Source organism: Roseateles sp. DB2 (assembly GCF_051857535.1).
Lineage (GTDB): Bacteria > Pseudomonadota > Gammaproteobacteria > Burkholderiales > Burkholderiaceae_C > Roseateles_B.
This window is the reverse complement of record NZ_JBPZGY010000013.1, coordinates 1-54,664: the sequence shown is the minus strand read 5'-3', so window position 1 is coordinate 54,664 and position 54,664 is coordinate 1. Positions and strand designations below refer to the sequence as shown.

At 67.2% G+C, this 54,664-nt stretch carries 55 protein-coding genes (1 of these 55 cut by a window edge); 34 read left to right on the top strand and 21 right to left on the bottom strand.

The genetic code is table 11. The features are described 5' to 3' along the window. Positions 1–345: the 5' portion of an alpha/beta fold hydrolase gene (locus tag ACS5PK_RS17700; protein ID WP_439441579.1), read on the bottom strand. Its footprint begins 477 nt before the window's first position; 345 of the gene's 822 nt are visible here — the first part of the coding sequence; it begins with the start codon at positions 343–345; the stop codon falls past the left edge of the window. A gap of 72 nt (positions 346–417) precedes the next feature. Between ACS5PK_RS17700 and ACS5PK_RS17695 the strand changes: the two genes are divergently transcribed. Continuing rightward, positions 418–1,215 carry an enoyl-CoA hydratase-related protein gene (locus ACS5PK_RS17695; protein WP_439441578.1) on the top strand — a complete coding sequence of 266 codons (798 nt, stop codon included), beginning with the start codon at positions 418–420 and terminating at the stop codon, positions 1,213–1,215. Beyond that, positions 1,212–2,738 carry a 3-hydroxyacyl-CoA dehydrogenase gene (locus tag ACS5PK_RS17690; protein WP_439441577.1) on the top strand — a complete coding sequence of 509 codons (1,527 nt, stop codon included), beginning with the start codon at positions 1,212–1,214 and terminating at the stop codon, positions 2,736–2,738. The genes ACS5PK_RS17695 and ACS5PK_RS17690 overlap by 4 nt, the downstream gene beginning before the upstream one ends. Positions 2,739–2,899: 161 nt before the next feature. Here ACS5PK_RS17690 and ACS5PK_RS17685 read toward each other — a convergent pair whose 3' ends face one another. Both ACS5PK_RS17685 and pcaF read right to left on the bottom strand, forming a co-directional pair. Then, positions 2,900–3,649: an IclR family transcriptional regulator domain-containing protein gene (locus ACS5PK_RS17685; protein WP_439441576.1), complete on the bottom strand. Its 750-nt coding sequence runs from the start codon at positions 3,647–3,649 to the stop codon at positions 2,900–2,902. 552 nt (positions 3,650–4,201) lie between these two features. Beyond that, positions 4,202–5,404: a 3-oxoadipyl-CoA thiolase gene (gene pcaF / locus ACS5PK_RS17680; RefSeq protein ID WP_439441575.1), complete on the bottom strand. Its 1,203-nt coding sequence runs from the start codon at positions 5,402–5,404 to the stop codon at positions 4,202–4,204. A gap of 286 nt (positions 5,405–5,690) precedes the next feature. Here pcaF and ACS5PK_RS17675 point away from each other — a divergent pair, with 286 nt between their 5' ends. The 5 genes from ACS5PK_RS17675 (at position 5,691) to ACS5PK_RS17655 (ending at position 11,225) form a co-directional block, all read left to right on the top strand. Continuing rightward, positions 5,691–6,965 carry an HD-GYP domain-containing protein gene (locus tag ACS5PK_RS17675; RefSeq protein ID WP_439441574.1) on the top strand — a complete coding sequence of 425 codons (1,275 nt, stop codon included), beginning with the start codon at positions 5,691–5,693 and terminating at the stop codon, positions 6,963–6,965. A gap of 20 nt (positions 6,966–6,985) precedes the next feature. Beyond that, on the top strand, positions 6,986–9,106 hold the full coding sequence (locus tag ACS5PK_RS17670) for a putative bifunctional diguanylate cyclase/phosphodiesterase (protein ID WP_439441669.1): 2,121 nt from the start codon (positions 6,986–6,988) through the stop codon (positions 9,104–9,106). Between the two features lie 68 nt (positions 9,107–9,174). Continuing rightward, positions 9,175–9,495: a DUF1840 family protein gene (locus ACS5PK_RS17665; RefSeq protein ID WP_439441573.1), complete on the top strand. Its 321-nt coding sequence runs from the start codon at positions 9,175–9,177 to the stop codon at positions 9,493–9,495. A gap of 6 nt (positions 9,496–9,501) precedes the next feature. Continuing rightward, positions 9,502–10,134: a histidine phosphatase family protein gene (locus tag ACS5PK_RS17660; protein ID WP_439441572.1), complete on the top strand. Its 633-nt coding sequence runs from the start codon at positions 9,502–9,504 to the stop codon at positions 10,132–10,134. Between the two features lie 176 nt (positions 10,135–10,310). Beyond that, positions 10,311–11,225: a porin gene (locus ACS5PK_RS17655; protein ID WP_439441668.1), complete on the top strand. Its 915-nt coding sequence runs from the start codon at positions 10,311–10,313 to the stop codon at positions 11,223–11,225. 624 nt (positions 11,226–11,849) lie between these two features. On the opposite strand, the gene ruvB is transcribed toward ACS5PK_RS17655, so the two are convergent. The 4 genes from ruvB to ACS5PK_RS17635 form a co-directional block, all read right to left on the bottom strand. After that, entirely contained in the window at positions 11,850–12,908 is a 1,059-nt protein-coding gene (gene ruvB, locus ACS5PK_RS17650) for a Holliday junction branch migration DNA helicase RuvB (protein ID WP_439441571.1), read from the bottom strand. Positions 12,909–12,954: 46 nt separating this feature from the next. Continuing rightward, complete coding sequence (gene ruvA / locus ACS5PK_RS17645; protein WP_439441570.1) at positions 12,955–13,527, bottom strand: Holliday junction branch migration protein RuvA; 573 nt, start codon at positions 13,525–13,527, stop codon at positions 12,955–12,957. A gap of 79 nt (positions 13,528–13,606) precedes the next feature. Then, positions 13,607–14,260 carry a response regulator gene (locus tag ACS5PK_RS17640; protein ID WP_183105436.1) on the bottom strand — a complete coding sequence of 218 codons (654 nt, stop codon included), beginning with the start codon at positions 14,258–14,260 and terminating at the stop codon, positions 13,607–13,609. Between the two features lie 111 nt (positions 14,261–14,371). Beyond that, positions 14,372–16,267 carry an ATP-binding protein gene (locus tag ACS5PK_RS17635; RefSeq protein WP_439441569.1) on the bottom strand — a complete coding sequence of 632 codons (1,896 nt, stop codon included), beginning with the start codon at positions 16,265–16,267 and terminating at the stop codon, positions 14,372–14,374. Positions 16,268–16,441: 174 nt separating this feature from the next. Between ACS5PK_RS17635 and ACS5PK_RS17630 the strand changes: the two genes are divergently transcribed. After that, positions 16,442–17,476, top strand: coding sequence for a PhoH family protein (locus ACS5PK_RS17630; RefSeq protein ID WP_439441568.1), 1,035 nt, complete (start codon positions 16,442–16,444; stop codon positions 17,474–17,476). Beyond that, on the top strand, positions 17,473–17,916 hold the full coding sequence (ybeY, locus tag ACS5PK_RS17625) for an rRNA maturation RNase YbeY (RefSeq protein WP_439441567.1): 444 nt from the start codon (positions 17,473–17,475) through the stop codon (positions 17,914–17,916). Before ACS5PK_RS17630 ends, ybeY begins: the two co-directional genes overlap by 4 nt. Before the next feature lie 13 nt (positions 17,917–17,929). Here the strand turns inward: ybeY and ACS5PK_RS17620 are convergent, their stop codons facing one another. The 5 genes from ACS5PK_RS17620 to ACS5PK_RS17600 form a co-directional block, all read right to left on the bottom strand. Further along, a complete protein-coding gene (locus ACS5PK_RS17620) occupies positions 17,930–19,024 on the bottom strand; it encodes a magnesium transporter CorA family protein (RefSeq protein WP_439441566.1) in 1,095 nt (364 codons plus the stop codon). A gap of 29 nt (positions 19,025–19,053) precedes the next feature. Next, positions 19,054–20,058 (bottom strand): porphobilinogen synthase, encoded by a 1,005-nt coding sequence (gene hemB / locus ACS5PK_RS17615; protein ID WP_439441565.1) that lies wholly within the window; start codon positions 20,056–20,058, stop codon positions 19,054–19,056. 287 nt (positions 20,059–20,345) lie between these two features. Then, positions 20,346–21,296, bottom strand: a complete 951-nt coding sequence (locus ACS5PK_RS17610; RefSeq protein ID WP_439441564.1) for an ornithine cyclodeaminase family protein — start codon at positions 21,294–21,296, stop codon at positions 20,346–20,348. 15 nt (positions 21,297–21,311) lie between these two features. After that, the gene (locus ACS5PK_RS17605) at positions 21,312–22,439 is read right to left on the bottom strand and encodes a M24 family metallopeptidase (RefSeq protein WP_439441563.1); all 1,128 of its coding nucleotides are present in this window, start codon (positions 22,437–22,439) and stop codon (positions 21,312–21,314) included. Further along, on the bottom strand, positions 22,436–23,518 hold the full coding sequence (locus ACS5PK_RS17600; protein WP_439441562.1) for a proline racemase family protein: 1,083 nt from the start codon (positions 23,516–23,518) through the stop codon (positions 22,436–22,438). Before ACS5PK_RS17600 ends, ACS5PK_RS17605 begins: the two co-directional genes overlap by 4 nt. 53 nt (positions 23,519–23,571) lie before the next feature. Here ACS5PK_RS17600 and ACS5PK_RS17595 point away from each other — a divergent pair, with 53 nt between their 5' ends. The 8 genes from ACS5PK_RS17595 (at position 23,572) to ACS5PK_RS17560 (ending at position 29,599) form a co-directional block, all read left to right on the top strand. Beyond that, entirely contained in the window at positions 23,572–24,471 is a 900-nt protein-coding gene (locus ACS5PK_RS17595) for a collagenase (RefSeq protein ID WP_439441561.1), read from the top strand. A gap of 113 nt (positions 24,472–24,584) precedes the next feature. Beyond that, positions 24,585–25,013, top strand: coding sequence for a CopD family protein (locus ACS5PK_RS17590; protein ID WP_439441560.1), 429 nt, complete (start codon positions 24,585–24,587; stop codon positions 25,011–25,013). A 3-nt stretch (positions 25,014–25,016) separates the two neighbouring features. Beyond that, positions 25,017–26,117, top strand: coding sequence for a VanZ family protein (locus ACS5PK_RS17585; RefSeq protein ID WP_439441559.1), 1,101 nt, complete (start codon positions 25,017–25,019; stop codon positions 26,115–26,117). Positions 26,118–26,166: 49 nt separating this feature from the next. Further along, positions 26,167–26,493: a (2Fe-2S) ferredoxin domain-containing protein gene (locus ACS5PK_RS17580; RefSeq protein ID WP_439441558.1), complete on the top strand. Its 327-nt coding sequence runs from the start codon at positions 26,167–26,169 to the stop codon at positions 26,491–26,493. Between the two features lie 14 nt (positions 26,494–26,507). Beyond that, a complete protein-coding gene (locus ACS5PK_RS17575) occupies positions 26,508–27,125 on the top strand; it encodes an alpha/beta hydrolase (protein WP_439441557.1) in 618 nt (205 codons plus the stop codon). Between the two features lie 45 nt (positions 27,126–27,170). Further along, a complete protein-coding gene (locus ACS5PK_RS17570) occupies positions 27,171–28,319 on the top strand; it encodes a D-alanyl-D-alanine carboxypeptidase family protein (RefSeq protein WP_439441556.1) in 1,149 nt (382 codons plus the stop codon). Positions 28,320–28,406: 87 nt separating this feature from the next. After that, positions 28,407–29,282: a D-amino acid aminotransferase gene (locus ACS5PK_RS17565; protein WP_439441555.1), complete on the top strand. Its 876-nt coding sequence runs from the start codon at positions 28,407–28,409 to the stop codon at positions 29,280–29,282. A gap of 38 nt (positions 29,283–29,320) precedes the next feature. Next, on the top strand, positions 29,321–29,599 hold the full coding sequence (locus tag ACS5PK_RS17560) for a DUF493 family protein (RefSeq protein ID WP_183105421.1): 279 nt from the start codon (positions 29,321–29,323) through the stop codon (positions 29,597–29,599). Positions 29,600–29,602: 3 nt separating this feature from the next. On the opposite strand, the gene ACS5PK_RS17555 is transcribed toward ACS5PK_RS17560, so the two are convergent. Next, the gene (locus ACS5PK_RS17555; protein ID WP_439441554.1) at positions 29,603–30,277 is read right to left on the bottom strand and encodes a tetratricopeptide repeat protein; all 675 of its coding nucleotides are present in this window, start codon (positions 30,275–30,277) and stop codon (positions 29,603–29,605) included. Positions 30,278–30,370: 93 nt separating this feature from the next. Between ACS5PK_RS17555 and lipB the strand changes: the two genes are divergently transcribed. Both lipB and lipA read left to right on the top strand, forming a co-directional pair. Then, on the top strand, positions 30,371–31,039 hold the full coding sequence (lipB, locus tag ACS5PK_RS17550; protein ID WP_439441553.1) for a lipoyl(octanoyl) transferase LipB: 669 nt from the start codon (positions 30,371–30,373) through the stop codon (positions 31,037–31,039). 45 nt (positions 31,040–31,084) lie between these two features. Next, entirely contained in the window at positions 31,085–32,074 is a 990-nt protein-coding gene (gene lipA, locus ACS5PK_RS17545; RefSeq protein ID WP_439441552.1) for a lipoyl synthase, read from the top strand. A gap of 81 nt (positions 32,075–32,155) precedes the next feature. Here lipA and ACS5PK_RS17540 read toward each other — a convergent pair whose 3' ends face one another. After that, on the bottom strand, positions 32,156–33,118 hold the full coding sequence (locus tag ACS5PK_RS17540; protein ID WP_439441551.1) for a tetratricopeptide repeat protein: 963 nt from the start codon (positions 33,116–33,118) through the stop codon (positions 32,156–32,158). 141 nt (positions 33,119–33,259) lie between these two features. On the opposite strand from ACS5PK_RS17540, the gene purE reads away from it, so the two are divergent. The 11 genes from purE (at position 33,260) to ACS5PK_RS17485 (ending at position 44,936) form a co-directional block, all read left to right on the top strand. Then, a complete protein-coding gene (gene purE, locus ACS5PK_RS17535) occupies positions 33,260–33,724 on the top strand; it encodes a 5-(carboxyamino)imidazole ribonucleotide mutase (RefSeq protein WP_439441667.1) in 465 nt (154 codons plus the stop codon). Next, a complete protein-coding gene (locus tag ACS5PK_RS17530) occupies positions 33,724–34,890 on the top strand; it encodes a 5-(carboxyamino)imidazole ribonucleotide synthase (RefSeq protein ID WP_439441550.1) in 1,167 nt (388 codons plus the stop codon). The genes purE and ACS5PK_RS17530 overlap by 1 nt, the downstream gene beginning before the upstream one ends. 25 nt (positions 34,891–34,915) lie before the next feature. Beyond that, positions 34,916–35,905, top strand: coding sequence for an L-threonylcarbamoyladenylate synthase (locus tag ACS5PK_RS17525; protein WP_439441549.1), 990 nt, complete (start codon positions 34,916–34,918; stop codon positions 35,903–35,905). A gap of 20 nt (positions 35,906–35,925) precedes the next feature. Next, positions 35,926–36,903 (top strand): SGNH/GDSL hydrolase family protein, encoded by a 978-nt coding sequence (locus tag ACS5PK_RS17520; RefSeq protein ID WP_439441548.1) that lies wholly within the window; start codon positions 35,926–35,928, stop codon positions 36,901–36,903. 216 nt (positions 36,904–37,119) lie between these two features. Continuing rightward, entirely contained in the window at positions 37,120–38,478 is a 1,359-nt protein-coding gene (locus ACS5PK_RS17515; RefSeq protein ID WP_439441547.1) for an alpha/beta hydrolase family protein, read from the top strand. 25 nt (positions 38,479–38,503) lie between these two features. Continuing rightward, on the top strand, positions 38,504–39,178 hold the full coding sequence (locus ACS5PK_RS17510; RefSeq protein ID WP_439441546.1) for an OmpW/AlkL family protein: 675 nt from the start codon (positions 38,504–38,506) through the stop codon (positions 39,176–39,178). 91 nt (positions 39,179–39,269) lie between these two features. Then, on the top strand, positions 39,270–39,992 hold the full coding sequence (gene tsaB, locus ACS5PK_RS17505; protein WP_439441545.1) for a tRNA (adenosine(37)-N6)-threonylcarbamoyltransferase complex dimerization subunit type 1 TsaB: 723 nt from the start codon (positions 39,270–39,272) through the stop codon (positions 39,990–39,992). A gap of 103 nt (positions 39,993–40,095) precedes the next feature. Beyond that, positions 40,096–40,554 carry a ribosomal protein S18-alanine N-acetyltransferase gene (gene rimI, locus ACS5PK_RS17500; RefSeq protein ID WP_439441544.1) on the top strand — a complete coding sequence of 153 codons (459 nt, stop codon included), beginning with the start codon at positions 40,096–40,098 and terminating at the stop codon, positions 40,552–40,554. A gap of 58 nt (positions 40,555–40,612) precedes the next feature. After that, on the top strand, positions 40,613–41,608 hold the full coding sequence (locus ACS5PK_RS17495) for a uracil-DNA glycosylase (protein WP_439441543.1): 996 nt from the start codon (positions 40,613–40,615) through the stop codon (positions 41,606–41,608). After that, a complete protein-coding gene (locus tag ACS5PK_RS17490; RefSeq protein WP_439441542.1) occupies positions 41,608–43,713 on the top strand; it encodes a putative bifunctional diguanylate cyclase/phosphodiesterase in 2,106 nt (701 codons plus the stop codon). Before ACS5PK_RS17495 ends, ACS5PK_RS17490 begins: the two co-directional genes overlap by 1 nt. A 107-nt stretch (positions 43,714–43,820) precedes the next feature. Further along, the gene (locus ACS5PK_RS17485) at positions 43,821–44,936 is read left to right on the top strand and encodes a class I SAM-dependent methyltransferase (RefSeq protein WP_439441541.1); all 1,116 of its coding nucleotides are present in this window, start codon (positions 43,821–43,823) and stop codon (positions 44,934–44,936) included. A 39-nt stretch (positions 44,937–44,975) separates the two neighbouring features. On the opposite strand, the gene ACS5PK_RS17480 is transcribed toward ACS5PK_RS17485, so the two are convergent. The 5 genes from ACS5PK_RS17480 to ACS5PK_RS17460 all read right to left on the bottom strand — a co-directional run bounded on the left by ACS5PK_RS17480 (position 44,976) and on the right by ACS5PK_RS17460 (position 50,302). After that, on the bottom strand, positions 44,976–46,196 hold the full coding sequence (locus ACS5PK_RS17480) for a multifunctional CCA addition/repair protein (RefSeq protein ID WP_439441540.1): 1,221 nt from the start codon (positions 46,194–46,196) through the stop codon (positions 44,976–44,978). A 10-nt stretch (positions 46,197–46,206) separates the two neighbouring features. Further along, complete coding sequence (locus ACS5PK_RS17475; RefSeq protein ID WP_439441539.1) at positions 46,207–46,710, bottom strand: TlpA family protein disulfide reductase; 504 nt, start codon at positions 46,708–46,710, stop codon at positions 46,207–46,209. 212 nt (positions 46,711–46,922) lie between these two features. Next, entirely contained in the window at positions 46,923–48,068 is a 1,146-nt protein-coding gene (locus ACS5PK_RS17470) for a hypothetical protein (protein WP_439441538.1), read from the bottom strand. A gap of 183 nt (positions 48,069–48,251) precedes the next feature. Continuing rightward, positions 48,252–49,049, bottom strand: coding sequence for an alpha/beta fold hydrolase (locus tag ACS5PK_RS17465; protein ID WP_439441537.1), 798 nt, complete (start codon positions 49,047–49,049; stop codon positions 48,252–48,254). Next, positions 49,046–50,302: a CaiB/BaiF CoA transferase family protein gene (locus ACS5PK_RS17460; protein ID WP_439441536.1), complete on the bottom strand. Its 1,257-nt coding sequence runs from the start codon at positions 50,300–50,302 to the stop codon at positions 49,046–49,048. The genes ACS5PK_RS17465 and ACS5PK_RS17460 overlap by 4 nt, the downstream gene beginning before the upstream one ends. 51 nt (positions 50,303–50,353) lie before the next feature. On the opposite strand from ACS5PK_RS17460, the gene ACS5PK_RS17455 reads away from it, so the two are divergent. Genes ACS5PK_RS17455 through ACS5PK_RS17445 form a run of 3 tightly spaced genes read left to right on the top strand, consistent with a single transcriptional unit; the run spans position 50,354 to position 51,589 of the window. Then, a complete protein-coding gene (locus ACS5PK_RS17455; RefSeq protein ID WP_439441535.1) occupies positions 50,354–50,866 on the top strand; it encodes a hypothetical protein in 513 nt (170 codons plus the stop codon). A gap of 49 nt (positions 50,867–50,915) precedes the next feature. Then, positions 50,916–51,323: a PTS sugar transporter subunit IIA gene (locus ACS5PK_RS17450; protein ID WP_439441534.1), complete on the top strand. Its 408-nt coding sequence runs from the start codon at positions 50,916–50,918 to the stop codon at positions 51,321–51,323. Beyond that, the gene (locus ACS5PK_RS17445) at positions 51,320–51,589 is read left to right on the top strand and encodes an HPr family phosphocarrier protein (protein WP_439441533.1); all 270 of its coding nucleotides are present in this window, start codon (positions 51,320–51,322) and stop codon (positions 51,587–51,589) included. The genes ACS5PK_RS17450 and ACS5PK_RS17445 overlap by 4 nt, the downstream gene beginning before the upstream one ends. A 43-nt stretch (positions 51,590–51,632) precedes the next feature. Here the strand turns inward: ACS5PK_RS17445 and ACS5PK_RS17440 are convergent, their stop codons facing one another. Further along, positions 51,633–52,487, bottom strand: coding sequence for a GNAT family N-acetyltransferase (locus tag ACS5PK_RS17440; RefSeq protein WP_439441532.1), 855 nt, complete (start codon positions 52,485–52,487; stop codon positions 51,633–51,635). A 142-nt stretch (positions 52,488–52,629) separates the two neighbouring features. Between ACS5PK_RS17440 and ptsP the strand changes: the two genes are divergently transcribed. After that, the gene (ptsP, locus tag ACS5PK_RS17435) at positions 52,630–54,408 is read left to right on the top strand and encodes a phosphoenolpyruvate--protein phosphotransferase (protein ID WP_439441531.1); all 1,779 of its coding nucleotides are present in this window, start codon (positions 52,630–52,632) and stop codon (positions 54,406–54,408) included. A 52-nt stretch (positions 54,409–54,460) separates the two neighbouring features. Here the strand turns inward: ptsP and ACS5PK_RS17430 are convergent. Continuing rightward, positions 54,461–54,664, bottom strand: a 204-nt coding sequence (locus ACS5PK_RS17430; RefSeq protein ID WP_439441530.1) for a hypothetical protein, incomplete at its 5' end; no start/stop codon positions are given.

The following is a 54,664-nucleotide window of genomic DNA, read 5'->3' as shown; positions in this document are numbered from 1 at the left end:
CAGGGGGCGATCGGCCAAGCCCAGGGCCTCGAAGCAGGCCGGCAGTAGCCCTCGCGCCTGGCGCTGGAGGTAGTCCGGCGGCCAGGGGGCGGTACGCGGCGAGCTCTGGCCATAGCCTGGGCGTGAAAACGCCAGGCCGGGCAGATGCAGCGCTTCGCACAAGCGCGCCGGGAACTCCCGCCACTGGCTCAGCGAACCCAAGCCCTCGTGCAGGAAGACCAACAGAGGCTGGCTAGCGTCCTGCGCATTGCCCAGCCACTGCGACTCGATGCGTAACTCCTCTCCGTCCAGCGTGAGTGGCTGGAGGAAAGGCGGACTTGGCATCCAGGGGCTGGGCAGCGGCATGGAGGAATTCTGCCGCCAACGGGAGGCAGACGGCTGCGCTGCGATACTTCGCTCATTACAAGGAGTTTCACGGTGGAGACATTGCATATTGCGGTGGACGCTCGCGGCGTGGCGCGCGTCACCATGACCCGTCCGGAGGTGTTCAACGCCTTCAACGAGCAGATGATCGGCGAGCTGGACCAGGCCTTCGAGCGCCTGACCGCCGACCCCAAGGTGCGCGTCATCGTGCTGGCCGGCGCGGGCAAGGCCTTCAGCGCGGGCGCGGACATCCAATGGATGCAGCGTGCGGCGCAGTCCAGCCAGGAGTGGAATCTGCACGACGCGCGGCGCTTCGCGGCCATGCTGTACCGAATCCAGTCCTGCCCCAAGCCCACGATCGCCCGTGTGCAGGGGGTGGCGCTAGGCGGCGGCGTCGGGCTGACGGCCGCCTGCGACATTGCGGTGGCCAGCCAGGATGCCCGCTTTGCAGTGAGTGAGGCGCGATTCGGCATCCTTCCGGCGGTGATCGGGCCCTACGTGGTCAATGCCGTTGGCAGCCGCCAGGCACGCCGCCTGGCCCTCACGGGCAGCCGCATCCCCGCCAGCGAGGCCCTGGCCATGGGCCTGGTGCACGAGGTCGTCGCGCCTGAGGCCCTGGACGAGGCCCTGGAGCGCTGGCTGGCCGAACTGCTGGCCAATGGCCCGCAGGCTCAGGCCGAGATCAAGCAGCTGCTGGGCCAGTTGGCGGTCGGGCCGGTGACCGCGGAGGTGCGCGAGCTGACCGCCCAGACCATCTCCCGTGTACGCGTGGGCGAGGAGGCTCGAGAAGGCTTTGCTGCCTTCATGGCCAAGCGTTCGGCGGCCTGGGTGCCGCAGGGGGAGGGCGCATGAGCGAGGTTCTGCAGTGGGCGGTGGCAAGCCGCCCGGCCGCCGAGGCGCTGATCGGGGTGATCGGCGCCGGCGTGATGGGTGCTGGCATTGCCCAGGTGGCGGCCCAGGCCGGTCACCCGGTGCGCCTGATGGATGTGCGTGAGGGGGCCGCCGCCGCTGCTCATGCGCAGATCGCCAAGGCCCTGGAAAGCCTGGTGGCCAAAGGGCGGATGGAGGCAGCCGAGCGCATGGCTGTGCTGGCACGGATCCAGCCGGTGTCGGCGATGGGCGAGCTGTCCAGTGCCGCCCTGGTGGTGGAAGTCATCATCGAGAAGCTGGAGCCCAAGCAGGCCCTGCTGCGTGAACTGGACGCCCTGCTGGGGCCCGACGCCCTGATCGCTTCGAATACCTCCTCGATCAGCATCACTGCACTGGCCAATGGCATGCAACATCCCGAGCGCCTCGTGGGGATGCACTTCTTCAACCCTGTGCCGCTGATGAAGCTGGTGGAGGTGGTGTCCGGCGCGGAGACGCAGCCTTCTGTTGCCGAGGCTATCTACGAACTCTCTCGCCGCTGGGGCAAGGCACCGGTGCATGCGAAGTCGACGCCGGGCTTCATCGTCAACCGTATCGCCCGCCCCTATTACGCCGAAACCCTCGCGCTGTTGCTGGAGCAGGCGGGCACTCCGGCGCAACTGGACCGAGCCTTGCGCGCCGTGGGCTTCCGCATGGGGCCCTGCGAGCTGATGGACCTGATCGGGCATGACACCAACTTTCTGGTCACGCAGTCCGTCTTCGAGGCCAACTTCGGTGACAAGCGCTACATGCCCTCCCTGGTCCAGAAGGCCCTGGTGGATGGTGGGCGCCTGGGTCGCAAGGTGGGCAAAGGCTTTTACGAGGGTGTTCCGGTGATGCCCGCCCCCATGGAGCGCCAGCAGGGCGCGGTCCTGCCTGCGCTGCAGCTCAGGGGCGAAGGGGGACTGGTCGATGCCTTGGGTCAGGCCTTGGAGGCGGCTGGCCTCGCTTTCCAGCGTGAACCGCAATCGCCCTGGGCGGGCCTGGCGCTGGGGACGCTTCAATTGCACCTGAGCAACGGACGCTGTGCGGCTGAGCTGGCCTGCAGGAGCGGGCATGCCGAGTTGGCCGTGATGGATTGGCCCCTGCAGGGCCCCCGTACCGAGGCGCTTGCCCTGTCCTTTGCGCCTCGCTGCAGCGAGGCCGGTCGCACGCAGGTCCAACAGCTGTTCTGCGCTGTGGGCTGGGCGCCGCTGCTCTTGCGTGATGCGCCAGGGCTGGTGGTTGCCCGTACCCTCGCCATGCTGGTCAACGAAGGTGCTGACGCCGTGTGGCAAGGTGTTTGCGATGAGGCCGCCGCTGATCAGGCCATGAAGCTGGGTGTCAACTACCCTGCTGGGCCGTTCGAGTGGCTCTCCCAACTGGGCGTGGCCCGGGTGGTCGAAACCCTGGATGCCCTCTTCGAGGCCAGCCGCAACGAGCGCTACCGCGTCAGCCCGCTGCTGCGGCAGCGCCTCTGGGCGGTCTGACGTCCGCCTGCCGCCTTGCCGAGCCTTCTTTTGCACGCAAAGGCCGCGCCGCAATGCAAAACGCCCTGGCATGGCTCCAAGGCGTTTGCTGAAGGCCCCCCCAACCGTTCTGACACGGACCATGCGGGGCGGCTCCTTCGTTCCCGGAAGCGAGGGAGCGCTCAGAGCAGCATGCGCAGGTGCTGCTGGGCCTGCAGCAGCGGCGGCAGGGCGTGCTCGACCAGTTGCTCCATGCTCATGCGAGAAGCGTGGATGGAGATGTTGAGCGCTGCCACCACGTCGCCGCGATAGTTCTTCAAGGGCACCGCGAGGCTGCGAAGCCCCAGTTCCAGCTCCTGGTCCACACAGGCGTAGCCCAGGGCCCGGGCGCGGGCGACCTCGGTGCGCAGGCGGTCCGGGTGGGTGATGGTGTGGGGCGTGACGGGCTCCAGGGTCTGGCGGGCAATCCAGGCGTCGGCGTCTTCCGGCGCGAGCGCTGCCAGCAAGGCTCGGCCATTGGCGGAGCAGTAGGCCGGTACACGCCCGCCCGACTGCAGGTGCTGTGACAGCACGCGGCCGGCGCTGGTGGCGGCGATGCAGATGACATCGTTGCCGTCCAGCACACCAGCGGCGCTGGCCTCCTTCAGCGCAAACGCCAGCTTATGCAACTCGGGCTCGACGATGCGAGGCAGGCGCGCCGAATGCATATAGCTCTGCCCCAGGCGAAGCACCTTGGGTGTGAGAGCGAACATCTTGCGGTCCTGGGACACGAAGCCCAGGTAGCTCAATGTAAGCAGGTAGCGGCGCGCTGCGGCACGCGTGAGGCCCGTACGGGCCGCCACCTCGCTGATGGTGAGGCGAGGGCGTTCCTGGTCGAAGGCTTCAATCACGGCCAATCCCTTCTCCAGGCCGGCCACGAGGTCACGCTTCAAGGGCGTCTGTGGTTCCTGAGAGACAGTGGGAGCCGGGCTGGCCGGAACTGCGACGGAGGCGAGATCATCAAAGGCGCGAGCTGCAGACATGGCGTTCCAGGGTCCGATGGGCGCCCAAAAACGTCTGAGCGCGATCAATTCAAGCGCCGACTATAGAAGTCTGTCACTACAACGTGTGACGACTTCGCAAGCGTTGGGCGACGAACGCACATGGATGCACCATTTTGGTGATTTTAGGGCGCACGCATCTCACGGCCTGATGCAGGTCGCTTCGAGCGGGCCTCGGTCACCAAGCGGCACCGGGTGGCGGATCATCCCCCTGTCTTGCTTCTTTTAGGTCGGCAAGTTTCGGGAGGGGCCTAGAACTTACGCATATGACTTTAGACATATGTGTGATATATGGCCCCTCAGGCCCAGTATCACACGTTCCCAGGCTGCGCAGTCATCGCGATAGGCAGTCCAATGGGGGAAGGGCAGGGGTTTGGCGTTCGCATAGCGGGCGCCAAGCCGGTCAGGCTCCTTTTGCGGGGCAATTGCGGGGCAATTGCGGGCTCAGACCCGCTCAAGAATGAGCGCGATGCCCTGCCCCACGCCAATGCACATGGTGCACAGGGCATAACGGCCGCCGCTGCGCTGGAGTTGGTTGGCGGCCGTGAGTGCCAGGCGGGCCCCGCTGGCGCCCAGGGGGTGGCCTAGCGCGATGGCTCCGCCGTTGGGGTTGACGCGGGGGTCGTCATCCTGAAGGCCCAACTGGCGCAGCACGGCCAGCCCTTGGGCGGCGAAGGCCTCGTTCAGTTCGATCACGTCCATCTGTTCCAGGCTCAGTCCCGCGCGGGCGAGCACGGCCTGGGTTGCCGGGGCTGGACCGATGCCCATGATCCGCGGCGCGACCCCTGCGGTCGCCATGGCGACCACCCGGGCGCGGGGTGTCAGGCCATGGCGCTGGGCGGCCGACTCGCTGGCCAGCAGCAGGGCGACCGCGCCGTCGTTGACGCCGGAAGCGTTGCCGGCCGTCACCGAGCCTTCGGGCGTCACCACGCCCTTGAGCCGCGCTAGCGCCTCCAGGCTGGTATCGCGCGGATGCTCGTCCTTGCGTATCCACAAGGCCTCGCCCTTCTTTTGGGGGATCTCGACCGGGCAGATCTCCGCATCGAAGAAGCCGGCCTGCTGTGCGGCCAGGGTCTTCTTCTGGCTGGACAGGGCCATGCGGTCCTGGGCTTCTCGCTCGATGCCGAACTCACGGGCCACGTTCTCGGCAGTCTCAGGCATGGCATCGACCCCGTACTGGCTCTTCATCAGCTTGTTGATGAAACGCCAGCCAATGGTGGTGTCATAGACGGCATTCTGGCGAGAGAAGGCGGCGTCGGCCTTGGGCATGACAAAGGGAGCCCGGCTCATGCTCTCCACACCGCCCGCGATCAGCAGATCAGCCTCGCCAGCCTTGATGGCGCGAGCGGCGCTGCCCACCGCATCCAGGCCCGACCCGCAGAGCCGGTTGAGCGTGACACCCGGGACGCCGATGGGCAGCCCGGCCAGCAGTGCCGCCATGCGGGCCACATTGCGGTTGTCTTCGCCGGCCTGATTGGCGCAGCCATAGAAGATGTCCTCGACCGCCTGCCAATCCAGCCCGGGATGGCGGGCCATCAATGCCTTGATGGGAACCGCCCCTAGGTCATCGGCGCGTACGCTGGAGAGTGCTCCGCCGTAGCGGCCGAATGGGGTGCGTTGTCCGTCGCAGATATAGGCGTGGTTCATGAGGTCCTCGGCTTCCGTGGATGTGTCTTGAGTGGGGCCCGGCCGGAAGGGCTGGGCATTCTTGATGAATGGGTGGCTGAAAAGTTCTTTAAAAGAACATTAGTTCATTAAATGAACATGCTAGGCCTGTGCGATCTTTCCAGTCAAGCGCAGACCTGTTGATGCACATACGTCAATGAGGTGTATCCATCCGTGTAAAGTCCCCCAGTGCATCGCTCAAGTTCTCAAGGTGGGCGGCCGATGCATCGCCAGAGGGCGCCCAAGGAGGAAAGGGCGTAGGACACGCATGAAGGACAACGCAACAGATCCGCTGATTGACGTGGCCCAGCTCAAGGTCGGGATGTTCATCCATCTGGACCTGGGCTGGATGTCGCACCCCTTTCCATTGAGCAGCTTCAAGCTGAGCTCGGAGGACCAGTTGCTGGTGCTGCGCCGCCTGGGTCTCAAGCAGGTGCGTTGGAGCCCCGGCAAGAGCGAACTGCCTGATGAGGCGCCACCGGCCCCTGCGGTGGTGGAGCGCAGCAATCCTGCGCTCAGCCCTGAACAGCAGCAGAAGGATGCCCATCGCAAGGCGCTGGCCGCCCAGCGCGAAGCGCTTTCGCTGTGCGAGAGGCAGTACGCCGAGGCGGCGGCAGCCTTCAAGAATATCGTCGATCTCGTCCCCCGCGCTCCCGTCAATTCGCGGGACCAGTCCACTGCGCTGGTCAGTGCCTTGCTGGACAAGATGCTGGTCGAAGGCGACCTGAACATACGCCTGCTCAACGAGGGGGCCGGCGACCGCGGTACGGCGCATGCCCTGAACGTGTCCATCATTTCACTGCTGCTGGGCCGGGCCTTCGGGCTGGGGCGCGAAGAGATGATGGACCTCGGCGTAGGGGCGCTGCTCCATGACATCGGCAAACTGGAGTTGCCGCCGCGGCTGCGCCATCGCGACGAGAGCTTCACCTCTGCGGAGAGCCAGGTCTACCAGACCCATGTGGTCAAAGGGGTGGCGCTGGCCAAGCAGATGGATCTGGCCGCCGGGCCTTTGCTGGTAATTGCGCAGCATCACGAGAACGCTGACGGCTCGGGCTTCCCCCAGCGCATCAATGTGGACCGCATGAGCGCCGCCTCGCGCATCGTGGCCCTGGTCAACCGCTTCGACGGGCTTTGCAACCCTCTGCTGGTCTCCAAGGCCATGACGCCACACGAGGCGCTATCTCTGATGTTTGCCCAGGGGCGCAACCGTTTCGACGCCACCATGCTGAATGCCTTCATCCGCATGATGGGTGTCTATCCGCCGGGGTCCACGGTGCAACTGACGGATGATCGCTATGCGCTGGTCGTGGCCGTCAACTCCTCGCGCCCGCTGAAGCCGCGGGTCATGGTGCATGACGCCAAGGTCTCCCGCGAGGAGGCCCTGATCGTCAACCTGGAAGACCATCCCGACCTGGGCATCCGCCGCAGCCTGAAGCCCGGTGCGCTGCCCCGAGCCTCGCTGGACTACCTCAGCCCGCGCGCCCGCGTTGCCTATTTCTTCGAGTCCGTTGCGGCGACGCCCTCGGGAGAGGTGTCGGTGTGAGTCCGGTCCGGCAGGAAAGGCTGGCGGGACAGGCAGATGAATCGATTCCCAGTGCGCTGAATGCCGCAAGGTATCGCGGGCTGCTTGACGCCATGCAGGAGGCGGTCTGGCTGCTGGATGCCCATGGCCTGACCGTGCTGGAGGTCAACAAGGCCGCGCAAGCCCTGTTGGGGCTGACCTCGGAGCAACTGGTCGGCCGCCGCATCGAATCGCTGTGCGTCACGCCCGAGGACCTGCTTTTCTGGAGCGAGGTGGCGGGCGGCGCCTGCGAGGGCCTGCATACCGAGACGCTGATGCGGCATGCCGATGGCCATACCCTCTGGGTGGATCGACGCGCCAGTCGTGTGTCGGCGGATGAGGCACAGCCTCACGGGCCTGCGCTGTGGGTGCTCAGCATGCGTGACCTGAGCGCACAGCGCCGTGGCGAGGAAGAGCGCGAGGCCCTGCTCGTAGACCTGCGCAGTACGTTGGAATCGACGGCAGATGGCATCCTGGTCACGGACCTGGCCGGGCGGATTCGCAATTTCAACCAGCGCTTCGCCGCTTTCTGGGGCATTCCCGAGGACCTGCTGCTTGAGCGTGACGATGCCGCCGTTCAGGCCTGGATGCGGCGCAGTGTGGTGGACGGCCCAGCCTATGCCGAGCGCCTGACTGCCCTGCTGGATGCGCCGCTGCTGCAGAGCAGCGACGTGATCCGTCTGCTGGACGGTCGTGTGCTGGAGCGTGTCTCGCTGCCGCAGTGGAGCCGCCAGCGGCCCGTGGGCCGCGTGTTCTCCTTCCGCGACCTCAGCGAGCAGCTCGCGGCCAGCCAGCGCATCGAGGAGCTGTCCCATACCGACATGCTCACGGGCCTGCCCAACCGGCGTGCCCTGGCAGAGCGTGTGGAGTACGCGCGGGCCATTGCCAAGCGGGAGTCCTCGGGTTTCGCGATGCTCTTCGTCGACCTCGACCGCTTCAAGCAGATCAACGACACCTTGGGCCATGCCTTCGGCGATCGCGTCCTGCGCGAAGTGGCGCAGCGCCTGCGTGACTGCCTTCGCGAGGTGGACACCGTGGCCAAGCTGTCCGGCGACGAGTTTGCGCTGCTGATTCACGAGGCGGATGCCCGCGGCGCTGAGCACACAGCCCGGCGGGTGCTGGAAGCGATGGGCCGCCCCTTTGGCTTTGATACGCTCAGCTTCACCGTGACCGCCAGCATCGGGATCTCCCTGTTTCCGGGCGATGGCGAATCCTTGGATGAATTGGCCTCCAGCGCCGAGCGGGCCATGCAGGGCGTGAAGGACAGTGGCCGCGCAGGATTCCGCTTTCACCAGCCGCGCAAGGATGTCGATCTGCTGGCCCGCATGCGCCTGGATCACGCCATGCGCCAGGCCTTGCTGGAGGGGCGCTTTCGCCTTCACTTCCAGCCGCAGCTGGACTTGGTGAGCGGGCAGGTGATTGGTGCCGAGGCCCTGATCCGTTGGCGCGACCCTTTGCGCGGCGAGATCTCGCCCGTCGAGTTCATTCCCGTGGCCGAGGAGAGCGGCTTCATCGTTGCCATCGGCGACTGGGTGCTGCACGAGGCTGTGGCCCAGGCTGTGCGCTGGTGGCATCAGGGGCGGCGCATGCCGGTGGCGGTGAATGTGTCCGCCCTGCAGTTCCAGCAGGCGCAGTTCGTCGAGACGGTCAGTCAGGTGCTGCAGTCGGCCGGCCTGCCGGCGCAACTGCTGGAACTGGAACTGACCGAGTCCATTCTTTTGAGGGATGCCGACGAGGCGTTGCGCCGTCTGCAGGCATTGGCCGAGTTGGGCGTCTGTCTGTCCATCGATGATTTCGGCACCGGCTATTCCAGCCTGGCCTACCTCAAGCGCTTTCCCATCCAGCGCCTCAAGATCGACCGCAGCTTCGTCCAGGGCCTGCCTGAGGATGCCAGCGATGTCGGCATTGTTCGCGCCGTGGTGCAGATGGGGCGGGCGCTGGGGCTGCAGGTCATCGCCGAAGGGGTGGAGAGCGAGGCGCAACGAGACTTCCTGCGGGAGGCCGGCTGCCATGAGTACCAGGGCTATCTCTTTTCCCCGGCCATGGACGTGGCGGGCTTCGAGTCCCGCGTCTGGGGCGCAGAGCGACCCGCCATTCGCCTGATCCATGGCGGCGGCGGTTGAGCTTGGGGGTCGAGGTACACAATAGGTGCTCTGCTTTTCGCATGCGCCAGTGCCGCGCCGGGGGTCCCATGTATCGATTCAAGTCCAAGGCTGCGGCCGATGTGATCTACCTTCCGGATGCCGCCCAGCAGGTGCTGGCGGCGCTGGGCCGCGAAGTGACGCCTCAGGGCATCATCCCGGTCGCCGACCTGCCTGCTGCGTTGCAGGCGCTTGCGGCAGCCGTCGAGGCGGACGAGGCGGCCTTCGCCGCGCTCGTGGCCGAGGCGCAGTCCCAGGGCGAGGCGCCTCCGCGGCGTCAGGAGATCACGCTGAAGCAGCGGGTCTGGCCTCTGCTTGACATGCTGCGCCTGAGCCAGGCCCAGCGCGCCGACGTCATCTGGCAGGGCTGATCTGCCATGGGGGGACTGGATGAGGTCACCCGTCTGGTCTGTGTTCGCCACGGCCAGACTGACTGGAACGCGCAGGGGCGCCTCCAGGGGCAGTTGGACATCCCATTGAATGAGCAGGGGCTGGCCCAGGCCCACGCCCTGGCCGCAGCCTTGCTGGATGAAGCGCTGGAACAGGTGTTCTGCAGCGATCTGCAGCGTTGCCGCCAGACCTTGGCGCCCCTGCTTGCGCGGCGCAGCCTCCCTGTGCAATGGCATGTCGGCCTGCGGGAGCGTTGCTTCGGGGATTTCCAAGGGCATACCTGGGCCGAGCTGGGGGAACGGGAGCCGGACGCCCAGCAGCGCTGGAAGGCGCGCGACCCCGACTTCGCTGCGCCGGGCGGCGAGTCATTGCGCCAGTTCAGCGAGCGGGTGCTGGGCGTGGTCCGCGAGCTCTCGGCACAGCACGCCGGGCAGACCCTGCTGCTGGTGACGCACGGCGGCGTCCTGGACTGCCTGTACCGCGCTGCACTGGGCCTGGACCTGCAGGCCGCGCGCAGCTGGCGCCTGGGGAATGCAGCGATCAACCGCCTGATGGTCAGCGGGGGGCAATTGCATCTGGTGGGCTGGGCCGATGAAGGCCATCTGCCGGCCCTGCTCTGACATCCCCGGGCGGTTCTGGCGACAAAATCTGCACATGACCCTGCCAGAAGTGACTGTTGCAAATTCGCGTCGCGGGGGCTTCGGTCAAACCCTAGGCCTCCTATACTGCCGCCACATTCCGCGTGACAAGACCGGGTGATTCAACCCGGCACAACCTCAACCTACAAAGGCAAATGATGAAGAAGATCGCTCTCGTCGCTGCTCTGGCCGCTGTGTCGGCTTCGGCTTTCGCTCAAAGCTCCGTGACCCTGTGGGGCCGCGCCAACGTGACCGTGGAAAGCCAGAAGGTCGGTACCGGCGACCGCAAGGTGGTGGTGCAAGACAACCGTTCGCGCCTGGGCGTGAAGGGCCAGGAAGACCTGGGCGGCGGCCTGAAGGTCAGCTTCGCTCTGGAGCATGGCTTTGACATCGACACCGGCAAGCAAACCTCCGGCAGCTTCTGGAACCGTGAATCGTCCGTGCAACTGAGCGGCGCTTTCGGTGCCGTGCGTCTGGGCAACTGGACCAACGGTTCCTACTTCGCCACCGCTGACTACGTCAGCATGCACAACCACGACACCGGCACCTCCGACGACAAGCTGTACTCGGGCGCCGGCTGGACCACCGTGAACAAGGTGGGCTACTTCACCCCGAACATCGACGGTTTCACTGGCGAAATCACGATGCACGCTGGTGAAGGCGCCGACAAGCGCGCTTTCGACCTGTCGGGTAACTACGACCAGGGTCCTCTGCACCTGGGCGCTGGCTACAGCAAGCAAGACAACCAGAAGCAATTCGCCGCTCGCGCTCTGTACGAACTGGGCGAGTTCACCGTTGGTGGCTACCTGCAGCGTGAAGACGTTGCTGGCGCTACCCGCAACATCTGGCGTCTGGCCGGTATGTACACCATGGGTGCTTCCGAGTTCCACGTGAACTTCGGTGGCGCTGGTCGTAGCGCTGCTGGCGCCAAGGCCAACCAGTTCACCCTGGGCTACAACTACAACCTGAGCAAGCGCACCAAGGTGTACGGCTTCTTCACGAAGCTGGACAACAAGGACAACAACGCTGGCGACCTGAACAGCCTGGCTGCTGGTATCCGTCACAACTTCTAATCCCTCGGGATCAGAATGCGCGAATGGCGACCTTCGCAGTTCGTGTCAGTACGCTGACACACCTCTGAGCGCCTGAGCACAATGCCTCGCAACGCAAGTTGCGAGGCATTGCTGCTTATGGGCTATGCGCAGGGTGCGCGTCGAGGCCAGGGGCGCTTGCTGCCGGTGTCGTTGGAGGAATTGATCGGGCCGGATCGTGTCTGCCGCGTCATCGTGACCGTTGTCGCGACGCTGTGCCTGGCCGCCTTGGGATGTCCAAGGCTCGAAATCACAAGACGATTGCGGAGTTCCGTCGCTGCAATGGGCCGGCGATCAAGCGCGCGGGAGCGGCCGTCGAGCAGTCGTGCGCGCGTGTTGGACTGGTGGGCGGGCAACGGGTGCCGTTGATGGCATGCAGTTCCAGGCCGTAGCGTCGTTCAAGCCTATCTTGAAGCCCGGGCAGGCCGCGTCCAAACGAAAACGCCTTGGATGGTTCCAGGACGTTCACAGAGAGCGGCGCTTAGGCTGTTTTGAAGCGGATTGTTCGGGGCGTCTTTTCTTTGTGTTGCGCGCCCCATGGCGCCTTCAACTCAAGCCTCGGGAGCGCTTCGGACCTCAGCGAATGCTGATCGTGCCGACCCCTCGTCACCCTTCGTCAAACAGCCCCGCTGTGTTCTTCGGCGGAGCCACCCCCAGATGCCTGAAGGCCGCCAGTGTCGCGATGCGCCCGCGCGGCGTGCGCTGCAGGAAGCCTTGCTGGATCAGGTAGGGCTCAATGACATCCTCTATGGTGTCGCGCTCCTCGCCGATAGCCGCAGCCACATTGTCCAGCCCGACCGGCCCACCGTCGAAGCGGTGCACCACGGCCTCCAGCAGCTTGCGGTCCATGAGGTCGAAGCCCTGGGGGTCCACGTCCAGCATGGCCAGGGCTTTGTCGGCCATGAGCTTCGTGATGCGGCCATCGCCCTTGACCTCGGCGTAGTCGCGCACGCGGCGCAGCAGACGATTGGCGATGCGAGGCGTGCCGCGTGAGCGTCGCGCGATTTCCAGGGCGCCTTCAGGGGCAATGGGTGCCTTCATCAGTCCCGCGGAACGGGTCACGATGCGCTGCAGCTCATCGGGCGTGTAGAACTCCAGCCGGGCAACGATGCCGAAGCGGTCGCGCAGCGGGTTGGTCAGCATGCCGGCACGCGTGGTGGCGCCCACCAGGGTGAAGGGTTGCAAGTCCAGCTTGATCGAGCGCGCTGCGGGGCCTTCGCCGATCATGATGTCGATCTGGTAGTCCTCCAGCGCCGGATAGAGGATTTCCTCGACCACGGGCGAGAGGCGATGGATCTCGTCGATGAAGAGCACGTCGTTCTTCTCGAGATTGGTCAGGATGGCCGCCAGATCCTTGGGCTTCTCCAGCACCGGCCCCGAAGTCTGGCGCAGGTTCACGCCCAGCTCAGCCGCAATGATGTGCGAGAGCGTGGTCTTGCCGAGGCCGGGTGGTCCGAAGAGCAGCACATGGTCCAGGGCCTCCTCGCGCTTGCGGGCGGCGCCTATGAAGATTTCCAGCTGCTCGCGGGCCTTGGTCTGGCCCACGTACTCGTCCAGCAGTTTGGGCCGCAGGGCTCGTTCCAGGGCTTCCTCGTTGGGATTGCCAGGAGCGGCACTGACCACGCGGGGCGGCTGGGGGGCGAAATCGTCGGTCTGGATGGGCATGGCAGCTCAGGGTACAGGGCGGCAGCGGATGTCAACAGCGCGGACTTCAGCGATTCAAGGACTTCAGCGCCAGCTTGATGCCTTCGCTGACGCCCACGTCGGCAGGCAGTTGCTTGAGCGCGGCGGCGGCTTCCTTGTCGCTATAGCCCAGGGCCTGGAGGGCCTGGAGGATGTCCGCCTGACTGTCGTTGGCCATGCTGGCCGGCAGGGCCAGATCGGGTCCCAGCTTGCCCTTGAGCTCCAGCAGCAGGCGCTCGGCCGTCTTCTTGCCGATGCCCGGCACCTTCACCAGACGGCCGGCCTCCTGCAGGCTCACCGCCTGAGCCAGGTCGCCCACGCTGAGGCCGGACAGGATGGACAGAGCGGTGCGCGGACCCACGCCGCTGATCTTGATCAGTTGGCGGAAGGTGGCGCGCTCCTCGGCGCTGAGGAAGCCAAAGAGGATCTGGGCGTCCTCGCGCACCACGAAGTGCGTCAGCAGGCTCACCCGTTCGCCCAGGTTTGGCAGGTTGAAGAAGGTGCTCATGGGCACGTCGACTTCATAGCCGACGCCCTGCACGTCAATGAGCACGAGCGGGGGCGATTTTTCCGCGATGACGCCGGTGAGCCTTCCAATCATCGGGTGATTATCGGCGGCTTCCATGACCCGCCAGCCCTGGGGCCGTCCAGCGGACCAGGCCCTGCGGGCGAGCGGTCTGTCAGTTGCGGCCGAACAGGCCCAGGCGCTGGGCTTCCAGAGCCGCCTCGGCCCGCGAGGAGACGTTGAGCTTGCGGTAGATCTGCTTCACATAGTCAGCGATGGTGTGGCGCGACAGGCCCAGCTGCACGCCGATCTCCGGCAAGGTAAAGCCCTTGGCCACGCGCAACAGCACCTCGGTCTCGCGCTCGGTGAGGGAGACTTCGATCAGCTGCGGCGATGCCTGCGGGCGGCGCTGCGAGTTGAAATGCGCAATCACCTTGCGCGCAATGGAGGGCGACAACGGCGGCTCGCCCTGGCTGATGCGCTGCAGCTGTTCGACCAGGAGTTCTCGGGCCTGCTCCTTCAGCAGATAGCCGAAGGCGCCGGCCTGCAGGGCGGGGAAGATGTGCTCGTCGTCGTCATGGATGGTGACGATCACCGACTGCACCTCGGGCTGCTTCTCGCGCAGGGCGGCGACCACGTCCACGCCGGAACCGTCAGGCAGGCCCAGGTCCAGCAGGGCCAGGGTGAAGCGCTGGCTGTTGATGTGCTGCAGGGCATCCTGGACCCGCGAGCATTCGGTGATCACGGCGTTGGTGAAGACCTGGCTCACCAGCGTCTTGAGCCAGGCGCGGATTTCCGGAATGTCTTCGAGCAGCAGGATGTTGTTCATGATGATTTCTTGGTGTTGGCGGACCCGAACGGGGCCTCGAGCCTGACGATCTGGCAACAGTATGCCTTTTGGCGCGCAGGCGCCAGTCCCGGCCAGACCCTGATGAGTGGATCAGAGAGGAATCGTCAGGCGGATGATGGTGCCCAGGCCGGCGCCGGATTCCACCAGGCACTGGCCCTGCATCTGCTTGGCGCGGGCCTTCATGCTGGCCATGCCGTGGCCTTTGTCGAGGCGGCCGTCCAGCTCCATGGGGATACCTTGCCCGTTGTCCTGGATGATCACCTGGAAGTCTCCGCCCTGCACATTGCAGCTGACGGTGCAGTGCGTGGCGCCGCTGTGCTTGATGATGTTGCTCACGGACTCGCGCAGGATGCGGGTCGTCTGCACATAGGCACGGGCAGGCAAGGTGTGCTCCACGTCCTCGGCGGGGGATTTCCATTCGGCATTGATATTGGCCTGGCCCAGCCGCGAGACCAGCTCGGCGCGCCAGTCGCCCAGGGCGTCCAGCAAGTGCACGGGCTTGCCGGTGAGGCCGCGCACCGAGAGCCGCATTTCCTCCAGCGCCTCGCGCGCCAGGGTGGAGATGCGGTCGGACTCGCTGGTATGGACGATGGTGAGCAGCTTGGCCCCGAGGTCGTCATGCAGGTCTGCGGCGATGCGCTTGCGCTCCCGCTCCGTGACCTGCTCCAGCTTTTGCTCGGCCATCTGCGCATAGCTGCGTTCGATCTCGGCCAGCTTCTCTGCCATGCGCTGCTCCAGCTGCACATGCTTGTGCTCGGCCACCTTGCGGGCGCGCGCCACGCAGACGGTGGCATGCAGCCCCAGTCCCATCATCAGCAGCGGCACAGCCAGGGGGGTGAGCGGCACCCACAGCGGTGCCTGCAGCTGGGACAGCAGCAGTTCCAGCATCACGGCCGAGATGGCCAGGATCAGCAGGGTGCAGACCACGGCGAAGTCCCGACGCTGCACGGTGCTGTCCAGGGGGCGTGCCTTGACCGCCTGCCAGCGCAGCCACAGGTGGAAGCCCATGCCAGCGGTGAGCTCCACTGCCAGCAGGGCTGTCCAGACGCTGGCCACGATGAAGTGCAGCGAGGACCCCGCCACGACCAGGCTCAGCGGCACCAGGGCACACTGCGCCAGCAGAACGGCATGCAGCCGGGCGCTTCTCCAGCCCATCTCTCGCAACAGGAACTGCAGCGCGAACAAGGTCAGGAAGGGCAGGCAGCTCGACAGCCCGATCTCCAGCCAGTGGCGTGGCAGTGGCAGCGAGCCGATCCAGAAACGGGTGGACAGCAGCACCCAGGCCAGCATCAGTCCAGAGAGGAAGAGCAGGTGCCGCTCCCGGCGGTACAGGATGGCCAGTACGCCCGTGGTGATGGCCATCATGACCAGCATGGCGTTGAGTGCCTTGGGCAGCCCCTGGCGCCAGAAGCTGGCCCGCGCATGACGCTGAGCCAGTTGCTCCAGTGAGCCGATCTCCACCACGCTCAGCCGCGCGCTGCGCTGGCTGGAATTGAGCTGCTGGCGCGCGTAGCCGGCCAGTTGGAGGTCCAGCAGATTGCCTTGGGGGCGCAGCAGCTCGGTGGGCAGCGGGATCAGCAGGGGTTCATAGCAGTGGTCGCTGATGGGGTCCTCCATGCGGCCCTGGGCCAGCAGGCTGATGCCGTTGAAGCGCACTCGCACATTGCTGCAGGCCTGGGCGATGTAGGCAGCCATGGGGCCGGGTGCCGTCACTGTGGGCAGGTCGAAGGCAAGGCGATACCACAGCGGGCGCTGCGCGAACTCGGACGGCGCCTCCTGGCGGTTGCGGTGCCAATCGTGGGGCAGGGCCTGCAAGGACAGGGCTGCCTGCTCGGGGAATTGCACCTCCCTGCTCTCGGCCACCAGGGCTTGTTGGAGGACCAGGTTCTGGGCTTGCGCCCTGGCCGGCAACAGCCCCGGGACCAGGCTCAGCAGGGTGATTCCCAGCAGCAGAGGAAATCGCATGTAGAAGGGGTGGATGCTCATGGGTGGGTGGAGGCGTACCGGGGGCAGGGCCGGGCCCGATTGTGCCGAAGGTGTACGTCGCCTGCGCCAGGAGGTGTCGAAGCGAGCACCGCCATGGCCGTAAGGGAGAAGGCAGGGCCAGTGCGAGCCCGGCGACAATAGCCGCTTGATTCCGACCGCGACAAAGGTCCCGCCTTGATACTGCGCCACGTTTTTACCCCTGCCGACAACAAACGTCTCTCCCATCTGTGCGGGGGGCTGGATGACCATCTGCGGCAGATCGAAGCGGCCATGGACGTGCGCATCACGCGTCGCGGCGAGGCATTTCGCGTCGAGGGCCACAAGGCGGCTGCCGAGCACAGCCTGCAGCTGCTGCAGAGCCTCTATGACGCAGCCCGCAAGCCCATTGCGCCGGAAAGCCTGCAATTGGCCATCCTGGAAGCCGCCCAGCAGCTGGCGGAGGCACTGGGGGCGCGCAAACCCCGACGGGCCGATGCGGTAGACGCCTTGCCGGACCCGCAGGGCGTGGTGCTGCGCACACGGCGGGCCGACCTCGCCGGCCGCACCCCCAACCAGCACGGCTACCTGCGCAACATCCTGAACCACGACATCACCTTCGGCCTGGGCCCGGCCGGTACCGGCAAGACATTCTTGGCCGTGGCCTGTGCGGTGGACGCGCTGGAGCGCTCCCAGGTGCAGCGCATCATCCTGACCCGCCCGGCGGTGGAGGCGGGCGAGCGCCTGGGCTTCCTGCCCGGCGACCTGACGCAGAAGGTGGACCCTTATCTTCGCCCGCTCTACGACGCGCTTTACGACCTCATGGGCTTTGACCGCGTCAGCAAGGCCTTCGAGAAGGGGCAGCTGGAGATCGCGCCCCTGGCCTTCATGCGCGGCCGCACGCTCAACCACGCCTTCGTGATCCTGGACGAGGCCCAGAACACCACGCCTGAGCAGATGAAGATGTTCCTCACCCGCATCGGCTTTGGCAGCAAATGCGTGGTGACCGGCGATACCAGCCAGATCGACCTGCCCAAGGGTGTGCTCAGTGGCCTGATTGACGCCGAGCGCGTGCTGAAGAAAGTGCGCGGCATCGCGATGACGCACTTCACCTCGGCTGACGTGGTGCGTCATCCGCTGGTCGCCCGCATCGTCGAGGCCTACGAGGCCAGGACCAAGGCAGAGCACAAGAAGCAGGCCGTGGCGGGCGGCGTCCAGGGAGCCCGCGCATGAGCCGCCCTGAGCTGAGCCTGTCCCTGCAGTTCGCGGATGCCCGCCACCGGGACCAGTTGCCGCGCCACAAGGTGCAGCGCTGGATCCGTGCGGCGCTGGAACTGCCGGGTGAGATCGCCGTGCGCATCGTCGACGCCGAGGAGGGGCGCCTGCTCAACAGGGACTTCCGCGGCAAGGACTACGCCACCAATGTGCTGACCTTCGACTACAGCCACGAGCCTGTGGTCGGCGCTGACCTGGTCATTTGCGCGGAGGTGGTCGAGCGTGAGGCCCGCGAGATGGGCCTGGACCTGGTCGCGCACTACGCCCACATGCTGGTACACGGCACGCTCCATGCGCAGGGCTACGACCATGAGGAAGACGACGAGGCCGAATGCATGGAGGCCCGTGAGTCCGAGATCCTCCTGGCCCTGGGATTTGCCGATCCCTACCAGCGCTGAAGCCGCCCCGGACTCAGCTCTGGCTGCTGAGGTAGCGCTTGCGCCAGAAGAAGAGGCCCAGCCCCAGGCCTACGCAAGCCATCAGGCTCACCGCAATCCAGAAGCCCGTGGCCTTGTGGATCAGGGGCAGGGTGTCGAAGTTCATGCCGAAGATGCCGGTGATCAGGTTCAGCGGCAGGAAGATGGCGGTGAGCACCGTCAGCGTCCGCATGATGTTGTTGGTGCGGTGTCCCAGGGCCGAAAAATGCATCTGCACGGCGGACTCTGCCGAGCTCTCCAGCCGGCGCACATGGCTCAGCACGCGCTCCACATGCTCCAGCACGTCGCGTGAGCGCACGCGCAGCAGCTCCCGCTCGCGCTCGGCCCGGGCTTCGATTTCGGGCGGCCATTCGGCCAGGGCGTCCAGCCACTCCTGCACGGCGCTGCGCTGGTCCTCGCAGATGTCTTCCAGCCGGTGCAGGGTGTCCCGCGCAGTCAGCAGCGCCGGCCATTCCCGGAAGTTGCTGTGGGGCTCGAAGAGCTGGCGCTGCAGGCCAGTCAGTTGTCGCGTCAGCAGCCGACGCAGGTCCAGGTAGCTGTCGACCATGTGGTTGAGCATGCGCAGCATCAGCTCTGCCGGGCTGGTGGGCAGGCGATTGCTGCCGCGCAAGTCACGCCCTTCGTGCATCTGGCCCAGGCGGGCGGCGAAGAAGTCGCGCACCTGGCAGTCGCCGGGGTGCACGCTCAGCAGCACCCGGTCAAAGACGGCAAAACCCACCGGGCTGGTGTCGATGGCCTGCAGCGAGCGTTCGATGGCCGCGGCCGAGACGGGGGACTCCTCGTCCGGGGCCTCCGTGCCGGCCGCGGTAGCCAGGCGCCGGAAAATCATCAGGTCGTACCAGGACGTGTAGTCGAAGTGCGAAGGCAGCTGCGCATTGAGCAGGTCCGAGATGTGCAGGTCCACCAGCGGCGCACCGCACCACCGCTGCAGCGCCAGCTGCAGCTCCAGGCTTCGCAGGCTGAACTCCTCCCGGCTCAGCCCTACCCACAGGTAGCCGGAGGCAGGCAGGTCCTGGGGCAGTTGGGCGAGCTCGCTGAGCTGTTCGCCGTGGAGCAGAAAGAGTCGCAAATCAGTGGCCTACGCACGAGCGCTCGCGCTTACTTCTTCAGCAGCCTTGCGGCGTCAAGGGCGAAATAGCTGAGGACGCCGTCGGCGCCTGCGCGCTTGAAGGCCAGCAGCGACTCCATCATCACCACGTCATGGGCCAGCCAGCCGTTCGCGGCAGCGGCCTTGAGCATGGCGTACTCGCCGCTCACCTGATAGGCGAAGGTGGGGACGCGGAACTCATCCTTCACGCGACGCACCACGTCCAGATAGGGCATGCCGGGTTTGACCATGACCATGTCTGCGCCCTCGGCCAGATCCAGGGCGACTTCGCGCAGGGCCTCGTCGCTGTTGCCGGGGTCGACGTAGTAGGTGTTCTTGTCAGCCTTGCCCAGGGCGCTCTTGGAGCCAACGGCGTCGCGGAAGGGGCCGTAGAAGCCGCTGGCGTACTTGACGCTGTAGGCCATGATCCGGGTATGGATGTGGCCGGAGGCTTCCAGGGCGTCGCGGATGGCGCCGATGCGGCCGTCCATCATGTCGCTGGGGCCGACCATGTCCGCACCGGCTTCGGCCTGGGTCAGCGCCTGGCGCACCAGCAGTTCCACGGTCGCGTCGTTGATCAGATAGCCGGTCTCGTCGGGCAGGCCGTCCTGGCCGTGGCTGGTGTAAGGGTCCAGGGCCACGTCGGTCAGTACGCCCAGTTCCGGGAATCGGGATTTCAGCGCGCGCACGGCCCGCGGGATCAGGCCCTGCGGGTTGAAGGCCTCGGCACCATCGATGGCCTTCAGGCTGGGGTCGATGGCGGGGAAGAGGGCGATCACCGGGATGCCCAGGGACACTGCCTCCTCCGCTGTGCGCAGCAACTGCTCGATGGGCAGGCGCGACACGCCCGGCATGGAGTCGATGGCATGGGGCTGGCTGCCCTCATGCACGAAGACCGGCAGGATGAGGTCCGAGGCATCGAGGCGGGACTCGCGGACCAGGGCGCGGCTGAAAGGATCACGGCGCAGGCGGCGCGGACGAGCCGCAGGGAAGGGGGCGCTGAGGGTGCGGGACAAGGCGGACTCTCCGTGCAAACCCCCTCAATCTAGGGGTTTGGTTGTGTGGCCGTCAAAAACGTGCAGTTCTACGCAGTGACCCGTAGAGACGGCCCGATGGCGGCTCTGTTAAACTGGTACCCGAATGATAGCTGCAAGGCTTCATTCCCTGCTTTTCCTCCCTGAGCAGGAGCCTTAACGTGATGACAGCGATAAGGCTTTCTCGCCCCAGCCCATTGGCTGGGGCTTTTTTTTGTGCCCGCTCTGTGCACCCTCCGTGTCCGTCCGCAAGGCCCGTAGGCATCGGCTCAAGACTCGATCAGGCCCAGGCGCGCCAGCACCAGCTGGGAGCACAGCAGGTCTGCCAGCGCGGTGCCCACTGACTTGAACAAAGTGATGGTGCCGGGCTCGCGCTGAGGCGGCCGGGCCATGCGGCAAAGATCGGCCAGCTCACCTCTTACTTGATCCGCATCAAGAAGACCCTGCTGCATGGGAATGATCAGCTCGCCGGCCTCGCGCATGACATTGGCCCGGCTGTCCACATAGATGCGGGCCCGCTGCACGAGGGCCGTGTCGCACTCGCGCTGGTCGGGGCGGTGGTTGCCCAGCAGGTCGACGTGACAGCCGGGGGAGACGTGCTCACCGAACACCAGAGGCTCTCCTGAGCCTGTGGCCGCCACGATGACATCGGCTGCGCGCTGCGCAGTGCTGAGGTCCTCGGCTGCGAGCAGGCGTGCGGCGCACCCCTGTGTCTGCAGGGCCTCGATGCGTGCTGCCACCTGAGCCGGGCGCCTGCCCCAGATCAGCACCTCGTCCAGCGGGCGCACGCTGAGATGGGCCTGGACCAGTGGGGCCGCCAGTGCGCCGGAGCCCAGCAGCAGCAGGCGGCGGGCATCCGGGCGCGCCAGCAGTCGGGTGGCCAGCGCCGACACTGCAGCGGTGCGCCAGCGCGTGATGCTGCGCCCCTCCAACTGGGCCAAGGGGCGGCCGTTGCGGCGATCAAAGACCAGCACTTGGGCGTGCAGCACCGGCTCGCCGTTTGCTGCATTGCCAGGGAGGTAGGTGAAGGCCTTGAGCGCGATCAGCCGGTCGGTCCAGGCGGGCAGCAGGGCGAGGCAGTCGTGACCCTGGGCCGGCGCGAGCTCGAGCATCTGTCGGGCCGGCATCTCGAAGGGGGCTGCGAAGCCGGCCGCCAGGGTCTCGATGAGATCGGGAAAGTTCAGGACGGCATCGACCTGTCCGGCGCTGATCACTTGCATGGAGGGAGACCTTGTTCAAAGCGGCAGTTCAAAGTCGCGATGGGCGCGGCTCAGGATCTCATGGCCAGTGTCCAGCAGCAAGGCATCGTCCTCGATGCGAACGCCGCCCTGGCCGCGGATGTAGAGACCCGGCTCCACCGTCACAACCTCACCTGCGCGCAGCACGGACGCACAACCCGAGTTCATGAAGGGCTGCTCATGAAGGACCAGCCCCACGCCGTGGCCCAGGCCCGGGCCCGCGTGGGCTGCGAACTCGCTTGCAGCCAGCACGCTGCTTGAAGCCTCGCTCAGCACCGACCCGCTGATGCCGGGCTTCAACAGCGCCAGGGCGGCCTGCTGCGCACGGCTGACGGTGTCATACATGCGCTGCTGCCAGGGCAGGGCGGGACCGGCCACATGGCTGCGTGTCATGTCGGATCGATAGCCGTTCACCACGGCGCCGAAGTCCAGCACGACAAGGTCGCCTCGTTGAAGCGGGCGGTCGGAGGGCGCGCTGTGAGGCAGGGCCGAGCGCGGCCCGAAGCCCAGGATGGTAGGAAAGGACAGGCCCTCCGAACCCAGGGACTGCAGCAGTTGTTCCAACCGCGTAGCCATCTGGCGTTCGCTCTGTCCCAGGCGGATGTCCGGCCGCAGGGCTTCCAGTGCTGCGTCGGCCAGGGCCGCGGCCTGGCGCATCTGCTGCTGTTCCCAGGCATCCTTGACGCGGCGCGCCTGCACCAGGAAGTCCGTGGCCGGCAGCAGGTCGAAGTCGTGGAGGTCCGCGCTGATTTCCGTCCACTGCGCCACGCTGACATGGCCCGCCTCGTAGCCCAGCCGCGCAGCGCCGATGTCGGCCAGCAGTCGTCTCAGCACTTGCCCCAGGCGCTCGCGCTGGCGGTCCCGGCACAGCAGCTCGGTGGCCACGCCGCGCCGCCACTCATGGTGCATGCACTCCTCCTCAGCCTGCTCGATGAAACGGTAGTCGGTCACCAGCCAGCTGCCGCGCGTGCCAATCAGGCCGCAAGCGGCCTCGCCGCTGTAGTTGAAGAGGTAGCGCAGGTGCTCCGGGGCAAAGACCAGCCAGGCATCCAGGCCGGTCTCTGCCATGTGGGTACGCAGGCGCGCCACGCGTTGGGCGAACAGGGGTTGCAGTGGGGGGCTCATCGCAGCAGGAATCCTTTGACCAGCGGATCGTCGGGGTGGAAGAAGAACTCATGACAGCCGGTGACATGGGCCTCGCCTTCGACGACGGGCACGATGGCTGGATGCGGGCCGCAGCGTGTCGGCTGCTCGGCCCAGACCTCGAAGCGCGAGCCCAGCACGCTCTCTATCGTCAGCCGCTGGCCAGCAGGCAACTGGCCGCGCGCATACAGCAGGGCCGCAAAGCCGGAGACGCCACTGCCCGTGGGGCTGCGGTCCAGCTCGCCGTCCGCGAAGATGCAGACGTTGCGGTAGTCCGCGCCGGGCCCCAGGGCCGCGCCGGTGAAGATCGTCCCGTAGAGGAAGGCGAGGTCGGGGCTGTCGGGGTGGTCCAGGGCCGTGCCGGCGCTGACGATGGCCCTCTTGATCTGCCGCCCGGCCTCGATCAGCCGGGCATGGTTCTCGGTCGCCAGCGACAGGCCCAGAGAGGCTGCGTCCACATAGGCATAGAAAGCGCCGCCGTAGGCCAGGGCGTAATGCACCCGCCCCAGGCCTTCGACCAGCAGGGACTGGCGGTCGGCCAGCACGAAGGACGGCACATTCCAGAAGCGCACGCGGCCCACGCGCGGGGGGCGGCCCTCGCGCTGCAGGCAGTCGGCTTCCAGGCGAATCTGGCCGCAGGGGGCATCGATGTTGAGACGGGTCCGCGGGCCGGGGGCGGGCACGAGGCCGCTCTCGATGGCCAGCTTGGCCAAGGCCGGCATGGCGTGGCCGCACATGGTGCTGTAGCCCTCGTTGTGCAGGAATAGCACGCCGAAGACGCTGTCGCTGCGCTCGGGCGGCGTGATCACGGCGCCATACATGTCCGCATGGCCGCGGGGCTCCCACATGAGGGCCTGGCGCAGGTTGTCGAAGCGTTCCAGGCAGTCACGCCGACGCGCCAGCATCGTCTGCCCCTGCAGCGCCGGAAAGCCGTCGATGATCACACGCAGGGGTTCGCCGCCGGTATGGCAGTCGATGCTGCGCAGGCGCAGGGCGCCCTCGGCGGGGCACCAGCGCCCCAGGGCCGACCCTTCGGATTCATGCCTTGCGTGATCCATCATTTAAGAAATATCATAAAGATTCTGAAAATATATTAACAGAGGAGCTGCTGATCATGGGGATGAAGACGAGGAGCCGCATCGGCCTGCTGGGCATCGGCCTGCCGCTGATACTGGGGTTGGGGGCCTGCTCAGGGCGCCCGGCCCTGAGCGAGGAGTCCGTCGAGCGTGTGCTGGGCCATGTGCACCGCTGCGGCCCCAGCCTGGTGCTGCGCTCGCAGGCACTGAGCAGCGATCAGGAGGCGCGCATCTGCCAGGACCTGGGGGCGGTCGAGCAACGTTTCCATGCGCTCTTCGGCACCGCCGGCCGGCCGGTGGCACATGACGGCAACGAGGCGCTGCGGGCCAACATCTACCGCACGGTGCAGGAGTTCAAGCGCTGGGCGGGCAAGCATTTCGACATGCCGGTGGACAACGGTGGCATGTACCTCGAAGGACTGCCGGACAAGCCCGGCAACCAGGCGGAATTCGTGGCCTACCAGCAGGCCAGCGGCGCGGTCCACAACCTGGCGCACGAGTTCACCCACTACCTGGACGGCCGCTTCAATCTGCAGGGTGACTTCTGTGCCAATCTGCACGATTCGCACTCGCCGCCCGAGAACTGCGCCCAGCCCACGCCTTTGCGGCCCTTCCTGGTCTGGTGGACCGAAGGCGTGGCCGAGTACGTAGCCCATGGCGAGGCCCATCCCCGCCTGAAGCAGATTGCCCAGGCGCAGCAGCTGCCACTCAGCGATCTCTTCAACACCGGCTACGAGACCCAGGGCGGCACTGAGCGTATTTATGGCGGCGGCTATCTGGCAGTGCGCTTCATGCTGGAGAAGCAGCGCGCACGCATCGACCAGATGCTGGCACTGACACGTGCGGGGGACTTTCCGCGCTACCAGGCGCTGGTGCGCAGTTGGGGGCAGGACATGGATGCCGACTTCGCGGTCTGGCTGTCAGCGCTTCGGACTTGAGCAAGACCTGACCCTGCTGGGCGCGGGGAGGCACTGTCTGGCACCGCTCTGGCGGTGACTGGGCTGCGGCGCCAGCCCCCTGTACGCCCAGTCTGCCGGGCCATAATCCCCGCATGCTCTGGATCAAAGCCTTCCACATCGTCTTCGTGGCGTCCTGGTTCGCCGGCCTGTTCTACATGCCGCGGATCTTCGTCAACCTGGCCATGGTGCCGGCGGACAGTCATGCCGAACGCGAGCGCTTGCTCCTGATGGGGCGCAAGCTCTATCGCTTCATGAACCTGCTGATGATCCCGGCCCTGGCGCTGGGCCTGGTGCTGTGGCTCTACTACGGCATCGGCCGCGGCCCCGGCCAGTACTGGATGCATGCCAAGCTGGCCCTCGTCATCGGGGCAGTGGGCTACCACCATGTCTGCCGCAGCCATCTGCGCCAGTTCGAGGCTCTGGCCAACCGCCGCAGCCATCGCTGGTATCGCGTGTTCAACGAGGTCCTGGTGCTGCTGTTCATGGCCGTCGTGATCCTGGTCGTCGTCAAGCCCTTCTGATCCATGGGGCGGCGCAGTTCGGCCAGTTGGCTGGCCCTGATCTATGCGCTGCTGGTGGTCTACGCGAGCCTGTACCCCTTCTGGCCTTGGCGCTGGCCGACGGGCGTGTCAGGGCCTGGCGTGCTGGTGCTTCACTGGCCACGCTACTGGCTGGGCTTTGACATCTGGGCCAATGCCCTGGGCTATGCGCCCTTCGGCCTGCTGCTGTTTGCAGCGGTGGTGCGCAGCGGCGGCACGGAGAGGTCCGCCTGGCTGGCTGTGCTGCTCGGCCTGCCGGCCGCGTCCTATCTGATGGAGACCCTGCAGTACTTCCTGCCCGGGCGCGTGCCCTCGCTGGCGGACTGGGGCCTCAACAGCGTCGGCGCCGTGGCCGGCGGTGTGCTGGGCTGGCTGCTGCATCGTCTGGGTGGCCTGGCCCGCTGGCATGGCTGGCGCGAGCGCTGGTTCGTGCCGCAGAGCGCTGGTGCGCTCGCGCTGCTGGCGCTGTGGCCGGTGGGGCTGCTGTTTCCCGCGCCACTGCCCCTGGGGCTGGGGCAGTGGCTGCCGCGGCTGCGTGAGCTGAGCGCTCAGGCCTTGGACGGCACGCCCTGGGCTCTCCAGGACACTGATTTCGCCAACCTGGTCGAATTGCCGCTGCCGCCCGGGCAGGAAGCCATTGCCGTCGCGCTCGGCCTCCTGGGCCCGGTGCTCCTGGCCCTTTCAGTGGCGCGACCGGGTTGGCGACGCCTGCTGCTGGTGCTGGGGGCGGGGCTGACCGGAGCCCTGGTCACGACGCTGTCGACGGCCCTGAACTTCGGCCCTCAGCATGCCTGGGCCTGGATCGGCCCCACGGCCTGGCCGGGTCTGTGTGCTGGGCTGGTGCTGAGCCTGCTGGCCTGCCTCATGTCACGCCGGGCCAATGCGGCCTGGGGCCTGGTGGCGCTGACGGTGCTGATCGCCCTGATCACAGAAGCGCCCACCGACCCCTACCTGGCCCAGACCCTGCAGACCTGGGAGCAGGGCCGCTTCATCAACCTCTACGGCCTGGCGCAGTGGGTGGGCTGGGTCTGGCCCTTTGCGGCCATCGCCTGGCTGCTGTGGGGCGTGACGCAGCGCGAACGCTGAAAGGCCAGGCGCCATCGGGGCAAACCCGCGCGGCCTACAATCCCGCGCCATGAGCTATTACGAGCGCCACATCTTCTTCTGCCTCAACCAGCGGGACAACGGCGAGAACGCCTGCGCCCAGCATGGCGCGCAGGCGGCCTTCGATCACTGCAAGAACCGGGTCAAGGCCGAGGGCCTGGCGGGCAAGGGCGGCGTGCGCGTCAACAAGGCCGGCTGCCTGGACCGCTGCGCCGGCGGGCCCGTGGCCGTCGTCTACCCGGAAGCCGTCTGGTACAGCTTCGTGGACAGCACGGACATCGACGAGATCGTCGAGTCCCACCTGAAGAAGGGCCAGGTCGTCGAGCGCCTGGTTCTGCCTGAGTCCGTGGGCCGCTGAAGCGCGTGAGCACGATGAATTCCCAGACCAGGAAAGTCCTCATCGACGGCCCGGCCGGCCCGATCGAATGCGCCGTTGACCAGTTGCTGGACCTGCAGGCTCCGCGCGGCACGGCGGTGATCTGCCATCCCAATCCCACCCAGGGCGGCACCATGGACAACAAGGTGGTCCAGACCCTGGCCCGAGCCTTCGTGCAGCTGGGCTACCAGGTGGTGCGCTTCAACTTCCGCGGCATCGGCCAGTCCGGTGGCGGCTGGGACGAGGGGCGCGGCGAGGTGGACGATGCACTGGCCGTGGTCGCGCATTTCCGCCAGCCGGGACTGCCCCTGGTGCTGGGCGGCTTCTCCTTCGGCGGCTACGTGGCCTCGCGCGCCGCGCAGCGCCTGGAGGGCGAGGCGGCGCCGGAACGCCTGGTGCTGGTGGGCCCCGCGACCTCGCGCTTTGACATGGCGACGGTGCCAGCCGATTCCCTGGTCATCCACGGCGAGGTGGACGACGTCGTGCCGCTGAGCTCGGTGCTGGACTGGGCCCGCCCGCAGCACCTGCCCGTCGTTGTCGTGCCCGGCGTGGGGCATTTCTTCCATGGGCAGCTCACGCTGCTCAAGAACCTGGTGCTGCGCAGCTGGCATTGAACCGCCGGGCCGCGCCGCACGTCCTTCTCCCTTATTCGCATCCCCATGAAACGACTGATTGCCCTGGCCCTGGCTGGCGTGGCCTGCGTGTCCGCGCAGGCCCAGGCGCCGCAAGCCCCCGAGATCGCCGCCCGCAGCTATGTGCTGCTGGACATGACCACCAACAAGATCCTGGCCGAGCGCGAGGCCGATGTCCCCAACGACCCGGCGTCTCTGACCAAGCTGATGACGGCCTACCTGACCTTCCAGGCGCTGAAGGAAAAGCGCCTGACGCTGGAGCAGGAACTGAGCGTCTCCAAGCGTGCCTGGGACGAGCGCAAGGGCGATCCCTCGCTGATGTTCATCGACACCACCATGCGCCCCAAGGTGGACGAGCTGCTGCGCGGCCTGATCATTCAGTCGGGCAACGACGCCTCGGTGGCGCTGGCGGAAGGCGTGGGCGGCACGCTGGACCAGTTCGTCGCGATGATGAACCGCCAGGCCCAGGCCTGGGGACTCAAGAACACGCGCTTCAGCAACGTCACCGGCCTCAGCGAGGCCGGCCACAAGAGCAGCGCGCGCGACATCGCGGTGATCGCCTCGCACATCATCCGCGACTTCCCCGAGTACTACCCCTACTACTCGCAGCGCGAGTACACCTTCAACAAGATCCGCCAGCACAACCGCAATCTGCTGCTGACCCGCGACCCCAGCGTCGACGGCATGAAGACCGGCTTCACCGACGCTGCCGGCTACTGCCTGGTGGCCAGCGCCCAGCGCGACTTCCCCAATGGCAAGCGCCGCCTGCTGAGCGTCGTGATGGGCACGGCCTCCAAGGAAGCGCGGGCCAACGAGAGCCAGAAGCTGCTGAACTGGGGCTATTCGGCCTATGACGCCGTCAAGCTCTTCGACGCCGGCCAGGCGGCCAGTACCGTCAAGGTCTGGAAGGGTGCCGTGCCCGAGGTCAAGCTGGGCGCCGAAGGTCCGGTCTTCGTGGCCGTGCCGCGTGGCGAGGGTGGCAAGCTGCAGACCCAGGTCGAGCGCACCGACCCGCTGGTGGCGCCGCTCAGCAAGGGCCAGCGCGTTGGCACCATCAAGGTGACGAGCACCGGCGGCACCGCTGTCGCCGAGGTACCGCTGGTGGTGCAGGAGAGCGTGGCGCAGGCCGGCATCCTGGGCCGGGCCTGGGACTCGATCCGACTCTGGATCAAATAAGCCGGCCTTCGCGCGGGCCAAGACTGCCCAGCCCGGGCGCTGTGGCGTAAGCTGCACGGGCGCAGGCCTGTCTGCAAGGAGTCCGCGATGAAGCCGATGCCGCAAGGAAGCTGCTACCTCAACGGCGCGATGCTGCCCCTGTCAGAGGCGCGCATCTCGCCCCTGGACCGGGGGTTCCTGTTCGGGGACGGGGTCTACGAGCTGGTGCCGGTCTATGGCGGGCGCATGTTCCGCGTCGAGGACCACCTGGAGCGCCTGGACCGCAGCCTGGCCCGGCTGCGCATCGCCAATCCCATGAGCCGCCAGGAATGGCTGCAGCTGGGTCGCCGCCTGGTGGACCAGGCCGGTGGCGGCGACCAGTGGTGGTATCTGCAGCTCACCCGGGGCGAGGCGCCGCGGGACCACGTCATGCCGCCGGACATCAGCCCCACCGTCTTCAGCTACTGCATGCCGCCCGCCTGGCCTTCGGCCGAACAGCGGCACCAGGGCGTGGCCTGCATCACGGCGCGGGACTTCCGCTGGGAGCGGGGTGACATCAAAAGCACCTCGCTGCTGGGCAATGTGCTGGCGCGCCAGATCAGCGCGGACCAGGGCGCGCAGGAGACCATCCTCTTCCGCGACGGTTTCCTGACCGAAGCCTCGGCCTCCAATGTCTGGATCGTCAAGGAAGGCGCCCTGCTGGGCCCGCCGCGCTCGGAGCTGCTGCTGGAGGGCGTGCGCATGGGCCTGCTGCACGAGTTGTGCGAGGAGCTGGGCATCGGCTATAACCTGCGGCCCATCGCAGAGGCCGAGGTCTTCGCGGCGGACGAGATCCTGCTGAGTTCGGCCACCAAGGAAGTGCTGCCGGTGACGCGCCTGGACCACGAGCCCGTGGGCCACGGCGCCCTGCATGGCAAGCCGGGCCCCATCTATGCGCGGCTGCACGAGGCCTATCAACGGGCCAAGGCCTTGCAGTCCGTCTGATCGGCCGTACATGAGATTGAGTTTTTGAAGGAGGGCGCATGGCGCCGACGATTCCCCCCGAGCAGTCCCTGATCGAATACCCGTCCAAGTTCCCCATCAAGGTGATGGGCGCGCATGTCGAGGGCTTCTTCGAGGCCATCGTGATGGTGGCCCAGCAGTTCGATCCGGACTTCGACGCTGGTACCGTGGAGCGCCGCCCCAGCAGCAGCGGCAACTACCTGGGGCTGACCATCACCATCACCGCCACCAGCCGCGAGCAACTGGACGAGCTCTACCGCACGCTCAGCACGCACCCGATGGTGAAGGTGGTGCTCTGAAGCTCAGGCGCCGTCCTGCAACTGCCGCTCGGACTCTATGCGCGCATCGAGCTCCTTGAGCTTGAAGGGCGCGGCCTCGTCGCCATTGCGGGCCGCCATGTCGTACCAGTAGCGCGCCAGGCGCAGGTCGCGCGGTACGCCGTCGCCCTGTTCGTAGAGCGAGGCCAGCAGGTACTGCGCGCCCACGTCGCCGCCGGTGGCGGCCTCGCGGAACCAGCGGGCAGCCTGGGCCATGTCCCTGGGGGCGCCGCGGCCCAGGAAGAAGGCCGTGCCCACGGCGAGCTGGCCATCCACGCTGCCGTGCTCTGCCGCGCGCATGAACCAGCGCTGGGCCAGGACCAGGTCCACCCGCCCCAGCCGGCCCTGCTCGTGCAGCTCGCCCAGCGCCAGCTCGGCACGCACGAATCCCTGGGCGGCGGCCTGCTCCAGCAACTGCCGCGCAGTGCGCACGCTGGGGCGCGGCAGCTCATCGCGCAGATGCATCATCGCCAGGTTGTAGCGGGCGAGGGCGTTGCCCCGTGCCGCGAGCTGCTGGAAGGCCTTCGCGGCCTCGGGCAGCCGACCTTCGGCATAGGCGGCGATGGCTCGGTCCACAGGGGCGGCCTGGGGTGGCTGTGACAGGGCCGAGGCGCTCCAGAATGGGAGCAGCAGGAGGAGCAGGGCGGAGCGTCTTGGCATGGCGGACCTTCTTCGGTACTTTGCGGCTTGTAGCGCAGTCTCGGTCGTGGCGCGGGCGTGGGGCCTTACAGGGCCGGCGCTACCATCTCGTCCATGCTGATCAAGACCCTGGGCCGCGTCGACTATGCGGCCACCCTGGCCGCCATGCAGGCCTTCACCGCCGAGCGCGGCCCTGACACGCCGGACGAACTCTGGCTCTGCGAATTCGACCCCGTCTACACCCAGGGCCTGGCCGGCAAGGCCGACCACGTCCTCAACCCGGCCGGCATCCCGGTGGTGCAGACCAACCGCGGCGGGCAGGTGACCTACCACGGCCCCGGCCAGGTGGTGGCCTATCCCCTGGTGGACCTGCAGAGGCTGGGCATTTATGTGCGCGAGTACGTCTTTCGCCTCGAAGCGGCGGTGATCCAGACGCTGGAGACCTTCGGCATCACCGGCCACCGGGTGAGTGGCGCGCCGGGCATCTACGTGCGGCTGGACGATCCGTCCTCGCATGCCGCGCTCACCGGCCCGGCCGATCCCACGGACCCGTTCAAGGGCCTGGGCAAGATCGCGGCCCTGGGCATCAAGATCAGCCGTCACTGCAGCTACCACGGCGTGGCGCTCAATGTCGGCATGGATTTGCACCCTTTCGATGGCATCAACCCTTGCGGCTATGCAGGACTGAAGACGGTGGACCTCGCTACACTTCGGGTTTTCTCCGACTGGACCACCGTGGCCCAGCGATTCGGCGAGCGGCTGGCTGCCCAGCTCACGCCATGAAGCTGCACTGAGCCTGCAGCGAGCCAGCCCAGAGGACGAGGCGCCATGCCCACCGAGAACATCACCCACGAAGCCAAGACCGGCGAAGACTACGACGCCAGCGCCAAGCAGAAGGCCCAGGCCAAGACCGCGCGCATCCCCATCAAGATCGTGCCGGCCGAGACGCTGAAGAAGCCGGACTGGATCCGCGTGAAGGCCGGCTCGCCCAGCACCCGCTTCTACGAGATCAAGCAGATCCTGCGCGAGCACAAGCTGCACACGGTCTGCGAGGAAGCGTCCTGCCCGAACATCGGCGAGTGCTTCGGCCACGGCACGGCTACCTTCATGATCATGGGTGACAAGTGCACCCGCCGCTGCCCCTTCTGTGATGTGGGTCACGGCCGCCCGGACCCGCTGGATGTCAACGAGCCGGAGAACCTGGCCAAGACCATTGCCGCGCTGAAGCTCAAGTATGTGGTGATCACCAGCGTGGACCGCGACGACCTGCGCGACGGTGGCGCTGGCCATTTCGCAGCCTGCATCAGCAAGGTCCGCGAGCTGAGCCCCTCGACCCAGATCGAGGTCCTGGTGCCCGACTTCCGCGGCCGCATGGACCGCGCCCTGGACATCCTCAAGGCCGCCCCGCCCGACGTGATGAACCACAACCTCGAGACCGCGCCGCGGCTCTACAAGGAAGCGCGCCCTGGCTCGGACTATGAGTTCAGCCTCAACCTGCTCAAGCGCTTCAAGGAAGAAGTCCCCGGCGTGCCGACCAAGAGCGGCATCATGGTGGGCCTGGGCGAGACCGACGAGGAAGTGCTGCAGGTGATGCGCGACATGCGCGCCCACAACATCGACATGCTCACCATCGGGCAATACCTGGCCCCGTCCGGCCACCACCTGCCGGTGCGCCGCTATGTGCACCCGGACGTCTTCAAGATGTACGAGGCCGAGGCCTACAAGATGGGCTTCACCCATGCTGCCGTGGGCGCCCTGGTGCGCTCCAGCTATCACGCGGACAAGCAGGCAGCGCAGGCCGGTGTAGGCAGCGCCTGACGGCTCACCGCATCTCACCGCATCAGGCAAAAGGCCCGCTGAAGCTAACTTCAGCGGGCCTTTTGCTTGGGGGGTGCTCGCTCAGAACAGCGCCATCGACAGCTTGCGGCGGTACTGGTCCAACAGCGGATCCGCGGGTGCCACGGTCGCGGGGCCGGCCAGCTGCAGGCCGCCCTTGGCCTCGCCGGTGGCGGGGGCACTGGCCTTGGGCTGCGGCTTGGTCATGATCTCGAGGATGGCGACGTAGGTCTTGCGGGCCAGCTCGCCGTTCCAGGCCTTGTCTCGCATGATGATTTCCAGCAGCTCCTCCATGGCCTCGGTGAAGCGGCCGGCTGCGAAGTGCAGTTGCACGAGGGCGTAGCGAGCGTCGAAGTCGCGCTTGTTGGCGGCGATTGCGGCCTGCAGGGCGCCGGCATCCAGGCCGCGCTGCGCGGCCTCGGCGGCCTGCAGCCACAGGGCCAGGGCGGCGAAGCGTGCGTGCGGGGTGATGGTGTCGGCGGCCTGCGCGGCCACTGGCTCGAAGGCCGCCCGGGCCTCGCCCACGCGGCCGGTTTCCAGCAGGGCCTTGACCAGGTCGAAGCGGGCGGCCTCGTTGGCGGGGTCGGCTTCCAGTGCGGCGATGAACTTGGCCAGGGCGGCGTCGGCGTCACCGTCATCCAGCAGGTTTTCACCCTCGGCCAGATCCTGTTCGGCCTCCAGTTCCCCTGCATCGGGCACATGCTTGGCCAGGAACTCGCGGATCTGCGATTCAGGAATCGCACCCACGAAACCGTCCACCGGCTGGCCGCCCACGAACATCACGCAGAAGGGGATGCTGCGCACGCCGAAGGCCTGGCTCAGCTGGCTGGCGATTTCGGGCTGCTCGTCGCTGTTGAGCTTGGCCAGCAGGAAGCGACCGCCGTAATCAGCCTCCAGGCGTTCGAGGATGGGCCCCAGGCTCTTGCACGGGCCGCACCAGGGGGCCCAGATGTCCAGCAGCACCGGCTGTTGCAGGGAGGCTTGGAGCAGCTCGGTCTCGAAGTTCTGAAGAGTGATGTCGATCATGGTGTGGGTGTGTTCTTGCCGGAAGTCCGCGCCTGATGGCCCGGCCGTCCGGCGGCAGATGGGGCGCGCCGCCTACAATTCAAGGTTTTCCAGCCTATGGAGCGAGCCGTGAGCAGCGCCTCTCCCCTGATCGGCGTGGTGATGGGATCCAGCAGCGACTGGGAGACCATGAAGCACGCCGCAGACATTCTCTCCGAGTTCGGTGTGCCCTTCGAGGCGCAGGTGGTCTCCGCCCACCGTATGCCGGACGATATGTTCGCCTATGCCGAGCAGGCCCAGGCCCGCGGCTTGCGCGCCATCATCGCCGGTGCCGGCGGTGCGGCCCATCTGCCGGGCATGCTGGCGGCCAAGACCCTCGTGCCCGTGCTGGGCGTGCCGGTGGCCAGCCGTCATCTGCAGGGTGTGGACTCGCTGCATTCCATCGTCCAGATGCCCAAGGGCATTCCCGTGGCCACATTCGCCATTGGCACGGCCGGCGCCGGCAATGCCGCGCTGTTCGCCGTGGCCATGCTGGCCCAGGATGACACGGCCTTGCGCGAGAAGCTGGCCGCCTACCGCCAGCGCCAGACCGAGCACGCTCGCGGCATGAGCAAGGACCTGATCTGATGGCCAAGCGTCTGGAAGCCGGCACGGCCACCCTGGGCGTGATGGGCGGCGGCCAGCTGGGCCGCATGTTCGTGCACGCCGCCCAGGCCCTGGGTTATCGCACCGTGGTGCTGGACCCGGACCCGGAGAGCCCGGCCGGCCTGGTGGCCCACGAGCACGTCCAGGCCGACTACCTGGACGAGGCCGCGCTGGCCCGCCTGGCGGCCGCCAGCGACGCCATCAGCACCGAATTCGAGAACGTGCCCGCCGATGCCCTGCGCCGCCTGGCGCAGCAGCGTTTTGTTGCCCCGGCCGGCGACTGCGTGGCCATCTGCCAGGACCGTGCCGACGAGAAGGCCCATTTCCAGCGCAGCGGCGTGGCCTGTGCGCCCTATGCCGTGATTCGCAGCGAGTCGGACCTGGCCGCGGTGCCCGGCAGTCTCCTGCCCGGCATCCTCAAGACCGCCCGCATGGGCTATGACGGCAAGGGCCAGGTGCGCGTCAAGACAGCGCAGGAGCTGGCCGAAGCCTTCCGCGCCTTGAAGGGCGTGCCCTGCGTGCTGGAACAGATGCTGCCTTTGCAGCTGGAGCTGTCCTGCATCGTGGTGCGTGGCGATGACGGCCAGATCGTGCACTTCCCCGTGCAGCAGAACCTGCACCGCGACGGCATCCTGGCCGTCACCCAGGTGCCGGCGCCGTCCGTGTCACCGCAACTGCAGCAGCAGGCCGTCGAGTCGGCCTCGCGCATCGCGGCCGAGATGGGCTATGTGGGCGTGCTGTGCGTGGAGTTCTTCCTGCTGCAGGACGGCTCCCTGGTAGTCAACGAGATGGCCCCGCGCCCGCACAACTCCGGCCACTACACGATGAACGCCTGCGATGTCTCGCAATTCGAGATGCAGGTCCGCGCCATGGCCGGCCTGCCGCTGCGCCCGCCGCGCCTGCATTCGCCGACGGTGATGCTGAACCTGCTGGGCGACCTCTGGTTCGACGCCGCCGGCACCGAGCGCACCCCGCCCTGGGGCGAGGTGCTGGCGCTGCCGGGCACGCATCTGCACCTCTACGGCAAGCAGAGCGCCCGCCCGGGCCGCAAGATGGGCCATCTGAACATCACTGCAGCGACGCCTGAGGCGGCAGAATCGGCCGCCCGTGCTGCCGCCCGCTTGCTGGGCCTGCCGGACCAGTGGTGAGCCTGCACGTGCTGGAGCTGAAGCCATGCTGTTGAACGGAGCTGATCCCGCTGCCGTGCGCCAGGCCGCTGAGGCCCTGGCCCGGGGGGCCTTGGTGGCTCTGCCGACCGAGACCGTCTATGGCCTCGGCGCGCGGGCTGACGACGACGCGGCCGTTGCGCAGATCTTCGCCGCCAAGGGGCGGCCGGCGGATCATCCGCTGATCGTGCACGTGCCGGATGTCGCCGCGGCCGAGCCCTTTGCTGCCCGCCTGCCCGAATCGGCGCGCAAGCTGATGCAGGCCTTCTGGCCTGGCCCGCTGACCGTCATCGTGCCGCGCGCCCAAGGCATGGCCACAGCCGCCGCCGGCGGCCAGGACACCGTGGGCCTGCGCTGCCCGGCTCATCCGGTCGCCCAGGCCCTGCTGCGCGAGGCACTGCGCCTGGGCGTGCGCGGCGTGGCCGCCCCCAGCGCCAACCGCTTCGGCCGTGTGAGTCCCACCCATGCTGCCCATGTGCGCAGCGAATTCGATGAGTCCCTGATCATCCTGGACGGCGGTGACTGCGAGGTGGGCATTGAGTCCAGCATCATCGACTGCAGCCGGGAGCATCCCGTGTTGCTGCGCCCCGGCGTGCTGACGCCAGCCCACATCGAGGCGGTGCTGGGCGAGCCCCTGCGCGCGCGCGACGCAGCGGCGCCGCGCGCCTCAGGCACGCTGGCTGCCCATTACGCGCCGAGTGCAGTGGTGCGTCTGCTGGGCCAGCGGGCCATCGATTCGGCCCTGGCTAAAGAAGTGCCTAAGAGTGTGGCGGTATATTCCCGCACCATGCCGGCCCGGTCACCCGAGGTCTGGCGCCCCATGCCTGACGATGCGCGTGCCGCCGCCCACGAGCTGTTCGCGGTGCTGCGTGAGCTGGACGAGGCCGGGGTGCGCGAGATCTGGGTGGAGGAGCCCCCCCTGGATGCATCCTGGGATGGCGTGCGCGACCGCCTGTCGCGTGCGGCGGCGGCTTTCGCCACCGGGGCTGGCGAGTGATTTTCCGTGATGGAGCGTTCATGAAGAGTTTGAAGCAAGCTGCACGAGGCAGCGCCCGAGCCCTGCTGATGGGCCTGGTGGCAGCCGCAGCCCTGGCCGGCTGCGGGGGGGGCAGCGAGCCCATCGAGGCCTTCGCGCCAACCCGCCTGGTTGCCTTTGGCGATGAAACCAGCGCGCTGACGGCAGACGGCCGCAAGTACAGCGTCAATGCCATCAACGCCATCAGCAATACGGTGGACTGCGCCAGCAATGCCCTGTGGATCCAGGCCCTGGCCAATCGCTATGGCATGGTGTTTCCGCAATGCAATCCCAGCAACCTGGCCGCACCGCAGGGGCGAATCATGGCCACGGTCGGCGCCAAGGTCGACGATGTCCGTGCGCAACTGGACCGTTATCTGGCCAGCGACGTGCTGACCGAACACACGCTGGTGACCCTGTTCGTCGGCACCAATGACATCCTGGGCCTGTACGCGCAGTACCCGGCGCAGTCCGAGGCCGACCTGATGAACGCGGCAGGGGATGCCGGACGCCAACTGGGTGAGCTGACCGTGCGCATGATGCGCACGGGGGGGCGCACGCTGGTGGTGTCCCTGCCTGACGTCGGGGCCACGCCCTTCGCCTTCCAGGAGCGCAACAACCGTCCGCCGGTGCGCGAAGGGCTCAACCGTGCCCAATTCCTGACGGCCTTGACCAACGCCTTCAACACGGAGCTCTACCGTGCCCTGGGCGCGCTCAATGACGGCCGCCTGGGGGCGCTGGTGCTGGGAGACGATCTGTCGACCTCCCTGACCAAGTATCCCGGTCAGTACGGCCTGACGGACATCATGACGCCGGCCTGCCAGGGCGGGGTGAGCTTGCCCAACTGCTCGACCAGCACGCTGATCGGCGGGGCTTCGGTCGCGACCTATCTGTGGGCGGACGACCGTCACTTCGGCCCCGCGGGCCACTCGGCCCTGGGCAATCTGGCGGTGTCCCGCGTCGTGCGCAATCCTCTGTAATGGAGGCGTGCGGGCCAGCGATGGGATGACAGGTCCAGGCTCGCGCGCGAAGCGTCCTCAAGTTCGCTGATTTCACCCCGGCACCGGCAACGGTGTCGGGGTTTTTACTTCTTAGAGTCATGATCCGGCCAGCCTATAGTGCTCGACATTAAAAGCGAACGATCGTTCGTTTTTGTTCCGAGTCCCCAATCCATGCCGACTGCAGAGGTACGCACGATGAGCAAGTTCAACCTGGCGATGCTGGCGATCAGCGTTGCAGCCCTGTCCGCCTGTGGTGGTGGCACCAGCGAGAGCCGCGATGACCCGCCCGCAGCGCGTGGAGCCATCATCTACGGCACGCTGGCAGGCCATGCCTCTCAGGCCCAGATCGACGCCGGCACGGCTGCCAGCGGTCTGCAGCCCCTGTCGGGCAAGGCCAAGTGCGAGGTCGATGTACGCTACGTCTACTACATGACCCGCGACCCCCACGGCCAGCCGGCCACGGCTTCCGCGGGCGTTCTGGTGCCCACCGGCAGCGATGCTGCCTGCACGGGCAGCCGCCCCGTGCTGCTGTATGCGCACGGCACGGCGACCCAGAGGAGCTACAACCTGGCCGACGTCACCAACAACCGTGAGGCCTCGCTGATGATGGCCATGTACGCGGCGCAGGGCTTCATCGTGATCGCTCCCAACTACCTGGGCTATGAGCGCTCCAGCCTGGGCTACCACCCCTACCTGAACGCCGAAGCCCAGGCGGTGGACATGGTGGATGGCCTGCGCGCAGGCATGGCCCACCTGAAGGCAGAAAGCAGCACCAAGCCCTCCGACAAGCTGCTGATCTCCGGCTACTCGCAAGGCGGCCATGTGGCCTTGGCCACGCACAAGATCATCGAGCGCGACTACGGCAGCGAGTTCAAGGTCACCGCCTCGGCCCCGATGTCCGGCCCCTACAACCTGGTTGGCTTCGGCGACGCCGTGGTCAATGTCCAGCCCAATGCCGGGGCCACGCTGTTCTCCGTGCTGCAGCTGACCAGCTACCAGAAGTCCTACGGCAACATCTACGGCTCGCCCAGCGAGGCCTACCAGGCGCCTTTCGATGCCGTAGCCGAGACCCTGCTGCCCACCGACACCCCCATCGCCGACCTGATGGCCGCCGGCAAGCTGCCTGCCGACCCCACCTTCACCAAGCTCTTCGGCACGGGAGGCCTGCTCAAGGACAGCTTCAAGAGCAGCTATGCCAGCTCCAACTTCCGCAAGGCGCTGCAGACCAACACCTTGCTGGGCGTGAGCACCCGGCGCCCCATCGCCCTGTGCGGTGGCAAGGCTGACCCCACGGTGTTCTATGACCTCAACACCAGCGTCGCGGCCGCCGATCTGAAAGCACGGGGCATGCCGCTGATGGGTGCCTACGACCTGGAAAACCTCAGCACCCTGCCTGCTGGCGTGGCCGGACAGACCGTGTACTACGGCTTCCAGCAGGCCAAGGCAGCAGCGGGCTCCTCAGTGCAGGCGCAGTACCACGGTGCGCTCGTGCCGCCGTTCTGCAATGCCTTGGCGCGCGGCTTCTTCCAGCAAGTGCTGGCGGCCGGCCTCTGAAGACGACATCCAGGAGCATCAAGACATGAAAGCAAACCACATCCTGTGTGCCGGCCTGCTGGCCCTTGTTGCAGCGGGCGCCCAGGCCCAGCACACCGTCTACTTGGGCGGCGCGCATATCGACGTCAATGCCACCATGCCGCCCCTGACCGGCGGTCCGGCCATTCCTGCGCCCGGCGCTCTGCTGCGCATCGGCTCGGCGGACACCCTGGGCTTTGGCTACACCTACCGCTACTCGCCCGAGTGGAGCGCCGAACTGGCCCTGGGCCTGCCGCCTTCGCACAAGGTCTATGGCGCCGGCTTCATCCAGGCATTCGGTCAGATTTCAGTGGTCGAGCAGATGCCGCCCACGGTGTTCGCCAACTACCATTTCGTGAACCTGTGGCAGCGTGTCCAGCCCTTTGTGGGCTTGGGGCTCAACTACACCCGTTTCACCAAGACCCGCAGCACGCCCTCAGGCGACGCTGCTTCCGGTGGACCGACCAGCATCAAGCTGTCGGACTCCTGGGGTCTGGCGGGGCATGTGGGCCTGGTGGTCCAGTATGACAAGCACTGGTCCCTGGTCGCCACCGTGGCCCGCGCCGACGTCAAGAGCGACATGACCGCCGTCACCCAGACCCGTGAAGGTGACATCACGCGCAGCACTCGGATCAACTTCCGCCCCACGGTCTACAGCCTGTCGCTGGGCTACAGCTTCTGATGGGGCTTTGAACCCCGGCGCCCCGGCGCCCATCCCCTGACGATGGGGGAGGCGGCCCGCTTCGGGAGAGGTGGGCCGCTACACTGCACCCATGTCTTTTCTGCTGGCTCTGGATAGTTCCACCGAAACCTTGGTCGTGGCCTTGAGCCGTGAGACCGAACTGCTGGCTCATGAGGGCGAGGGCGGCGCTCGCGCCAGCGAGCAGATGGTGCCGCAGGCCATGGCCCTGCTGGCGCAAGCCGGCATCGGCCTGGCACAGCTGGACGCGATTGCCTTTGCGGCCGGCCCCGGCGCCTTCACGGGCTTGCGCACGGCCTGCGCCGTGGCCCAGGGCCTGGCCTTCGGGGCCGCCAAGCCAGTCCTCCCCCTGGACAGCCTGATGCTGGTGGCCGAGGACTTTCGTCTTCAGCAAGGGGGCGCAGGCCTGTCCGGCCCTTGCTGGGTGCTGATGGATGCCCGGATGAACGAGATCTACGCGGCCGCCTACCAATGGCAGGGTGACCACTGGGAGACGCTGCGCCCGCCCGCCCTGTATGGCCTGATGGCGGTGATCGAAGCCTTGGGGGCGCTGGTGCCCCAGTCCGTCGTTGGCAACGCCTTGAGTGTCTTTGCCCAGGAGCTGTTGCCGGCATTGCCCCCAGGAGTGGCGCAGTCCTCGCAGGCCCGCTCGCGGTCGGCCGCGCTGAGTTCCCTGGCCCGGCAGGCGTGGGCGGCAGGGCGAGCCGTCGACGCAGCCGAAGCCATGCCTGTCTATGTGCGCGACAAGGTCGCCCAGACCACCGCCGAGCGCCTGGCCGCCAAGGGGGTGGCATGAGGCGCGCGACTGCTTCGCCTGTTCGACAAGGCCGGGCCGTGGAGGCTGGCTCGTGAGCGCCTGTCTGGCCCCGTCCCCGTCCCCGTCAGCCCGGCTGCGCCGCATGCAGGTCCAAGACATCGAGGCCGTGCTGGCCATCGAGAACCAGGTCTATGAATTTCCCTGGAGCCACGGCAACTTCATCGACTCCCTCGTCGCCGGTTACGAAGCCTGGCTGCTGGATGACGGGCATGCTGCCGTGGGCTACTTCCTGGCCCTGCAGGGGGTGGATGAAATGCACCTGCTGAACATCAGCGTGGCCCCTGCCGCGCAAGGTCGTGGCCATGCCAGGACCATGCTGGATGCTCTGTGCCGCTTATGCCGACAGTCCGGCTGCCTGCAGCTCTGGCTGGAAGTGCGGCAGAGCAATGAGCGGGCACGCCGGCTGTATCGCCACTACGGTTTCACCGAGGTCGGACAGCGTCGCGCCTACTACCCCGCGGCGCAGGGCCAGCGCGAGGATGCCGTGCTGATGAGCCTGCAACTGCCGGCCCAGCCCTTGGCCACGGAGGACAGGCCATGATCACCCGGGACTGCCACCTGGCTGCGGATCCCGCTCCCCGCGCCGGGAGGATGACCCCATGAGCTGGGATGCTCGCCAACGCGCGATGCTGGAGGCCATGGGCCTCAAGGTCTGGACGCCGCTGCCTGGGCTGAGCGGGTCGGCCGATGGCGCCTCGGAGGGGCCGACTGAAGCTCAGACGGGCGCTCGGTCCGGCGCCCCTGCCGCCATGCGGTCCGGCGTGAGCGCGCCGCTTGCCGTGCAGGCGCGCCCTGCGACGGCCCTCGCGCAGCAGGCTCCCAGTGCGCCGCCTGCGGCCCTCACTGAGGCCTTGGACGGCGCTGCGCCCGTGCCTGTGGTGCCTGTCCGGCAGCCCTTGCGGCCATCGTCCATGGCAGCGGAGCCGCCCGCTGCCAGCGCCGTGCAAGCCCTGCTGCCAGCGGCTCTGCTGGCAGCGCATGGGGAGCGGGTGCAGGCCATTCAGGCCATGGACTGGGCGCAGCTGCATGACAGCGTTGCGTCCTGCCGCGCCTGCGGGCTTTGTGAGGGGCGGCAGCAGACCGTCTTTGGCGTCGGGCACGAGCAGGCGCATTGGATGATCGTGGGCGAGGCTCCTGGCGAGCAGGAGGACCGGCAGGGCGAGCCCTTCGTCGGCCAGGCGGGCAAGCTGCTGGACAACATGCTTCGCGCTCTGGGCCTGGGGCGTGGCAGCGCTGAGGCCGCCCAACAGGTTTTCATTGCCAACACCCTGAAGTGCCGGCCGCCGCGCAACCGCAATCCGGAACCGGCTGAACTGGCCCAGTGTCTGCCCTATCTGCAACGCCAGATCGAGCTGGTGAAGCCCCGCATCATCCTGGCCCTGGGGCGTTTTGCCGTGCAGACCCTTCTGCAGCGCAGCGAGGCCATAGGCCGGCTGCGCGGCCAGGTGCATGACTACCAGGGCATCCCCGTTGTAGTCAGCTATCACCCGGCCTATCTCCTGCGCAACCTGCCTGACAAGGCCCGTGCCTGGGAGGACCTGTGCCTGGCCCGCGCGGTCTACCAGCGGCGGCTGGGCGAAGCGGGAGAAGGCTGATGGCCGAGGGCGACACGGCGCTGGATGCGCTGCAACACGCCCTGCAAGGCGCCCGTGAGGAGGCGCAGATGCTGCGCCTGCTGGCGGACAACGTGCCTGTCCTGATGGCACTTTACGAGGCCCGTACCTTTCATTGCCGCTTCGCCAACCTCGCCTACGCGCGCACCTTCGGGCACACCACCCGCTCGGTGCTGGGCCGGACCTTTGCCGAACTCATCGGTGAAGAGGCCGCACGCCAGATCCAACCCCATGTCGACCAGGTGATGCTGCGCGGCGAGGCCGTGCGCTACGAGCGCCAGATGCAAGGGCCGGACGGGCGTCCGCATTGGCTGGAAGTCAATCTCCTGCCGCAGTTCGCTCCAGGGCAGGGGGCGGGAAGTCCGGTCATCGGGGCCTTTGTGCTGATCAACGACATCAGCGAGCGCCGCAGCGCCGAGGCTGCCCTGCGCGAGTCCGAGGAGCGCCTGGACAAATTCATGCAAGCCACGGTGGAGGGCATCCTGTTCCACAAGGGCGGCATCATCACCGATGCCAATCCGCCGTTGTGCGAACTGGTGGGCTATCGGCTGGATGAGCTGGTGGGCCAGCCGGCGCTGAACTTCGTGGCGCCCGACATGCGGCCCAAGGTCAACAGCGTGATGTTGGCCGGCCAGGAGCTGCGCTACGAATCGGCCATCCTGCACCGCAGTGGCGAGCGCATCCCGGTGGAATTCATCGTTCGCACGCTGGAGCGGCAGGGCGAGCGCCTGCGCATGACCATCATCCGCGACATCCGCGAGCAACTGGCCACCCAGGCCCGCATCCATCACCTGGCTCACCACGATCCCCTGACCCAGCTCCTGAACCGCGCCGCCTTCATGGAGCGCATGCAGGCACGGCTGGGCGAGGCGCATGTGCCTCCGCGCCAACTGGCCCTGCTCTTCATCGACCTGGACAACTTCAAGCGCGTCAACGATTCCCTGGGCCATCTGGAGGGGGACAAGGTTTTGGGCACGGTGGCCGACCGTGTCAGCGCCTGCTTGCGCAGCACGGATCTGGTCGGTCGTTTCGGGGGCGATGAATTCGTTGTGCTGCTGTCCGATGTGCACAGCCGTGCCGACGTGCAGGCGGTGCTGTCTGCCCTGCTGGCGGTGGTGGAGGTGCCCGTGCAGGCGGATGGGCGCGACCTCTCGGTGACGCCCTCCATCGGCGTTGCCATGTATCCCGAGCACGGGGTCAGCGCCGAGGAATTGATCCAGCATGCGGATGCTGCCATGTATCTGGCCAAGGCCAGTGGCCGCGCCAACTACCGCTTCTTCGAGCCTGAGCTCGCCGAGCGTGCCTACGCCGATCTGGTGCTGGAAGCGGAACTGGCCCTGGCCCTGACCCGCGACGAATTCCAGCTCTTCTACCAGCCGCAGGTTGACGCGCGCAGTGGCCAGCTGCGCGGGGCCGAGGCCCTGCTGCGCTGGCGTCATCCGCAGCGCGGCCTGCTGACACCCGATGCCTTCATCGATGTCGCCGAACGCCATCGCCTGATGCTGCCCCTCAGCGAGTGGGTGATGCGGGAGGCCGCGCGCCAGAGCCGGGACTGGCATGAACGCGCCGTCGCCGTCGTGCCCATCGCGGTCAATCTCAGCAGCATGCAGTTCCGTCTGGAGGACTTCGATCGTGTCGTGGCCCTGGTGTTGCAGGATGCGGGCGTGCCTGGGACTTGGCTGGAGCTCGAACTCACGGAACGCATGCTGATGGACGACATCGAGCGTGTGCCGGCGCTCCTGCAGGCACTGCGCGCACTGGGCCTGAGCATCTCCGTCGACGATTTCGGCACGGGCTACACCTCCCTGTCCCATCTTGGCCGCCTGCCGGTGGACAAGCTCAAGATCGACCAGAGCTTCGTGGCCGGCCTGCCCGGCGACCGCAAGGCCGAGGCCATCACGCGGGCCATCGTGCAAATGGGCCTGGGCCTGGGGTTGCAGGTGAGCGCCGAGGGGGTGAGGGACCCTCAGCAGGCGCGCCTGCTGGGTGAATGGGGCTGCCACAGCCTGCAGGGCGAGCTGATCGGGCCGCCCATGCCTGCAGCCGATTTCGAGCGCTGGCTGGCCACGCGTCAGCCGCCGCGCTGAGCACCTTCGCCCAGCAGTCCGGCACTCTGCGTAGAGGGCGGTGGGGCTGAGGCCTCCTTGCGAAGCCCTGGGACGGGCCTTGCGGGCCGGGTCTCTACAATGCCGGCATGTCTGCGAACGAAAGCTCCAGGCAGCAGGACGCCGAGGCCGGCACCCCCCTGCTGAACCTGATCCGCGAACGACTGGCCGTTGAGGGCTGGTGGCCCTTCGATCACTTCATGAGCACCGCCCTCTATGCGCCGGTGCATGGTTACTACAGCGGCGGCCGCCAGAAGTTCGGCCTGTTGCCGGACAGCGGGTCTGACTTCGTCACCGCACCGGAGTTGTCGCCGCTCTTCGGCCAGGCCCTGGCTGTCCAGGTAGCTCAGGCCTTGAGCCAGACGGCGACGGATGAAGTCTGGGAGTTCGGTGCTGGCACGGGTGCGCTGGCGGAGCAGTTGCTCTCGACGCTGGGTGATGCCGTGCGCCGTTATGTGATCGTCGACCTCTCCGGCAACTTGCGCGCGCGTCAAGCCGAGCGCCTGCGTCCCTGGGCCCACAAGCTGGTCTGGCTGGATACCCTGCCGGAGCGCTTCAGCGGCGTGGTGGTGGGGAACGAGGTGCTGGATGCCATGCCTGTGCAGCTCCTCCGCTATGACGGCCGGCAATGGCTGGAACGCGGCGTGGTTGGCGAAGGCGAGGGCCTGGCCTGGGCCGACAGGCCGACGACCCTGCAGCCCCCGTACGCGCCGCCTGACGGCTTTATGCCGGGCTTCCTCACTGAACTCCACGCCCAGGCCGAGGCCTTTGTACGCACGCTGGCGGGCCAACTGGAACGCGGGGCAGCCTTCTTCATTGACTACGGCTTCCCCGAGAGCGAGTACTACCACCCTCAGCGCAGCGGCGGCACGCTGATGTGCCACTATCTGCACCAGGCGGATCCGGATCCCCTGCAGCGAGTCGGGGACAAGGACATCACCGCCCATATCAACTTCACCGGCATCGCCCTGGCCGGGCAGGACGCGGGCCTGCAGGTGCTGGGCTATACCAGCCAGGCAAATTTCCTCATCAACTGCGGCCTGATTGAGCTGATGGCCCAGGCCTCGCTGCCGGCGCGCACCATGGCGCACAAGCTGCTGGCTGAGCATGAGATGGGTGAGCTGTTCAAGGTGATCGGCTTCGCGGCGGGCCCCGAGTTCGAAGCCATCGGCTTCGCAAGAGGCGATCGAAGCCACACGCTCTGAAGGCCGCGGCAGTGCCATGCCTGCGGCGCAGCCCGAGGATCAGCCCAGGGTCTTCAATACGTCCAGCCGCGCTTGCTGAATGGCCTTGCCTATGGCCGGGCCCTGCAGGCCGCGGGCGATGGCCTGGGCACTGATGGCGCCCTGATCCAGCGCCTGCAGGCATTGCAGATCTGCGCTGAGCCGCTCTCGCTGCGGATAGGGGCGGGTCTCCAGCCCGGTGCGACCGCGGGCATCGCATTCGCAGGCCTGCAGCAACTGCTCGAAACGCTCCGGGCGGCGCCATGCGTCGCAGCGGTCCAGCAGGCGCAGGCGGGCCTCAGGGCTGAATCCCGCGCTCTGGTGCACATGGGTATGCTCGCGCGCCACCAGCTCGGCCAGCTCCCGGGCCTCGTTGGGTACGCGCCAGCGCTGGCTCAGCGCGCGGCTGAGCCGCTCGCTGCGCACCTCGTGGGCAATGTGGCGAGGCCACTCTGCGGGAGGCGTCGTGCCCTTGCCCAGGTCGTGGCACAGGCAGGCGTAGCGCACGGCCAGCGGGGTGTCCAGGCGAGCGCATTGGTCCAGCACCAGCAGCAGATGCAGGCCGGTATCGATCTCAGGATGGTGCAGCTCGGGCTGCGGGACTCCGAAGAGCCGGTCGAGTTCCGGTGCAAGGCGGGCGAGGGCACCGCATTCGCGCAGGACCTCGATCATGCGCGAGGGCCGCGCCTCCATCAGTCCGCGGGACAGTTCCTGCCAGACGCGCTCGGCCACCAGGGCGTCCACCTCGCCGGCATCGACCATGGACCGCATCAAGACAAGGGTCTCGGGGGCCACGCTGAAGTCGTGGAAGCGGGCGGCAAAGCGCGCCAGCCTCAGGATGCGCACCGGGTCTTCGGCAAAGGCGGGCGAGACATGTCGCAGGCAGCGCGCCGCCAGGTCGCGCTGGCCACCGTGCGGATCGATCAGTTGCCCGCGCGCGTCCTGGGCCATGGCATTGATGGTGAGGTCGCGCCGGCTCAGGTCCTGCTCCAGGGTGACGTCGGGCGCCGCATGGATGCTGAAGCCGTGGTAGCCCGGCGCCGTCTTGCGCTCGGTGCGGGCCAGGGCATACTCCTCGTGGCTCTGGGGATGAAGAAAGACCGGGAAGTCCTTGCCCACCGGCTGGAAGCCTCGGTCCAGCATGTCCTGCGGGGTGGCGCCCACCACGACCCAGTCGCGATCGCTGACCGGGCGGCCCAGCAGGCGGTCACGGACGGCGCCGCCGACTTCGTAGATCTCCATGGTGCCGACTTCAGCCCTGCGCCAGCAGCTTCTCGATCAGGGCGTGCAGTGCGTCGAAGTCCGGCTCACCAACGAAGCGTTTCACGATCTCGCCGCGCTTGTTGATCAGCACAGTGGTGGGGGTCAGGCGCACATCACCGAATTGCCGGGCGATCTCGCCGGTGTTGTCGATGGCGACGCTGAAGGGCAACTTGCGGGTTTCGGCGAACGTGGAAACATAGGCCGGGGGGTCATAGCTCATGGCCACGGCCAGGGTGTCGAAGCCACGCTGCTTGAACTTTTCATGGGTGGCGATGATCTGCGGCATCTCGCGTACGCAGGTCGTGCAACTGGTGGCCCAGAAATTCACCAGCATCACCTTCCCTTGCCAGTTCGTGGAGTCCAGCTTCTGTCCGTTGAGCAGCACATAGCTGACAGCGGGTGCCTTCTGGGTCATGAGCAGGCTTTGGTAGCCGAGCACGCCGGCACCCATGAGGGCGGCGGCAAGAAGAGCTGGAATGACGAAGCGGCGCATGGCAGGCGGCATCAGGGTGGCAGGCGGTGAGTGTAGGCCAGCGGGAGGCGTCCCGGGCTGCGCAGGGACAAGGCACGTTTGATCAGGGCGACGCGGCAGGGGGGCTGGTACGGGCCGGGCATGGAAGCCAGATCGGCCAGCGGCCGGTCCATGCCGAAGCCGCAGCGAACCCGCGCTGCTGCACCGGAGGGCGCCGTGGATCCGGTGCGAACTTACAGCGATTTCGACAGCTCGAACAGCAGCATTGCGGGCAGGGCTTCAGCCAGGCTGCTTCGGGCGATGCGCGCCATGCCATCGGCCGTGGCGCTGGAGAGCTGGGTGAGCTGTGCACTGTCCTGGACCTCGATGAAGCAGAAGTCTGCCACGTCGCGGACGATGCCCGTCTTGAGCGCTTCGAGTTCGCTGCCGCGCTGTGAGCTCTCAAAGATCACAGCATGTGGCAGGCCCTCCATGCAGAAGTGCTGGGCTTCAGCCATGGTGTTGACCACATCGATGATCAGGCCCATGTGCCGCACGGCATCCTGGATCTGCCCGCGCAGCTCGCGCCGTGGCGAGACGATCAGCAGATGACTGCCTGCCAGTGGCTTGGAGTTGGAGGAGTTGGCGAACTCCCGGGCGTCAGGCATGCCCCAGCCTTCCGCCGGTTCCGGCTGAGGCGCGCCGGGCTCGTCCAGCAGCGTGTGCGGGAACTCCAGGGTCAGCTCGGTAATGCCCGCCTCGTGCTCGCGCAGGGGCTGCAGGCCCATGGTCAGCGCCGTCTGCTCCAGCAGTCGCCAGGCCAGCGAATTCACCGCTGCCGGCAAATCCTCTTCCTGGGGCTCGTCGACCAGATCCAGAGATCGGTGCGCAAAACGGCAACTCAGCCGGGCGCGTGCTGGCCAGGGGCTGAGGTCCAGGCGGAAGTCCACCGATGAATGGGTGCAGGCCAGTGCCCAGTCCAGCAGGGCGTTGAGCAGGGCGAAGAGCAGGGCGCCATCGCCCAGCACGTCGGCCGGCTTGAGCATCTGACGGATCTGTATGCCGCGGGCCAGGGCCTCGCGACTGCGGTGGGCCAGCACGCCGCGCAGCATCTGGGTGAGTTGCAGCCGTTCCTTGGACAGCCGCAGCTTGCCTGAGGCCAGGCGCGCCAACTGCTGCCCCATCATGCCGGCCTCGCGGGCCTGGCTGACGCCTTCGCGCAGGGCTCGCAGGCTCTGGCGGTCGATTTGGCCGGTGGCAATGAGGGTGTGAATGCGCTCCAGCGCCTGGCTCAGCGGGCCTGCGATCTCGGCCCCCAGTTGCTGCACGATGTCCGCCCAGGCCGCGGAGTCGGCGCTGGCCGTCGCGGCGTGGGTGAGGGACTGCGGGCTGGGCGGCATGAGGGCTATGGTTGGATTCCTGCGGATGACGGATGTCAATCCGGTCTGGTCTGCCATGGTTGGCAGTCTGGCCTGCAGCGTCCATCCCGTGACTCGGGGGCGGCGGCGGCCGCCCTTCAGCATTGTGAAAGCCGGTGCCGCCAGCAGGGCGGGGGCGGCCCTTCCCTCAGCCTGGGGGCGCCGTCACGATTTGACGCGGTCCTGGGCGGCGGCCAGCAGGCAGTCCAGCAGGGACTCAGGGGCGCTGATCATGGCGTCGTGCCCGGTGGCGATCTCGTCAACGGTCCAGCCTGGCTCGCTGCGCACGCGCTCGCGGCTGGCGGCAATGGTGGCCAGGGCGGGTTGCGTGCAGTCGATGAAGCGGCGTGGCAGGCGGGCCCAGCGCTCGGCGTCGTAGTGCAGGGGCTGGTCATAGACGCCGCCTGGGTGGGCGGTCTGGCGGCGCTCCACCCAGGCAGCGTCGTCAGCCTCGAGGCCGAAGAGGCTGGGCGGCGCCGGCGGCAGTACGCCTTGCTCGGCGATGAGGGCGCGGCGCTGGGCCTGCGTGTCCGGGCTGTGTCGGCTGGACCAGGCATCGCCCGGCCATGGCACCACGGCGTCCAGATAGACCAACTGACCGATGCGACCCGGCAATCGGTCGGCCACGCCCGTGATCACCATGCCGGCATAACTGTGGCCGACCAGGATGCAGTGCTGCAGCTCCTCGGCCTCAATCACGGCGGCCACGTCCTGGATGTGGGTGTCCAGGGTGATGCCAGAGGGGCCGGCATGCACGCGTTCGCCCACGCCGCTGAGGCTCACCGCAAATGCCCGGTGCCCGGCCGCCCAGAGGGCCGGCAGGATACGCTTCCAGCACCAGGCCCCGTGCCAGGCGCCGTGGACCAGGACGAAGTCGCTGCCACGGGGGTGGGCCTCTGGCGGGCGGTCCTGTCCCGCAGGCGTGTCCTGTTGCGCCGCGGCAGATCGGGTGGGGGTGCTCATCCAATTACTCCTTGCTCGCGCAGGGCCTGGACCTCGGCGTCCGAGAGCCCGGCTTCGCCCAGCAGCTCGTCCGTGTGCTGGCCCAGCAACGGTGGTGGGTGGCGGTACTGCACGGGTGTGGCAGACAGCTTGATGGGATTGGCCACCACCTGCAACTGCTCGCTCAATGGGTGAGCCATGGGCACGATCATGCCGCGGGCCTGGACCTGCGGGTCGGCGAAGACTTCGTCCAGGTTGTTGATGGCACCGCAAGGCACCTTGGCTGCCTCCAACTGGCTCAGCCAGTGCTGGCGCGTTTGCAGGCGCAACGCGGCGGCGATCAGTGGCACCAGCACAGCGCGGTGGCGCACGCGGTCGGCGTTGTGCAGGAAGCGCGGGTCGGTGGCCCACTCGGGATGGCCGGCGATCTCGCAGAACTTGGCGTACTGCTTGTCATTGCCCACGGCGAGGATCAGGTGACCGTCGCGGGTCTCGAAGACCTGATAGGGCACGATGTTCGCATGGGCGTTGCCCATGCGGCCCGGCGCCTTGCCAGTGCAGAGATAGTTGGCGCCCAGATTGGCCAGCATGGCCACCTGCGTGTCCAGCAAGGCCATGTCGATGACCTGGCCCTGGCCGGTGAGGTCCCGGTGACGCAATGCGGCCAGGATGGCCACCGTCGAATAAAGCCCGGTGAACAGGTCTGCCACCGCGACCCCTACCTTTTGAGGTCCGCCGCCGGGCTGGTCGTCGCGCTCGCCAGTCACGCTCATCAAGCCGCCGATGCCTTGGATGGCGTAGTCGTAGCCGGCGCGGTCCCGGTAGGGGCCGGTCTGGCCGAAGCCGGTGATGGAGCACACCACCAGTCCGGGCTTGAGTGCCAGCAGGCTCTGGGCATCCAGGCCGTAGCGGGCGAGGTCGCCGACCTTGAAGTTCTCCACCAGCACATCGGCCTGCTGCACCAGTTTGCGGATCAGTGCCTGGCCATCGGGATGGGCGATGTCGACGGTGATGGAGCGCTTGTTGCGGTTGGCGCCCAGGAAGTAGGCGGCTTCGCCGCTGTCCCCGCCATCCGGCGTCTTGAGATAGGGAGGTCCCCAGGCGCGGGTGTCGTCGCCGCTGTCAGGGCGTTCGACCTTGATGACGTTGGCGCCGAGGTCGGCCAGGGTCTGGGTGCACCAGGGGCCGGCCAGCACGCGGGACAGGTCCAGCACGGTGACGCCGCTGAGGGCGCCGGGCGGCAGGGCCGCCAGGGAGGGGGTCGGGTCTTGCATGGCCGGATTGTGCCCCCCGGCGGGCCGCTGCCACCCCTCGATAATGCGAGGATGACGCTGCTCAAGACGCTCCCGCGTGCCGGTTTGCTGGCCCCCCTGTTGCTGATGGGGGCCTGCGCGCCTTCGCTGAACTGGCGCGAGGTACGGCCCGAGGGCAGCGGCGCTGAGCTGATGTTCCCCTGCAAGCCCGAGCAGGCTCGCCGACCCGCCAGTGCGCAGGAGCCGGCCGTGGGGCTGGCGGCTTGCCGGGCGACGGAGCTGAGCTTCTCGCTGAGCTGGTCCGAGATGCCTCGTCCGGACATGGTGGGACCGGCGCTGCGCGCCATGGGCGATGGCTTGCGCCAGCGCCTGCAGACCCCTGAGGCAGCCTGGCAGGCTGCCCAGGTGCAAGGCATGACGCCGCGCCCGGAGTCTGGCCAGCAGGCGCTGTCCGGCCCCGGGCAGAAGGCGCGCCAGGCCCTTTTTTCCAGGGGATTGAAGGTTTATCAGCTGGTCATGATGGGCCCCAGGGATGACGAGGCCGCCTGGCAGAATTTCCTGGCTTCGGTGAGATTGCCTGAGTGAGGGGCTTGCCCTGGTCCTGGTCGGAGCCTTGCCCACTGATAATGCCCCCATGACCGGCTTGCTGCTCATCGCCCATGCCCCACTGGCCTCGGCCCTCAAGGCCGTGGCGGAACATACCTTTCCCCATTGCGCGACCCAGCTGTCCGTACTGGATGTGACCACGGACATGTCGGCAGATGAGGTCGAGCAGCGCGGTCGCGCGCTGATGCTGCAGGCGGGCCACGAGGACGTGCTGGTGCTGACCGACGTCTTTGGCGCGACGCCCAGCAACGCCGCGCAGCGCCTGGCCGACGCCCAGGGGCATGTGCGGGTGCTCAGCGGTGTCAACGTCCCCATGCTGTGGCGCAGCCTCTGCTATGCCCATGAGCCGCTGGCAGCGCTTGTGCAGCGCGCCAGCCAGGGCGCCACGCAGGGCGTGGTGCTCAGTGAATTGCCCTCCAACCCCGCGGACCGATGATCAAGACGACCCTCACCATCAGCAACAAGCTGGGCCTGCATGCCCGCGCATCGGCCAAGCTGACCAAGCTGGCAGGCGCCTATCAATGTGAGGTCTTCCTGAGTCGAGGCACTCGCCGGGTCAACGCCAAGAGCATCATGGGCGTCATGATGCTGGCTGCCGGGATCGGCACTCAGGTCGAGCTGGAAACCGACGGCCCGGACGAGCAGGCTGCCCAGGATGCCATCGCGGCCCTCGTCAACGACAAGTTCGGCGAAGGCGAGTGATCCAGCGGGCGTCTGGCAGGGCCAGGCGCCTCTTGCCTGATGCTCAGGACGCCGCGCCCAGGAAGTGGCGGCGGTAGCGGGCCGGCAGGTCGTCGATGCGCATGAGCATGGGCAGGTCGGCCGTATTGAAGTCCGGATCCCAGGCCGGACGTCCGAGGATGCGTGCTCCGCAGCGCAGATAGCCCTTGATCAGCGGCGGCGGCTCCACCGGCAGGTCCTGTCTCAGCTCATCCACGGGCAGCGCCAGCTTCGGCGTCACCTGCCACTGCTGGGGTGCCATGTGGCTGTCCTTGAGCTGGTGCCAGAGGCTGGCGGCGTAGTGGCCGCCGTCGCGCATGCTGACGCTGGCGCAGCCGATCATGGTGTCCAGCTGGTTGCGCACCATGAACTCTGCCAGGGCCCCCCATAGCGCCATGATGGCTCCGCCGGAGCGGTGTTCGGCATGCACGCAGGAGCGACCCAGCTCCACCATGCGGGGGCGCAGGGCCTGAAGCGGTGCGAGGTCAAACTCCGTCTCGCTGTACAGCCCGCCAGCGCGCAACGCCGCTTCCGGCGTCAGCACGCGGTAGGTACCGATCACCTGTGCGTGATGGCCGTCCGCGGAGACGGAGCGCACCAGTAGATGCTCGCAGAAGGGGTCAAAGGCGTCGATGTCATGGCCGGCGGGTGCTTCTGCCGGGAGGCTGAGCCGGGCGCCCATTTCCTCGACGAAGACCTCGTACCTCAGACGTTGGGCGGCCCGGATCTCTTCGGGCGTGCACGCCCAGGCCACGTCCAGGCGAGGCTTGCCCTCACCCGTGCCTGCAGTCGGCTGCGCAGCGTCTGGAAGTGACCTCCGTTCCGCCTTGGGCGGCCGGATTTCCGAGAAAGGCAGGGTGGGCAGGGGGATGTCCCTCATGGGTGGCCTCGTCGTGCTGTGACGGTCGCCATGCTCGGCGCTGGGCGTGACGTGCCCGTGACTGCTTCTTGACGTTGACATGACAGGCCTGGAGCGGCACTTTGCCCGTTTGGCTCAGGAGTGCGGCTGCTACAGTCGGCGCATGAGTTTTCAGGTCTTCGGCATTCCTGTGTCTCGGGGTGTGGCCATCGGTCGCGCCGTGCTGGTGGCATCCAGCCGCGTGGACGTGGCCCACTACTTCATCGACCCGGCCCATGTGCCCAGTGAGATCAAGCGCGCGCTGCGGGCTCGCGATGAGGTCGCCCGCGAGCTGGAGTCGCTCAAGGAAGACATGCCTGAGGATGCCCCCCACGAATTGGCGGCCCTGCTGGATGTGCACCTGATGCTGCTGCACGACGAGGCCTTGCTGGGGGCGACGCGGCAGTGGATCGTCGAGCGTCACTACAACGCCGAGTGGGCGCTGTCAGCCCAACTGGAAGTGCTGGCGCGGCAGTTCGACGAAATGGAAGACGACTACCTGCGCGAGCGCAAGGCGGACCTGGAGCAGGTGGTGGAACGCCTGCTGGGTGCCATGGCCGCTGAGCAGGGCGGGGCGAAGGTCGGCGCGGCCCAGGTGGTGCAGCGTGACTTCGCCGGAGAGGATCCGCTGTTGCTCGTCGCGGCCGACATTGCTCCGGCCGACATGATGCAGTTCAAGCGCAGCGTGTTCCATGGTTTCATCACCGACATCGGTGGCAAGACCTCGCACACGGCCATCGTCGCGCGCAGCATGGACATCCCTGCGGTGGTCGGCACCCGAGAGGCCTCGCGCCTGATCCGCCAGGACGACTGGGTCATCATTGACGGAGACAGCGGCGTCGTCATCGTCAACCCCTCTCCCATCGTGCTCGAGGAATACCGCTTCCGGCAGCGTCAGAGCGAGCTGGAGCGTGCACGACTGGCTCGCCTGCGCCATACGCCTGCGGTCACGCTGGATGGTGAGCGCATCGAGCTGCATGCCAATATCGAGCTGCCGGCGGATGCTGCGGCAGCGGTGGAGGCCGGCGCCACTGGCGTGGGCTTGTTCCGCAGCGAGTTCCTCTTCATGAACCGCGATGGAGAGCTGCCCAGCGAGGAAGAGCAGTTCCAGGCCTACAAGGCGGCAGTGGAGGCCATGAAGGGCATGCCAGTCACCATCCGCACGGTCGACGTGGGCGCGGACAAGCCTTTGGAGCGCTTGTCTGCCAACGAACTGCGCCATGAGCATGTGCTCAACCCGGCAATGGGCTTGCGGGCCATCCGCTGGAGCCTGGCCGAGCCCAGCATGTTCCGGCAGCAGCTCCGCGCTATCTACCGGGCGAGTGCCTTCGGCAAGATCCGCCTGCTGATTCCCATGGTCGCCCACCTCAGCGAGATACGGCAGATCCTCGACACGCTCAGGCGCGTCAAGCAGCAACTGGATGACAACGGACAGCCTTACACCCAGGTGGAGCTGGGCGTCATGATCGAGATCCCGGCGGCAGCGGTGATGCTGCCTTTGCTGCTGCCTCATGTGGACTTCGTGTCCATTGGCACCAATGACCTCATCCAGTACACCCTGGCCATCGACCGGGCCGATGAAGCCGTGGCCCATCTGTACGACCCCTGGCATCCGGCGGTGCTGCAGTTGATCGCCAGCTCGATCTCGCAAGCGCGCGCGGCGGGCAAGTCGGTCAGCGTCTGTGGCGAAATGGCAGGCGACGCAGTATTCACCGACCTGCTGCTGGCCATGGGGCTGCGCAACTTCTCCATGCACCCATCTCAGATTCCCTCGGTCAAGCAGCGCATCTTGCGGGCTGATTCGCAGAAGTTGAAGGCGGCGTTGCCCGCCATACTCTCTAGCGAGGATCCGGAGAAGACCGCAAGCTTGGCCTTCGCGGCGAACTCCCAGCGCATGCACTGATGGCCTCGCCAAGGGGCCCCGCAAGAATTTCTGTCGAATCTCTTGCTCTGGTCTAAAAAGCTGTGCTACAGTCTAAGGCTTCGCTGCTGATGCAGTGCTTCGAAACGAAGCGCGAATTAGCGGTGGGGCGCAGAAGGGTTTCGATCCTGATGCGCGGCGAGATCTGAATGTTTCGCCAGGCGTTGAAAGCTGTTGAAAAACAAATTTCAAAAAACGCTTGACGATACGAAAGAAATTCAGTCATAATCTCGCTTCT

What these genes read in the sequence shown, in the direction of transcription:
- tsaB (WP_439441545.1), top strand. Translation starts at nt 39,270, where the DNA reads ATGTCTTTTCTGCTGGCTCTGGATAGTTCCACCGAAACCTTGGTCGTG.
- ACS5PK_RS17540 (WP_439441551.1), bottom strand. Translation starts at nt 33,118, where the DNA reads ATGATCGACATCACTCTTCAGAACTTCGAGACCGAGCTGCTCCAAGCC.
- ACS5PK_RS17485 (WP_439441541.1), top strand. Translation starts at nt 43,821, where the DNA reads ATGTCTGCGAACGAAAGCTCCAGGCAGCAGGACGCCGAGGCCGGCACC.
- ACS5PK_RS17655 (WP_439441668.1), top strand. Translation starts at nt 10,311, where the DNA reads ATGAAGAAGATCGCTCTCGTCGCTGCTCTGGCCGCTGTGTCGGCTTCG.
- ACS5PK_RS17675 (WP_439441574.1), top strand. Translation starts at nt 5,691, where the DNA reads ATGAAGGACAACGCAACAGATCCGCTGATTGACGTGGCCCAGCTCAAG.
- ACS5PK_RS17660 (WP_439441572.1), top strand. Translation starts at nt 9,502, where the DNA reads ATGGGGGGACTGGATGAGGTCACCCGTCTGGTCTGTGTTCGCCACGGC.
- ACS5PK_RS17460 (WP_439441536.1), bottom strand. Translation starts at nt 50,302, where the DNA reads ATGCAAGACCCGACCCCCTCCCTGGCGGCCCTGCCGCCCGGCGCCCTC.
- ACS5PK_RS17450 (WP_439441534.1), top strand. Translation starts at nt 50,916, where the DNA reads ATGACCGGCTTGCTGCTCATCGCCCATGCCCCACTGGCCTCGGCCCTC.
- ACS5PK_RS17585 (WP_439441559.1), top strand. Translation starts at nt 25,017, where the DNA reads ATGGGGCGGCGCAGTTCGGCCAGTTGGCTGGCCCTGATCTATGCGCTG.
- ACS5PK_RS17635 (WP_439441569.1), bottom strand. Translation starts at nt 16,267, where the DNA reads ATGAGCATCCACCCCTTCTACATGCGATTTCCTCTGCTGCTGGGAATC.
- ACS5PK_RS17570 (WP_439441556.1), top strand. Translation starts at nt 27,171, where the DNA reads ATGAAACGACTGATTGCCCTGGCCCTGGCTGGCGTGGCCTGCGTGTCC.
- ruvA (WP_439441570.1), bottom strand. Translation starts at nt 13,527, where the DNA reads ATGATTGGAAGGCTCACCGGCGTCATCGCGGAAAAATCGCCCCCGCTC.
- ybeY (WP_439441567.1), top strand. Translation starts at nt 17,473, where the DNA reads ATGAGCCGCCCTGAGCTGAGCCTGTCCCTGCAGTTCGCGGATGCCCGC.
- ACS5PK_RS17455 (WP_439441535.1), top strand. Translation starts at nt 50,354, where the DNA reads ATGACGCTGCTCAAGACGCTCCCGCGTGCCGGTTTGCTGGCCCCCCTG.
- ACS5PK_RS17495 (WP_439441543.1), top strand. Translation starts at nt 40,613, where the DNA reads ATGAGCTGGGATGCTCGCCAACGCGCGATGCTGGAGGCCATGGGCCTC.
- ACS5PK_RS17555 (WP_439441554.1), bottom strand. Translation starts at nt 30,277, where the DNA reads ATGCCAAGACGCTCCGCCCTGCTCCTCCTGCTGCTCCCATTCTGGAGC.
- rimI (WP_439441544.1), top strand. Translation starts at nt 40,096, where the DNA reads ATGCAGGTCCAAGACATCGAGGCCGTGCTGGCCATCGAGAACCAGGTC.
- ACS5PK_RS17465 (WP_439441537.1), bottom strand. Translation starts at nt 49,049, where the DNA reads ATGAGCACCCCCACCCGATCTGCCGCGGCGCAACAGGACACGCCTGCG.
- ACS5PK_RS17575 (WP_439441557.1), top strand. Translation starts at nt 26,508, where the DNA reads ATGAATTCCCAGACCAGGAAAGTCCTCATCGACGGCCCGGCCGGCCCG.
- ACS5PK_RS17530 (WP_439441550.1), top strand. Translation starts at nt 33,724, where the DNA reads ATGGCCAAGCGTCTGGAAGCCGGCACGGCCACCCTGGGCGTGATGGGC.
- ACS5PK_RS17565 (WP_439441555.1), top strand. Translation starts at nt 28,407, where the DNA reads ATGAAGCCGATGCCGCAAGGAAGCTGCTACCTCAACGGCGCGATGCTG.
- ACS5PK_RS17640 (WP_183105436.1), bottom strand. Translation starts at nt 14,260, where the DNA reads ATGAACAACATCCTGCTGCTCGAAGACATTCCGGAAATCCGCGCCTGG.
- ACS5PK_RS17480 (WP_439441540.1), bottom strand. Translation starts at nt 46,196, where the DNA reads ATGGAGATCTACGAAGTCGGCGGCGCCGTCCGTGACCGCCTGCTGGGC.
- ACS5PK_RS17490 (WP_439441542.1), top strand. Translation starts at nt 41,608, where the DNA reads ATGGCCGAGGGCGACACGGCGCTGGATGCGCTGCAACACGCCCTGCAA.
- lipA (WP_439441552.1), top strand. Translation starts at nt 31,085, where the DNA reads ATGCCCACCGAGAACATCACCCACGAAGCCAAGACCGGCGAAGACTAC.
- ACS5PK_RS17470 (WP_439441538.1), bottom strand. Translation starts at nt 48,068, where the DNA reads ATGCCGCCCAGCCCGCAGTCCCTCACCCACGCCGCGACGGCCAGCGCC.
- ACS5PK_RS17445 (WP_439441533.1), top strand. Translation starts at nt 51,320, where the DNA reads ATGATCAAGACGACCCTCACCATCAGCAACAAGCTGGGCCTGCATGCC.
- ACS5PK_RS17665 (WP_439441573.1), top strand. Translation starts at nt 9,175, where the DNA reads ATGTATCGATTCAAGTCCAAGGCTGCGGCCGATGTGATCTACCTTCCG.
- ACS5PK_RS17440 (WP_439441532.1), bottom strand. Translation starts at nt 52,487, where the DNA reads ATGAGGGACATCCCCCTGCCCACCCTGCCTTTCTCGGAAATCCGGCCG.
- ACS5PK_RS17610 (WP_439441564.1), bottom strand. Translation starts at nt 21,296, where the DNA reads ATGCAAGTGATCAGCGCCGGACAGGTCGATGCCGTCCTGAACTTTCCC.
- ACS5PK_RS17475 (WP_439441539.1), bottom strand. Translation starts at nt 46,710, where the DNA reads ATGCGCCGCTTCGTCATTCCAGCTCTTCTTGCCGCCGCCCTCATGGGT.
- ACS5PK_RS17690 (WP_439441577.1), top strand. Translation starts at nt 1,212, where the DNA reads ATGAGCGAGGTTCTGCAGTGGGCGGTGGCAAGCCGCCCGGCCGCCGAG.
- lipB (WP_439441553.1), top strand. Translation starts at nt 30,371, where the DNA reads ATGCTGATCAAGACCCTGGGCCGCGTCGACTATGCGGCCACCCTGGCC.
- ACS5PK_RS17525 (WP_439441549.1), top strand. Translation starts at nt 34,916, where the DNA reads ATGCTGTTGAACGGAGCTGATCCCGCTGCCGTGCGCCAGGCCGCTGAG.
- ptsP (WP_439441531.1), top strand. Translation starts at nt 52,630, where the DNA reads ATGAGTTTTCAGGTCTTCGGCATTCCTGTGTCTCGGGGTGTGGCCATC.
- purE (WP_439441667.1), top strand. Translation starts at nt 33,260, where the DNA reads ATGGGATCCAGCAGCGACTGGGAGACCATGAAGCACGCCGCAGACATT.
- ACS5PK_RS17605 (WP_439441563.1), bottom strand. Translation starts at nt 22,439, where the DNA reads ATGAGCCCCCCACTGCAACCCCTGTTCGCCCAACGCGTGGCGCGCCTG.
- ACS5PK_RS17510 (WP_439441546.1), top strand. Translation starts at nt 38,504, where the DNA reads ATGAAAGCAAACCACATCCTGTGTGCCGGCCTGCTGGCCCTTGTTGCA.
- pcaF (WP_439441575.1), bottom strand. Translation starts at nt 5,404, where the DNA reads ATGAACCACGCCTATATCTGCGACGGACAACGCACCCCATTCGGCCGC.
- ACS5PK_RS17590 (WP_439441560.1), top strand. Translation starts at nt 24,585, where the DNA reads ATGCTCTGGATCAAAGCCTTCCACATCGTCTTCGTGGCGTCCTGGTTC.
- ACS5PK_RS17520 (WP_439441548.1), top strand. Translation starts at nt 35,926, where the DNA reads ATGAAGAGTTTGAAGCAAGCTGCACGAGGCAGCGCCCGAGCCCTGCTG.
- ACS5PK_RS17595 (WP_439441561.1), top strand. Translation starts at nt 23,572, where the DNA reads ATGGGGATGAAGACGAGGAGCCGCATCGGCCTGCTGGGCATCGGCCTG.
- ruvB (WP_439441571.1), bottom strand. Translation starts at nt 12,908, where the DNA reads ATGCCCATCCAGACCGACGATTTCGCCCCCCAGCCGCCCCGCGTGGTC.
- ACS5PK_RS17560 (WP_183105421.1), top strand. Translation starts at nt 29,321, where the DNA reads ATGGCGCCGACGATTCCCCCCGAGCAGTCCCTGATCGAATACCCGTCC.
- ACS5PK_RS17580 (WP_439441558.1), top strand. Translation starts at nt 26,167, where the DNA reads ATGAGCTATTACGAGCGCCACATCTTCTTCTGCCTCAACCAGCGGGAC.
- ACS5PK_RS17600 (WP_439441562.1), bottom strand. Translation starts at nt 23,518, where the DNA reads ATGATGGATCACGCAAGGCATGAATCCGAAGGGTCGGCCCTGGGGCGC.
- ACS5PK_RS17515 (WP_439441547.1), top strand. Translation starts at nt 37,120, where the DNA reads ATGAGCAAGTTCAACCTGGCGATGCTGGCGATCAGCGTTGCAGCCCTG.